At 63.4% G+C, this 57,671-nt stretch carries 41 protein-coding genes and 1 pseudogene (1 of these 42 running past the window's edge); 26 read left to right on the top strand and 16 right to left on the bottom strand.

What is annotated here, in order from left to right; all coding sequences use genetic code 11:
• The 4 genes from HY852_RS27005 to HY852_RS26990 all read right to left on the bottom strand — a co-directional run.
• A protein-coding gene (locus HY852_RS27005) for a DUF3297 family protein (RefSeq protein WP_291608116.1) crosses the window boundary here: on the bottom strand, positions 1 to 147 show its 5' portion. The gene continues 99 nt to the left of window position 1, outside the view; 147 of the gene's 246 nt are visible here — the first part of the coding sequence; its start codon is at positions 145 to 147; its stop codon lies off the left edge, out of view.
• A gap of 32 nt (positions 148 to 179) precedes the next feature.
• Positions 180 to 656: a glutathione peroxidase gene (locus tag HY852_RS27000; protein ID WP_291608013.1), complete on the bottom strand. Its 477-nt coding sequence runs from the start codon at positions 654 to 656 to the stop codon at positions 180 to 182.
• Positions 657 to 667: 11 nt separating this feature from the next.
• Positions 668 to 2,068, bottom strand: coding sequence for an amidase family protein (locus HY852_RS26995; protein ID WP_291608012.1), 1,401 nt, complete (start codon positions 2,066 to 2,068; stop codon positions 668 to 670).
• A gap of 108 nt (positions 2,069 to 2,176) precedes the next feature.
• Positions 2,177 to 2,434: a hypothetical protein gene (locus tag HY852_RS26990; RefSeq protein ID WP_291608011.1), complete on the bottom strand. Its 258-nt coding sequence runs from the start codon at positions 2,432 to 2,434 to the stop codon at positions 2,177 to 2,179.
• Between the two features lie 268 nt (positions 2,435 to 2,702).
• On the opposite strand from HY852_RS26990, the gene pqqA reads away from it, so the two are divergent.
• The 10 genes and pseudogenes from pqqA to HY852_RS26940 all read left to right on the top strand — a co-directional run bounded on the left by pqqA (position 2,703) and on the right by HY852_RS26940 (position 12,708).
• Entirely contained in the window at positions 2,703 to 2,783 is an 81-nt protein-coding gene (pqqA, locus tag HY852_RS26985) for a pyrroloquinoline quinone precursor peptide PqqA (protein ID WP_012029362.1), read from the top strand.
• A gap of 121 nt (positions 2,784 to 2,904) precedes the next feature.
• Positions 2,905 to 3,834, top strand: coding sequence for a pyrroloquinoline quinone biosynthesis protein PqqB (pqqB, locus tag HY852_RS26980; protein ID WP_291608010.1), 930 nt, complete (start codon positions 2,905 to 2,907; stop codon positions 3,832 to 3,834).
• Complete coding sequence (gene pqqC / locus HY852_RS26975) at positions 3,831 to 4,610, top strand: pyrroloquinoline-quinone synthase PqqC (RefSeq protein WP_291608009.1); 780 nt, start codon at positions 3,831 to 3,833, stop codon at positions 4,608 to 4,610. The genes pqqB and pqqC overlap by 4 nt, the downstream gene beginning before the upstream one ends.
• 22 nt (positions 4,611 to 4,632) lie before the next feature.
• Positions 4,633 to 4,944: a pyrroloquinoline quinone biosynthesis peptide chaperone PqqD gene (gene pqqD, locus HY852_RS26970; protein WP_291608008.1), complete on the top strand. Its 312-nt coding sequence runs from the start codon at positions 4,633 to 4,635 to the stop codon at positions 4,942 to 4,944.
• Positions 4,941 to 6,140, top strand: a complete 1,200-nt coding sequence (gene pqqE / locus HY852_RS26965) for a pyrroloquinoline quinone biosynthesis protein PqqE (RefSeq protein ID WP_291608007.1) — start codon at positions 4,941 to 4,943, stop codon at positions 6,138 to 6,140. Before pqqD ends, pqqE begins: the two co-directional genes overlap by 4 nt.
• Positions 6,130 to 7,116 carry a prolyl aminopeptidase gene (pip, locus tag HY852_RS26960; RefSeq protein WP_291608006.1) on the top strand — a complete coding sequence of 329 codons (987 nt, stop codon included), beginning with the start codon at positions 6,130 to 6,132 and terminating at the stop codon, positions 7,114 to 7,116. Before pqqE ends, pip begins: the two co-directional genes overlap by 11 nt.
• 12 nt (positions 7,117 to 7,128) lie before the next feature.
• Positions 7,129 to 7,802: pseudogene (locus HY852_RS26955) on the top strand (hypothetical protein).
• A gap of 237 nt (positions 7,803 to 8,039) precedes the next feature.
• The gene (locus HY852_RS26950; RefSeq protein WP_291608005.1) at positions 8,040 to 9,839 is read left to right on the top strand and encodes an FAD-dependent oxidoreductase; all 1,800 of its coding nucleotides are present in this window, start codon (positions 8,040 to 8,042) and stop codon (positions 9,837 to 9,839) included.
• On the top strand, positions 9,809 to 11,656 hold the full coding sequence (locus HY852_RS26945; protein ID WP_291608004.1) for a 2-oxoacid:acceptor oxidoreductase subunit alpha: 1,848 nt from the start codon (positions 9,809 to 9,811) through the stop codon (positions 11,654 to 11,656). The genes HY852_RS26950 and HY852_RS26945 overlap by 31 nt, the downstream gene beginning before the upstream one ends.
• Positions 11,653 to 12,708, top strand: coding sequence for a 2-oxoacid:ferredoxin oxidoreductase subunit beta (locus tag HY852_RS26940; protein ID WP_291608003.1), 1,056 nt, complete (start codon positions 11,653 to 11,655; stop codon positions 12,706 to 12,708). Before HY852_RS26945 ends, HY852_RS26940 begins: the two co-directional genes overlap by 4 nt.
• Positions 12,709 to 12,796: 88 nt before the next feature.
• Here the strand turns inward: HY852_RS26940 and HY852_RS26935 are convergent, their stop codons facing one another.
• From HY852_RS26935 to HY852_RS26925, 4 genes are all read right to left on the bottom strand, one after another.
• Entirely contained in the window at positions 12,797 to 15,469 is a 2,673-nt protein-coding gene (locus HY852_RS26935) for a TonB-dependent receptor (RefSeq protein WP_291608002.1), read from the bottom strand.
• 18 nt (positions 15,470 to 15,487) lie between these two features.
• A complete protein-coding gene (locus HY852_RS28015) occupies positions 15,488 to 15,988 on the bottom strand; it encodes a DUF2946 family protein (protein ID WP_367116428.1) in 501 nt (166 codons plus the stop codon).
• A gap of 248 nt (positions 15,989 to 16,236) precedes the next feature.
• Entirely contained in the window at positions 16,237 to 16,656 is a 420-nt protein-coding gene (locus HY852_RS26930; protein ID WP_291608001.1) for a DUF4399 domain-containing protein, read from the bottom strand.
• Between the two features lie 18 nt (positions 16,657 to 16,674).
• A complete protein-coding gene (locus HY852_RS26925; RefSeq protein ID WP_291607999.1) occupies positions 16,675 to 18,222 on the bottom strand; it encodes an SUMF1/EgtB/PvdO family nonheme iron enzyme in 1,548 nt (515 codons plus the stop codon).
• Positions 18,223 to 18,516: 294 nt separating this feature from the next.
• Here HY852_RS26925 and HY852_RS26920 point away from each other — a divergent pair, with 294 nt between their 5' ends.
• The 3 genes from HY852_RS26920 to HY852_RS26910 all read left to right on the top strand — a co-directional run bounded on the left by HY852_RS26920 (position 18,517) and on the right by HY852_RS26910 (position 20,314).
• Entirely contained in the window at positions 18,517 to 19,092 is a 576-nt protein-coding gene (locus HY852_RS26920) for a hypothetical protein (protein WP_291608113.1), read from the top strand.
• Positions 19,093 to 19,225: 133 nt separating this feature from the next.
• Positions 19,226 to 19,831: a hypothetical protein gene (locus HY852_RS26915; RefSeq protein WP_291607998.1), complete on the top strand. Its 606-nt coding sequence runs from the start codon at positions 19,226 to 19,228 to the stop codon at positions 19,829 to 19,831.
• A 33-nt stretch (positions 19,832 to 19,864) separates the two neighbouring features.
• A complete protein-coding gene (locus HY852_RS26910; RefSeq protein ID WP_291607997.1) occupies positions 19,865 to 20,314 on the top strand; it encodes a DsrE family protein in 450 nt (149 codons plus the stop codon).
• A 25-nt stretch (positions 20,315 to 20,339) separates the two neighbouring features.
• On the opposite strand, the gene HY852_RS26905 is transcribed toward HY852_RS26910, so the two are convergent.
• Genes HY852_RS26905 through HY852_RS26895 form a run of 3 tightly spaced genes read right to left on the bottom strand, consistent with a single transcriptional unit; the run spans position 20,340 to position 25,121 of the window.
• Complete coding sequence (locus HY852_RS26905) at positions 20,340 to 21,875, bottom strand: SpoVR family protein (protein WP_291608112.1); 1,536 nt, start codon at positions 21,873 to 21,875, stop codon at positions 20,340 to 20,342.
• A 5-nt stretch (positions 21,876 to 21,880) separates the two neighbouring features.
• A complete protein-coding gene (locus HY852_RS26900) occupies positions 21,881 to 23,158 on the bottom strand; it encodes a YeaH/YhbH family protein (RefSeq protein WP_291608111.1) in 1,278 nt (425 codons plus the stop codon).
• A 19-nt stretch (positions 23,159 to 23,177) separates the two neighbouring features.
• Complete coding sequence (locus HY852_RS26895) at positions 23,178 to 25,121, bottom strand: PrkA family serine protein kinase (RefSeq protein ID WP_291607996.1); 1,944 nt, start codon at positions 25,119 to 25,121, stop codon at positions 23,178 to 23,180.
• Positions 25,122 to 26,040: 919 nt separating this feature from the next.
• Here HY852_RS26895 and HY852_RS26890 point away from each other — a divergent pair.
• From HY852_RS26890 to HY852_RS26870, 5 genes are all read left to right on the top strand, one after another.
• Positions 26,041 to 28,890 carry a bifunctional transaldolase/phosoglucose isomerase gene (locus tag HY852_RS26890; RefSeq protein WP_291607995.1) on the top strand — a complete coding sequence of 950 codons (2,850 nt, stop codon included), beginning with the start codon at positions 26,041 to 26,043 and terminating at the stop codon, positions 28,888 to 28,890.
• Positions 28,891 to 28,900: 10 nt separating this feature from the next.
• Complete coding sequence (gene gnd, locus HY852_RS26885; RefSeq protein ID WP_291607994.1) at positions 28,901 to 29,935, top strand: phosphogluconate dehydrogenase (NAD(+)-dependent, decarboxylating); 1,035 nt, start codon at positions 28,901 to 28,903, stop codon at positions 29,933 to 29,935.
• Complete coding sequence (zwf, locus tag HY852_RS26880) at positions 29,932 to 31,446, top strand: glucose-6-phosphate dehydrogenase (RefSeq protein ID WP_291607992.1); 1,515 nt, start codon at positions 29,932 to 29,934, stop codon at positions 31,444 to 31,446. The genes gnd and zwf overlap by 4 nt, the downstream gene beginning before the upstream one ends.
• Positions 31,447 to 31,599: 153 nt before the next feature.
• Entirely contained in the window at positions 31,600 to 32,115 is a 516-nt protein-coding gene (locus HY852_RS26875; RefSeq protein WP_291608110.1) for a gluconokinase, read from the top strand.
• Positions 32,112 to 32,924 carry an HAD family hydrolase gene (locus tag HY852_RS26870; RefSeq protein WP_291607991.1) on the top strand — a complete coding sequence of 271 codons (813 nt, stop codon included), beginning with the start codon at positions 32,112 to 32,114 and terminating at the stop codon, positions 32,922 to 32,924. Before HY852_RS26875 ends, HY852_RS26870 begins: the two co-directional genes overlap by 4 nt.
• 14 nt (positions 32,925 to 32,938) lie before the next feature.
• Here the strand turns inward: HY852_RS26870 and HY852_RS26865 are convergent, their stop codons facing one another.
• Together HY852_RS26865 and malQ are read right to left on the bottom strand one after the other, a co-directional pair.
• A complete protein-coding gene (locus HY852_RS26865) occupies positions 32,939 to 34,744 on the bottom strand; it encodes a glycoside hydrolase family 15 protein (protein WP_291607989.1) in 1,806 nt (601 codons plus the stop codon).
• Positions 34,745 to 34,774: 30 nt separating this feature from the next.
• On the bottom strand, positions 34,775 to 36,727 hold the full coding sequence (malQ, locus tag HY852_RS26860) for a 4-alpha-glucanotransferase (protein WP_291607988.1): 1,953 nt from the start codon (positions 36,725 to 36,727) through the stop codon (positions 34,775 to 34,777).
• Between the two features lie 201 nt (positions 36,728 to 36,928).
• Between malQ and HY852_RS26855 the strand changes: the two genes are divergently transcribed.
• The 6 genes from HY852_RS26855 to treY are packed head-to-tail and all read left to right on the top strand — an operon-like array spanning position 36,929 to position 50,956.
• Positions 36,929 to 38,884, top strand: a complete 1,956-nt coding sequence (locus HY852_RS26855) for an alpha-1,4-glucan--maltose-1-phosphate maltosyltransferase (RefSeq protein WP_291608109.1) — start codon at positions 36,929 to 36,931, stop codon at positions 38,882 to 38,884.
• An 8-nt stretch (positions 38,885 to 38,892) separates the two neighbouring features.
• Positions 38,893 to 42,195: a maltose alpha-D-glucosyltransferase gene (gene treS, locus HY852_RS26850; protein ID WP_291607987.1), complete on the top strand. Its 3,303-nt coding sequence runs from the start codon at positions 38,893 to 38,895 to the stop codon at positions 42,193 to 42,195.
• Positions 42,188 to 44,335: a 1,4-alpha-glucan branching protein GlgB gene (glgB, locus tag HY852_RS26845; RefSeq protein ID WP_291607986.1), complete on the top strand. Its 2,148-nt coding sequence runs from the start codon at positions 42,188 to 42,190 to the stop codon at positions 44,333 to 44,335. Before treS ends, glgB begins: the two co-directional genes overlap by 8 nt.
• Positions 44,336 to 44,338: 3 nt before the next feature.
• A complete protein-coding gene (glgX, locus tag HY852_RS26840; RefSeq protein ID WP_291607985.1) occupies positions 44,339 to 46,414 on the top strand; it encodes a glycogen debranching protein GlgX in 2,076 nt (691 codons plus the stop codon).
• A complete protein-coding gene (gene treZ / locus HY852_RS26835) occupies positions 46,411 to 48,168 on the top strand; it encodes a malto-oligosyltrehalose trehalohydrolase (RefSeq protein WP_291608108.1) in 1,758 nt (585 codons plus the stop codon). The genes glgX and treZ overlap by 4 nt, the downstream gene beginning before the upstream one ends.
• Before the next feature lies 1 nt (position 48,169).
• Complete coding sequence (treY, locus tag HY852_RS26830; protein ID WP_291607984.1) at positions 48,170 to 50,956, top strand: malto-oligosyltrehalose synthase; 2,787 nt, start codon at positions 48,170 to 48,172, stop codon at positions 50,954 to 50,956.
• Positions 50,957 to 50,980: 24 nt separating this feature from the next.
• Here the strand turns inward: treY and HY852_RS26825 are convergent, their stop codons facing one another.
• On the bottom strand, positions 50,981 to 51,292 hold the full coding sequence (locus tag HY852_RS26825) for a polyhydroxyalkanoic acid system family protein (protein WP_291607983.1): 312 nt from the start codon (positions 51,290 to 51,292) through the stop codon (positions 50,981 to 50,983).
• A gap of 173 nt (positions 51,293 to 51,465) precedes the next feature.
• On the opposite strand from HY852_RS26825, the gene HY852_RS26820 reads away from it, so the two are divergent.
• Complete coding sequence (locus tag HY852_RS26820) at positions 51,466 to 51,630, top strand: DUF3309 family protein (protein ID WP_291607982.1); 165 nt, start codon at positions 51,466 to 51,468, stop codon at positions 51,628 to 51,630.
• 123 nt (positions 51,631 to 51,753) lie between these two features.
• On the opposite strand, the gene ligD is transcribed toward HY852_RS26820, so the two are convergent.
• Positions 51,754 to 54,435 carry a DNA ligase D gene (gene ligD, locus HY852_RS26815; protein ID WP_291607981.1) on the bottom strand — a complete coding sequence of 894 codons (2,682 nt, stop codon included), beginning with the start codon at positions 54,433 to 54,435 and terminating at the stop codon, positions 51,754 to 51,756.
• Positions 54,436 to 54,554: 119 nt separating this feature from the next.
• Here ligD and HY852_RS26810 point away from each other — a divergent pair, with 119 nt between their 5' ends.
• Positions 54,555 to 55,439, top strand: coding sequence for a Ku protein (locus tag HY852_RS26810; protein ID WP_291607980.1), 885 nt, complete (start codon positions 54,555 to 54,557; stop codon positions 55,437 to 55,439).
• Positions 55,440 to 55,487: 48 nt separating this feature from the next.
• Here HY852_RS26810 and HY852_RS26805 read toward each other — a convergent pair whose 3' ends face one another.
• A complete protein-coding gene (locus HY852_RS26805) occupies positions 55,488 to 56,759 on the bottom strand; it encodes a DUF892 family protein (protein ID WP_291607979.1) in 1,272 nt (423 codons plus the stop codon).
• Between the last annotated feature and the right edge of the window lie 912 nt (positions 56,760 to 57,671).

Genomic DNA, 57,671 nt, shown 5'->3' with positions numbered 1-57,671 from the left:
GACCCAGCCTTCGCTCACGCAATATTCTTCGACATTGGTCTTTTCCATGCCCTTGAAGCGAATGCCGATATCGCGTGCCAGGATTTCGGCATTGTAATAGGGGCTGTTGGGATCGACCGACAGGCGGTCAGGCAGTTCGTCGCTCATGGCGCCATTCTTCTCGTTCACTTCGTTCTCGTTCACAGGAGTGCCTCGATGTCTCGCCTCAGCGCTTCCGGCCTCGTGGTCGGCGCATAGCGGCCAACCACCTTGCCTGCACGATCGACCAGGAATTTGGTGAAATTCCATTTGATCGACGAGCCGAGCAGGCCCGCCTTCTCACGCTTCAGATAATCGTACAGAGGATGCGCGTTACGACCATTGACGTCGATCTTGCCAAATATGGGAAAGGTCACCTCGTATTGGCTGGTGCAGAATTCCTCGATCTGTTCGGCGTCTCCCGGTTCCTGACCGCCAAACTGGTTACAGGGAAAACCCAGCACCGAGAAGCCGCGCCCTGCGTATTCGCGATGCAAAGCCTCGAGGCCGCGGTATTGCGGCGTAAACCCGCATTTGCTCGCGGTGTTGGCGATGAGGAGCACCTTGCCCTCAAACCGCTTCAGCGCAATTTCCTCGCCGGCGAGCGATCTGGCCGTGAAATCGTGCACGCCCGCCATACGTTGCTTCGTCAGGTGATCGGATCGATGGGCGACGGCGGCACGCCGCCGGCTTCGATCGCTTCGCCCGCGAGCAGGCAGAGATCCTCGCGATAGCGGCTCGAGATGACCTGCACCCCGACGGGGCTGCGGCCGACCAGACCGGTCGAGACCGTCAGTCCCGGCAGCCCCATGAAGGGAATGGCGATCTGCGGCAATTGCGCGCGCCATACCCGCGCGAACGATGCATCGTCGCGCGTGTCGAGGCCATCCGGGAACGGGAGTTCGCCGGACACCGGCGTAATGAGCACGGCATATTTCTCGAGGAACTGCAGCCATTCGCGCGTCAGCGTCGCGCGTCGCGCCAGCGCCTTGGAGTAGGACGCCTGGTCGAACGGGAACACTTTTGCCCGGTTGCCACGCAGGCAGGCGAGCGCCCCGGGGTCGCCCTCGCGCTCGGCGGCCGCAAGCTGCGCCTCATAGCCGTCGCCGAGCCAGAGCTTGGTGAGCCAGTCGGCGGGTTCGCGCAAAGGCGGGGTATTCTCGATCATCTCGACAGTCCAACCGGCACGCTCGAGCCGCTTGCCGGCATCAACGACCGCCGCCTTCACCTCGGGCGCAGTCTCCAGCCCATCGGGGTTGAGGCTCAGCGCGGCCCGCTTTGCCACCGGCGGTCCCTCCAGAGGCGCCGGCACCCACCAGGGATCGCGCACATCCCGCGCCGACATCGCAGCCAGCGACAGCCTGAGATCGCCGATGGTGCGCGCGAGCGGCCCTGAGACCGCGCAGATCTGCGGCCCGATCGGACGTTCCGGCAATGCCGGATTGAAAGCCGGGATGCGTCCCAGGGTCGGTCGCAAACCGTGCACGCCGCACGCATAGGCGGGGTAGCGGATCGAGCCCGCGATATCGGTGCCATGGGCGATATGGCCGATGCCGGCGGCAACCGCGGAGCCGGCACCACCGGACGATCCTCCCGGCGTCAGGGAGGGATCGCGGGGATTCTTCGTATCGCCATGGATCAGGTTGGTGGTGAACCAGCGGTAGGAAACGGCCGGACAGTTGGTGCGGCCGAGCATGACGGCGCCCGCCTTGCGCAAATTCTCAACCACGGGGCTGTTGCTGCGCGCGATCACATCGCGCTGGAGCTTCAGGCCGTTGGTGGTGGCAAATCCTTCCTGGTCGACATTGACCTTGATCGTGACGGGCACGCCGGCGAGCGGACCGGGATCTTCGCCCCGGGCGATGGCCGCATCGATACCTGCGGCCTGTTCGAGCACCTCGTCCGGGCGATGGTCGACTACCGCGTTGATCCTGGGATTGACCGCATCAAGGCGCGAAAGCGCCGCAGTTGCGGCCTCCTTGGCGGAAACCTTCCTGGATTTGACGAGGGCGGCCAGGTCAGCGGCCGAAAGACGCCAGAGATCTTGCATGGCTTACTCCGTTTCACCGGTGTTTCTAGCGCCGGCGCGGTTCCAAGGCCATGCGAATTCCACATATTGGCCAAACCAAAACGAATGCCTCACCGACGCTCGGGGGCTTCAATGCTTGGTGGCCGACTTGTCCGGCATGTCCAGGAGCACCTCGGTGAACGGAAATTCCAGGACGATCTCGCCCTCGGCATCGGTGACCTCGATGACGGCATCGAGCAGCGCTCGCTGCGCGCCCTCCGACCTCAGCACTTCGATGATCATGGACCGCGCCACTTCCCACGCGCGATCGGGATTTCGCAGCTCTTCGCCGTCAGGATCTACGATCAATTCGTCGCCGATGCGGGTATTGAAGAAATAGCGTGGCATCCTCAATCCAATGGGGTCACAGGTCGCAAAAAGAAAGTCGCCTGACGCTCACAACTGCTTTATCGCGATCTGGGTCGGACCGCACCAAAACCCTCATCGCGGCAATGGTTCGGCACTATCCGGACCCTCCGGCCCTTTCGCGGCGCAATATGACCATCGGCCAGATTTGCGACGGCAAGATTGCCAAGATTTCACTGGCGAACTTTTGCACCTGCATTAACTTACCGGCTTGGGGGCGGAAACGCGTTATCCTTACAAAGGAGCCAAAATGGCCTGGAAAGCACCCAAGATCGTCGAAGTGCCGGTTGGCATGGAGATCAACATGTATGCGTGTGCCGCCCGCAAGTAAGCGGCCGGCGATTCGACGTTGAACCAGGTGGATCTCCGGTCACGCGACTCGTTCCAAGGCATCTCGGAACCCGTCACGGCCTGAGATCCGCCTAATCGTTTTTCCCTCCAGGAGACGAGTTATGCTTCGCGTCGTCGTCCTGGGCGCCGCGGCGGGCGGCGGCGTTCCGCAGTGGAATTGCGGGTGCGCGGTTTGCCGCGCGGCGAGGGCGAATCCGGGCGAGCTGCAGAAGACGCAGGCCTCGATCGCGGTCAGTGCCGACGGCGAGCACTGGTTCCTGATCAACGCCTCACCCGACCTTCGGCAACAACTCAATGCCACGCCCCAGCTTCACCCCAGGCACGGCGCGCTTCGCCATACGCCAATTGCAGGCGTGATCCTGACCAATGGCGAAGTCGATGCCTTGGCCGGGCTGCTGTCGATGCGGGAGAATTCGCCGTTCACGATCTATGCCCATGCCAAGGTGCTGGCCATCCTGAAGGCGAACAGCATCTTCGATGTGCTGAACGAGAGAACGGTCAACCGGCAGCCGATCGCGCTCAATGAGGCTTTCGAGCCTCCCCTGCCCGACGGCTCGCCATCCGGGCTGGAAGTCCTGCCCTTTGCGGTCCCGGGCAAATCGGCCTGGTATCTCGAAGGCAAGGTGCATCCCGGCGGGGATGACGCGGGCGGTGACACGCTGGGCCTTCGCATCCGCGACAAGGCGAGCGGCAAACGCTTCTATTTCCTTGCGGCCTGCGCCGAGATGACGGACGCGCTGAAGTCGGAGATCAAGGGCGCGCCTCTGGTCTTCTTCGACGGCACGGTGTGGCGCGACGATGAAATGATCGCCGCCGGGCTTGGCGCCAAGACCGGCCGGAGCATGGGACATATCGCCATGTCGGGAGAGGCCGGCGCGATTTCGGCGCTCGACGGCCTCGATATCGACAGGAAGATCTTTCTGCATATCAACAACTCGAACCCGGCGCTGCTGCCGGCCTCGCCCGAGCGCAAGCTGCTCGAGCGGGCGGGCTGGCAGATCCCGCCGGACGGAACGGAGATCGTGCTGTGAACGCCATGACGCTTCCGGGTATGACGGCCCTCTCGATCGGCAAGGGCGTGACGCTGAACAGCGCGGAGGAACTCGAGGCTGCGCTGCGCCACATCGGCGCGACGCGCTATCACAACCTGCATCCGTTCCATAGGCTGTTGCACGGCGGCAAGCTGAACAAGGGGCAGGTGCAGGCCTGGGCGCTCAACCGCTACTATTACCAGAGCACGATCCCGATCAAGGACGCGGTGGTGATCTCGCGCTTTCGCGACCGCGCCACCCGCCTTGAGTGGCGGCACCGCATCGAGGACCATGACGGCGACGTCGATCGCGAAGGAGGCATCGAGCGCTGGCTGAAGCTGACCGAGGGCCTGGGTCTCGACACGGCCTATGTGGAATCGACCGAAGGCATCCTTCCGGCAACGCGCTTTGCGGTCGAGGCCTACGTACATTTCTGCCGCGAAAGGAGCCCGCTGGAGGCGATCGCGTCCTCGCTGACCGAGTTGTTCGCGCCCTCCATCCACGAAGAACGCATCTCGGGAATGCTGCAGCACTACGACTTCGTCAATCCCGACATCATGAGCTATTTCAAGCGGCGCCTGACCCAGGCGCCGCGCGACGCGAACTTTGCGCTCGCCTATGTAAAGGAGCATGCGACGACACCGGAACAGCGCGCATTGGTGTGCAATGCGCTGATCTTCAAGACCAACGTGCTGTGGGTGCAGCTCGATGCGCTGCACCATGCCTATGTCGACGGCCACATTCCGCCGGGCGCATTCGTGCCCAAGTCGGCCTAGCAAGTCGGCTCGGGGTGGCATAATGGCCGGACCACGCCATATCAGTGTCAGCGAGGCAAGCCGGCCGGTGCTGCCGAGGCATGCCAGACTGAAGTTCGACGAGACGCGGCAGGTCTGGGTGATACTGGCGCCGGAACGGGTCCTGGCGCCGGACGAGATCGCGGTCGAAGTGCTGCAATTGTGCGACGGCCAGCGTAGCGTGGGCGAAGTGATCGATCAGCTCGCCGCGAAATATGCCGCCCCTCGCGAGGCGATCCTGACCGATGTGATCACCATGCTGCAGGATCTCGCCGACAAGGGCTTTCTCACCGAGGCACGGGAAAAGACGCCATGAGTGACGTGCTCGCCAATTCCAAAGCGGCCGATCCCGGCGACAGCCTGGCGGTGCTGGAGAAACAGCGCTCGCTTGCTGAGACCTTCGGCATTCCGCTCGCGGTGCTGGCCGAGCTCACGCACCGCTGCCCGCTGCAATGTCCCTATTGCTCCAACCCGGTCGAGCTCGACCGCGCCGGCAGCGAACTCTCGACCGAGGAATGGAAGAGGGTCCTGAGCGAGCTCGCCGAAATTGGCGTGCTGCAGATCCATTTCTCCGGCGGCGAGCCGACCGCGCGCAAGGACCTCGTGGAACTGGTACGCCACGCGAGCGGCGTCGGGCTCTACACCAATCTGATCACCTCGGCCGTGCTGCTCACGCGGGACAAGCTGAGTGCACTGGCCGATGCCGGGCTGTGCCATGTGCAGATCAGCTTCCAGGGCACCGAGACGGCGCCGGCCGACCGCGTTGCGGGCTACAAGGGCGCCCAGCACAGGAAGATCGAGGCCGCGAAATGGACCCGCGAGCTCGATCTCCCGCTTACCGTCAATGCCGTGATGCACCGGCAGAACCTGCACGAGCTTCCCGAGATCATCCAGATGGCGGTCGATCTCGATGCCGACCGGCTCGAGGTCGCCAACGTGCAGTATTACGGCTGGGCGCTGAAGAACCGCGCCGCGCTGATGCCCACCCTCGCGCAGCTCGAGGAGACCACACGGATCGTCGAGGAAGCACGGGAGCGCCTGAAAGGCAGCCTCGCGATCGACTACGTGGTGCCCGACTATTACGCATTGCGGCCGAAGAAATGCATGGGCGGCTGGGGCCGCCAGTTCTTCAACATCTCGCCGTCCGGCAAGGTGCTGCCCTGCCATGCCGCCGAGAGCATCACCGGCATGCAGTTCGAGTCGGTGCGATCCAATCATTCGATTACCTGGATCTGGCAGCACTCGGAAGCCTTCAACCGCTATCGCGGCACCGCGTGGATGCCCGAGCCGTGCAAGAGCTGCGAGTTCAGGGAAGTCGATTTCGGCGGCTGCCGCTGCCAGGCCTTCGCGCTGACGGGCGATGCCGGCAACACCGATCCCGCCTGCGCGCTATCGCCGATGCACGAGACGATCTTCAAGCAGGCCCAGCGCGAAGCCGAAGGCGAGACCAACCGCTTCATCTACCGCAATTTCGCCGGGGGCACTCCGGAGACCGGCGAGAATGGCGGCTGAGGCCGACGCAGCAGGGTCGACCAACCGTGCCGACCCGTACTCGCCGCTGACATCGGAATGGCTCAGCGTTGGCGACAGTCACGAAATCTATGTCGAGAGCGTCGGCCGGCGTGACGGCATTCCCGCCGTGTACCTGCATGGCGGCCCCGGCGGCGGCTGCCAGGTGGATCATCGCCGGCTGTTCGACCCCGAACGCTTTCACGCGGTCCTGTTCGACCAGCGCGGCGCCGGACGCAGCCGCCCCATGGGCGAGCGCAACCACAACACGCTGGCGCATCTGATTGCGGACATGGAGACGATCCGCGAGCATTTCGGCTTTGCGCGCTGGATGCTCGTCGGCGGTTCCTGGGGCGCGACGCTGGCGCTGGCCTATGCGGAGGCGCATCCGGATCGCGTTTCCGGCATCGTCCTGCGCGCGACCTTTCTCGGCACCAGGGCCGAAATCGAAACCGCCTTCACGCAAACACTGTCGCGGTTCTATCCGGGCCTTAACGAGGATTTTCTGTGCGTCTTACCTGATGAGGAGCGTGCGCGGCCGCTTGAGCCCTACTGGAGCCGCATCCTCGATCCGGATCCTGCCGTGCACGGACCGGCTGCGCGCGCCTGGCATGATACCGAGCGAATGCTTTCCGAGCACATGCCCGGCCGCACGCGCCTTGATCTCGCTTCACTGACCTCGTCGCGCCCCCTGCCCGCCACGCCTTTCATGGAAGCCCACTATTTCGCCCATGACTGCTTCATGAAGCCCAACCAGCTCCTGGACGAAGCAGGACGGCTTGCCGGCATTTCCGGCATCATCGTCCAGGGCCGCTACGACCTGCTGTGTCCGCCGGCAACGTCGCATGCGCTTGCACAGCGCTGGCGCGACGCCGAAATCCGCGTCGTTGAAGGCGCCGGCCACTCGCTCTACGACGGAGGTGTGAGAAACGCCCTAATGAGAGCCATCGCCGACCTGGCTTCCAGAACAGCGCGATAGGAGGATCGACCAATACCGATTGCCGGCAAAGGCATGTTGCTGACGTCGATGGACATCGACGCCGCCGACGAGGCGGACTTCAATCGCTGGTACGACCGCGAACATCTCATCGAGAGGGTTGCGATCGACGGTTTCCTGGAGGCGCGGCGCTATGTCGCGCATGCCGCCCGTCCCAAATATCTCTTCCTCTATTCGACTTCGAGCATTGAGGTCCTGGACAGCCCTGCCTACCGGCAACGCCTCGCCAATCCGACCGACTGGTCGCGTAAGACGATGGCGCGCTTCAAGAACATGATCCGCGTGGTGGCGCGCATCACGATCAGCCGCGGCACGGGTCGTGGCGCTGCGCTGGGACTTGTGCGCCTGCGACCACAGGCCGCTGACGCCACTCAGTTGCGTGATGCGTTGCGGCAAAAACTCGATCCGGGATCGCTTGACGGCATCATCTCCATGCACCTGATCGAGAGCGATGCAACTTTGTCCGGACCAACTGCGGAGATTCCTTCGGCAGGCGCCGGCGCGACTGACTGGTTCGTCCTGATCGAGGGACCCATGTAGGTGCTGTTTCCGAAGCCATGGCGGCACGCTTCACGAGCATCGCGGCCCTGCCATCTGCGGCACCCGTATCGGCTGGCACCTACACGCTGATGTGGGACCTCGCAAAGAGCGACCTTTCAAACGACTGAACTCGCCGGCCGCCTTCAGTTGCTGCACTGCCGAAAACATTAAGCCAATATGAACGCAAAAAACGCGCAGCACATATGAAAGCTGATGATCGTGCAAATTTGCCTTTGTGCATCATCTTGAATGGATCTAATAAGGTAAGTCTATGATCCAATTCGGAAACCTCATGAGCGCATGGTAGGCGCTCGTCAGCTCAAACAAGGCCGCCCGGGCCTTAGGCCTGTGCGGACAGGGTAGGAATGAAACCGACCGATATCTCGGCTCCCGACTACTTCCATAAGGTAGTCGATTGCCAGTGGGCCTGTCCCGCGCATACCCCCGTTCCCGAATATATCCGATTGATCGCACAGGGCCGCTACAGCGACGCCTACATGATCAATTGGAAGTCGAATGTGTTCCCCGGCATCCTCGGGCGCACCTGCGACCGTCCGTGCGAGCCAGCCTGCCGGCGCGGGCGAGTCGAGGAAACTCCGGTTGCGATCTGCCGCCTCAAGCGCGTTGCCGCCGATTTCAAGGATGACATCAAACAGCGCCTGCCGCACCCAGGCCCGAAGAATGGCAAGCGCATCGCGCTGGTCGGCGGCGGACCCGCCTCGTTGACGGTAGCGCGAGATCTCGCTCCGCTCGGATATCACTGCACCGTGTTCGATGCCGACCCGCAGGCCGGCGGCATGATGCGCACGCAGATCCCGAAATTCCGGCTGCCTGATTCGGTGATCGACGAGGAGACCGGCTACATCCTCTCGGTCGGCGTCGAGTTCAAGGGCGGCCACCGCATCGAGAGCCTGAAGAAGCTCATGGCCCAGAACTATGACGCCATCTTCGTCGGCTCCGGCGCGCCGCGCGGGCGCGAGCTCGACATTCCGGGCCGCAAGGAAGCGGCCAGCAACATCCATATCGGCATCGACTGGCTTTCCTCCGTCTCGTTCGGCCACATCGACAAGATCGGCAAGCGCGTGATCGTGCTCGGCGGCGGCAACACGGCGATGGACTGCTGCCGCACCGCGCGCCGCCTCGGCGGCCATGACGTCAAGGTGATCGTGCGTTCCGGCTTCGAGGAGATGAAGGCGTCGCCCTGGGAGAAGGAAGACGCCATCAGCGAGGACATTCCGATCCTCAATTACCTGGTGCCGGTCTCCTTCAATCACGACAAAGGCAAGCTCACCGGCGTCACCTTCCAGAAGGTTCGCGCCGAATACGACGCCAAGGGCCGCCGCAGCCTCGTCCCCTCCGGCGAGCCGGACCAGACCTTCGCATGCGACGACGTGCTGGTCGCGGTCGGCCAGGAGAACGCCTTTCCCTGGATCGAGCGTGATTGCGGCATCGAGTTCGACAAATGGGGCATGCCCAAGGTCGACCCCAAGACCATGGCCTCGACCAACCCGAAGGTGTTCTTCGGCGGCGACGCCGCGTTCGGGCCGAAGAACATCATCTGGGCGGTCGCCCACGGCCACGACGCCGCGCTGTCGATCCACAGGCTGCTGTCCGGCGAGGACATCAAGGAGCGGCCGCTGCCCGAAGTGCACGTCACCTCGCAGAAGATGGGCATTCACGAGTGGAGCTACGACAACGACGTCTCCACCGAGAAGCGCTTCAAGGTGCCGCATCGCGACAAGGTGGTGGCGCTGAAGGACATCCGCGCCGAGGTCGAGCTCGGCTACGACGTCAAGCTGGCGCTCGGCGAGGCGCATCGCTGCCTGAACTGCGACGTACAGACCGTGTTCAGCACCCCGCTCTGCATCGAGTGCGACGCCTGCGTCGACATCTGCCCGATGGACTGCATCACCTTCACGAAGAATGGCGAGGAAGCCGACCTGCGCCAGCGCCTGAAGGCCCCCGCGCTGCACCCGAGCCAGGACCTCTACGTCTCGCCCGATCTGAAAACGGGCCGCGTGATGGTGAAGGACGAGGACGTCTGCCTGCACTGCGGGCTGTGTGCCGAGCGCTGCCCCACCGGCGCGTGGGACATGCAGAAATACTATATCGAAATGACTCACGCAGGATCATCATGCCCGACCAAAAGCCGATCAGCAGCGTAAACGACTTCGTCGTCCGCTTTGCCAACGTCAACGGCTCGGGTTCGGCCAGCGCCAACGAGCTGTTCGCCCGTTCGATCCTGCGTCACGGCGTGCCGGTGTCGCCGCGCAACATCTTCCCGTCCAACATCCAGGGTCTGCCGACCTGGTACGAGGTGCGGGTGACCGAACAGGGCCATCTCGGCGCCCGCGGCGGCGTCGACATGATGGTGGCGATGAATCCTCAGACCTGGGACAAGGACGTCGCCTCGATCGAGCCCGGCGGCTACCTTTTCTATGATTCCACCAAGCCGATGCCGTCGACCAGGTTCCGCGACGACATCACGGTGGTCGGCGTGCCGCTGACCGCGATCACCAACTCCACCTATAGCGATCCGCGCCAACGCCAGCTGTTCAAGAACATCATCTACCTCGGCGCGCTCTGCGCTCTGTTCGACATGGATCCCAAGCTGATCGAGCAGCTGATCGGCGAGCAGTACAAGGGCAAGGAGAAGCTGCTCTCCTCCAACATCCACGCGCTGCATCTGGGCCGCGATTGGGCCCTGCAGAACCTGAAATGCCCGATCGGCCTGCGCGTGAGGAAAGCCGACAAGGTCGGCGACCGCATCTTCATCGAAGGCAACAACGCCGCCGCGCTCGGCGCGGTCTATGGCGGCGCCACGGTCTGCGCCTGGTACCCGATCACGCCGTCCTCGTCGGTGGCCGAGGCGTTTACGAACCACTGCAAGAAGTATCGCCACGATCCGGCGACCGGAAAGGCCAAGTACGCCATCGTCCAGGCCGAGGACGAACTGGCCTCGATCGGTGTGGTGATCGGCGCCTCCTGGAACGGCGCGCGCGCCTTTACCGCGACCTCGGGCCCCGGCATCTCGCTGATGACCGAGTTCATCGGCCTGTCCTATTTCGCCGAGATCCCCGCCGTCATCATGAACGTGCAGCGCGCCGGACCCTCGACCGGCATGCCGACGCGCACCCAGCAATGCGACATCCTCGCCTGCGCCTATGCCTCGCACGGCGACACCAAGCATGTTCTGCTGTTTCCTGAAGACCCGGCCGAAGCTTTCGAGTTCGCGGCCCAGGCCTTCGACCTTGCCGAACGCCTGCAGACCACGATCTTCCTGATGCTCGATCTCGACATCGGCATGAACCACCGGCTGTGCCGGCCGCTGAAGTGGGACGACGCGCGGCAATATGATCGCGGCAAGGTCATGACCGCGGAGATGCTGGAGGAAGGCCGCGACTTCGGCCGCTATCTCGACGTCGACGGCGACGGCATTCCCTACCGCACCTATCCCGGCGCCCACCCGACCAAGGGCTCCTATTTCACCCGCGGCACCTCGCGCGACCGGTACGCGCGCTATTCCGAGGAAGGCCCGGTCTACGCCGACAACATGCAGCGCCTGATGCGCAAGTTCGAGACGGCGCAGGACCTCGTGCCGCGGCCGCTGCAGGCCAATGCGCCCAAGTCGACCAAATATGGTGTGATCTATTTCGGCTCGACCTCGCCCGCCATGGACGAGGCCATCGAACTGCTCGAGAAGCGCGGGCACCTGCTCGACCGGATGCGCATCCGCGCCTTCCCGTTCCATTCCAGCGTCGCGAGCTTCATCGCCGAGCACGACTTCGTCTACGTGGTCGAGCAGAACCGCGACAGCCAGCTGCGCTCTCTGATCGTCAACGAGAACGGCATCGATCCCGTCCGCCTGGTGCCCATCGTGCACTACGACGGCTCGCCGATCACCGCGCGCTTCATCGCCAAATCCATCGGCGACCACCAGGATCATCTGAAGGTGACTCCGCTCCGCAAGGCCGTGTCATGACCTACATCGCCAAACCGAAATTCCATCATCCCGGCCTGCCGAAGAACGACCTCGGCTACACACGGCGCGACTACGAGGGCAAGATCTCGACGCTGTGCGCCGGCTGCGGCCACGACTCGATCACCGCCGCGATCATCGAGGCCTGCTACGAGCTCTCGATCGAGCCGCACCGTGTCGCCAAGATCTCCGGCATCGGCTGCTCCTCCAAGACGCCGGACTACTTCCTCGGCAATTCGCACGGCTTCAACTCGGTGCACGGCCGCATGCCCTCGGTGCTCACCGGCGCCAATCTCGCCAACCGCGACCTGATCTATCTCGGCGTCTCCGGCGACGGCGACTCCGCCTCCATCGGGTTCGGACAGTTCGCGCATTCGATCCGGCGCGGCGTCAACATGACCTACATCGTCGAAAACAACGGCGTCTACGGCCTGACCAAGGGGCAGTTCTCCGCGACCGCCGACCGCGGCTCGAAGTCCAAGAAGGGCATCACCAACACCGACAATGCGATCGACCTGGTGGCGATCGCGCTGCAGCTGGGAGCGACGTTCGTGGCGCGCAGCTTCTCCGGCGACAAGAGCCAGCTCGTGCCGCTCATCGCAGCCGCCATCCGCCACAAGGGCGCGTCCTTCATCGACGTCATCAGCCCCTGCGTCACCTTCAACAATCACGCCGGATCGACCAAGAGTTTCGACTATGTCCGCGAGCACAATGACGCGGTGAACCGTCTCGACGTGCTGATCGGCCGCGAGCCGATCACCGTCGATTACGCCCCGGGTACGGTCCAGGTGGTGGAGCAGCACGACGGCAGCAGGATCGCGCTGCGCAAGATCGACGCCGACTACGAGCCGCACGACCGGGTGGGTGCGATGACCTTCCTGCAGAAGCACGCCGCCAAAGGCCAGATCGTCACCGGGCTGCTCTACGTCGACCCGGACGCGGAAGACCTTCACGAGCATCTCAACACCGTGGAGAAGCCGCTGAACCGGCTGGAGGCTGACGATCTCTGCCCGGGCTCGGCCGTGCTGGACAAGTTCAACGCTGGCCTGCGGTGACGGGCTGCAGGCGCAACCCTCACCGCGTTATGCGCGATCTCCTATCAAGCCCTCCGCACTCCGGCGGGATGGTCGGCCGGCGTATCGCTCAGAACTCCATATTAGCACCCAGGTAGAACGAGCGTCCGGGACCGGGAACACCCGTCCCCCACATCGTCGTGGTACCCGATGTCCCGCTACCTACCGGCGCAACATTCCCGGCTTCCTTGTTGAACGACATTGTTGCGCCTTCTCCGACATAGGCGCCGCCAAGCGGCAGGTAATAGAGCCTGTTGAACAGGTTCTCCACGCCGAAGCTGATGCGCAGCTTTTGCCACGTATAGTTTCCGCGCAGGTTGACCAGGCTGTAGCCCGGTATCCTGAGTTCGTTGCGTGCAGCGGAAACGTCAGACTTGTCCTTCACCATCACGAGCTCGATGCCATTGTCCCAGCCGTCCAGCTTATGAGTCAGCGTCAGCTTGGCGTTGAGCGGCATGATGTTGTAAAGGCCGTCGCCGGTGTCGAGGTTCCTGCCGTTGGTGTAGCTGAGCACACCCTTCAATCCAAAGGCACCAATGCTGGTTTGGGCGAGCGGCACCTTTCCTGACAGGTCGAAGCCGAAGAGACGCGCCTCCTGGTTCATGTATTTCATGATCACGAACTGGTTGAGGGCAGCAGGAACAGCGGCTGTGTTAGTGGTGCGGTTCCACTGCACGGCATCGATGTAGTCATGTACGTGAGTGTAGTAGGGCGTAAACCTGATTTCAGTGTCGCGGTTGGCGCTGTGCCACGCACTGGTGAAGCTCACGGTATGAGCCGTCTCGGGTTTCAGATAGGGATTTCCGAGATATCCGTTGCCGTCTCCGACGAAGTTGTTCATTTCGAGAGCCATCACATTGCGTGACCATGAGTAGCGCTCATAGAGGTTCGGCGAACGCATCTTCTGTACCAAGCCGAGTTCGAAGGCGAGGTTGGAGTTTGGGGTGTGTCGGAGAAGGGCCGTCAAGTCGACATTGTTGTCGCTGCGAGCACGATCCATGGCATTGAAATCGGCGCGGGTGCCGACAGAACTCGTCTCGTACATGTTTTTCATAAATCCGAACGTCAGCGGAGTGGTGCTTGTGTTGTAGCCGACCACCGGGCCGGTATCCGTGTCCACTCGTTCGAACCGGACACCCAGCAGTGAGAGCCAGCTTTCATTCCACTTTGTCTCCCACTCGGTGAAAACCCCGGCCCGATCCCGCTTGCCGTTGTTGATGTTCCAGAAAGTCAGCGGCGCCATGCCGCCGATGCAGTTACCGACGCCGCAGTCCGGTGCCGGCGGCCACCAGTCGTCGAGACGGTAGGTTTGCAGGTCGAAGCCGACGCGGAGCACGTCGCGGGAGGTCAGCCTGATATCCGCCTTGGAAGACGCGCCGGTCGTCTTGCTGGCGGTGTACATCGGCATCCCGAGGACCGGATAGGATCCGCCCGACGTGTTCGGCGGGTTCAATGTGCCGTACGAAAACAGCTTGTCCTTGCCGAAATCCATGTAGTGATCGACGGTCTGGTGATAGGCGCGAGCCTCCAGATCACCCCAGGCAAAGTTGCCAAGATACCGCAGATTGAAGCTGTATGCGGTGTTGCCGAGCATATCCATGCGCTGGTTCGGATACAGCTGGTAGGGCACCTCCTGCACGCCAACCTTGAACTCCACAAGGTGGTTCTCTTTTTTCCATGCAAGGCCCAACAAGTGGTTCCGCGTTTCGTAGGCTGACGAGCCGACCTCATTTGATGGAAGCACGGGCGTAATGGAGCTGCTCAAGGGAAACTTCTTGAAGTTCCCGCCGGCCGTGTAGTTGTCGGACCTGGCGATGGCGCCGCTATAGGACACGCTGTAGTTTTCCGTCGCCATGGTCGCCGAAAGATTGGCGCCGCGAACATTACCGTTGCTGCGGTAGAACGAGCCTATACTCCCTTTTGTCAGCAGGCTCTGGCCCGGCGCTGCAAACAGCGGGTCCGGTGACGTAACAACGATCGTGCCGCCGAGCGAATCCCCGCCAACGCTCACGGGTGTAATTCCTGCCCAGACCTTGGCCGTAGCGACCTGGCTTGGATCAATGTAGGACAGCGCCGGGTTCATGTGGTTGGGGCACGAGGCAATAGTATCCATGCCATCGACCTTGATCCGCAGACGGTCATCGGCAAGGCCATGGATCGCCGGCAGGCTCGAGGCGCCACCGGCAGTGTAGAGGCTGACGCCCGGCACATCCGAAAACAAGGCTGCCGTATCGCTCGTCGCTGCACGCCTGGAGGCGATTTCTCCGGCCGGAACCGAGGTGCTGCTGAGCGGGGTGGAGAGGCCGTCGGGCGGCACCGGTGTGAACGGCGCGGGGTTGCCTCGAACTGCGGCTGTCCGGGGCGCGACCGTGCGCCGCGCCGCCGCGCGAGGCTTGGGCTTTTGTTGCGGCGCGAACACCGTCACCGGTGGCACGGTGATGGCGGATTGCGACTGCGCTTGCGCCGTTTGAGGTGTGAGCATCACTGACGACATGGCGAGAGCCATCAGGGCCGGCGACGTCAGGACGGTGCTAGAGACAAGGGACCGGCGATGGCCGGACAAGATTAGGGAGAGCATGACTGTTCCTCGAAGCCTGGGTACGGAAACCCGCGTGAGGGCAAGCGCCGTTGCGGCGCGTACCGAAAACGTCGTCGACAGAATGGCCTGGAAGAACTTGCTTCGTAGGCGCGACAACAGCGAACGCCTGAGCGTGGACGCACGGCTTGACAGCAGCGCGTTCAACTGTCCGGCGTGAAGAGTCTAGGCTGTCGTCGGCGGCCCGCGCGCAACGGGCTGATCATGCCCATGAAGATGCGGGGAGAAGAAATCGATCCGCTCGATCGCAATGGTCACGGCAGTCGGCAGCGGCAAAGCCGTGACCGGCGCTTGTGGCATGGTCACGCCACGCCCGAAAACGCACAGGGGGCATTTCGAGCACTGCTTCGATATTGGATCGACGGTATTCGACGAATCGAGGGTATTCGACGAATCGTCGCTTGATGTATGGCAAATGACGGCGGGAGAAGTCGCGTCCAGCACGCCTGCCGCAGCGCTCGCAGAACAAAGCGCCAGCGAAGTCTGGACGATCAGCGCCCACGCGGCGAACCAAACAAGGGCTGCCCCAAACCTCGACAGGAAGCGACGGGAAAGCGATGAAGCAACAAATGTTGGGCGTGGCCGTAAGGGGCTTCGCTTGGTCCCGCGCCTTGCAACAAGGGCACGAGCCGCGCTCTGTCCTCCTCGATGCCCCCAACCCTTCATAAACTTACGCCCCCATACTTTGGACACCCTAAACATTTGAAAGACGACTTGGCAATGGACCACTTCGGGCGTTCGCGCACATCCTGCCTTGCCTGGTGCCTGCCTGACGGAGCGCATCCAAGAAATTGACAATCAAGTGCAAATGACTCGCCTGATCGAGCGACGATCGCGCGACAGTCAGCGGCAACCTTGTTGGCGCGCAGCTTCTCCGGCGGCAAGAGCGAAGGCCCTCGCGTCCGAGCCAGGCTCTACCTGATCTGGATGGTGATCTTCCTGGAGACGACCGGCGGATCGAACGGATAGTGCTTCGCGTCACCCAGCACCAGCTGCAAGGTGTGCGTGCCGCGAGGAAGCTCGAGATAGGTCTCGGTCTGACCGGCCCCGAAATGCAGGTGTGACTTGTCCTGCGGGATCGGCTCCTTGGGATCGAGCGGCTCTTTCACGTTGATCAGCAAATGATGATGGCCGCTGTTCTGGTAATCGTCCCCGGCGTGCGTCACGCCCATGTTGCGCAAGCCGAAGCGGCACCAGAACCCGCCCCTGATCTTCTGGCCGTCGTAAGGTGTAATGAAATACAGCCTGGCATCCTTCGGCGCGGGCCTTCCCTGCGGATAGGCCGCGCCGGAGAACAGCGCGAGCGCCACTGACAGCACGACGCAGCGGATCATCATCTTTCTCCCCGCCTCTCAGGGACTGAGCGCGACGCGGAATCCATGTGTCGGGTAACGAACATTGGTATCGTAACTGTTGCGATTGGCCGGCCGCACATACAGCGCATCGTTCTTCCAGGAACCCGACCGCAGAACATGCGACGCGCAAATCCCTTCCCCCCACGCCGAGCCGTCGGTCGGAGCGCCCTGATAGTTTTTGTGCCAGCAGTCCTCGACCCACTGCTCTACGCCGCCGCCCATATCGTGAAGCCCGAATGGGTTTGGCTTGAAGCTGCCGACCCTGGCTGGTTGCTCGGCGCCGATGTCGCCGCAGTCCTTGCACGCGGCCATGCCGGGCATCAGCCTGTCGCCCCACCAATACTTCGTCTGCGTTCCGCCGCGCGCCGCGTACTCCCATTCGGCCTCGCTCGGAAGGCGATACGGCTTGCCTGTGACCCGGGCCAGCCAGGCGGCGTATTGCTGCGCATCCGTCCAACTGACGTTGGTCACCGGCGCGTCATCCTTGCCGGTTGCTTGAAATGCGCATGCCCTTGCCGCCGCGCATTCATTCCATTCCTTGACGGTGACCGGGTATTTGCCGATCGCGAAAGCCTTGATCGTGACCTGATGAACAGGTCTCTCGCTGGGATCGTCATTGCTGCCCATCGCGAAGCTGCCGCTCCGAATGGCAACCATCTCAGGCTGGCGGACCGGCGCAGCCGCCTGCGTCGGCGCGGCAGCGGGTGACGGAACCGCCGCCGGCGACGGAGCCGCCGAGGGCAAAGGCTGTGGCGGCGACGCCGTCTGGTTCGCCGCCTCGGACGGCGCAGGCGACGGCTTGGGCGATGCTGCCGGAGATACAGCCGGGGCTGCGGCCTGTTCGCTCCCGCCGCTGCGCGGTTGCGCGAGCAGATACCAGAGAACGCCGCTGGCGATCACCAGCAGTGTAAGACCCAACAGAAAGATCAGGATGTTCTCGCGTCGCCTTCGCGTCCTGCCAACGGCGTCGGCATCCGGCAACACGCGATAGACGCTAACCGGATCGGTGATGTTCTTCACCTTGCGCTCGCCCAGCGCCTCGTAGCCGCAAACCACCTTGTGCTTGATCTGTTCGTAGATGGCGCCGGAAATATAGACTTGCCCGGGAACGGCAATGCCCTCGATCCGACTCGCAATATTGACCCCGTCGCCGTAAACGTCGTCCGCCTCGACAATGACGTCGCCGAGATTGACGCCGATCCGATACTCGATCCGGGAATGCTTCGGAAGCAGCGCATTGCGACCAAGCAGGTTTTGCTGGATCACGATGCTGCAGCGGACGGCTTCTACCGGGCTGTCGAAGATCGCGATGAATCCATCGCCGGTCGTCTTGACCAGCTTTCCGTGATGCTCCGCGATGCTGGGCGCGATCAGATCGCGCTCGATCCGCTTGACGCGGTTATGCGTTCCCTCTTCGTCGAGTTGCATCAAGCGACTGTAAGACGCAATGTCGCCGACAATGATCGCAGCGAGCCTGCGCGGCATCCCGCTGCTCGACGATGGCTCCCCCTGGCTCCCCGATCTGAAGCTGCGAACTTCACCCATTGCAGGGTCTCCACAAACTTGCAAACGGCGACGTGAGCTGTCAGCCTCCAACTAACCCTTTTGTTGTCAGCAGGCTACCACAATACCGATTGGCACAAGCCGGCACAACAAAGACGTGCGTCGTCACTTGCGTCTGAGCTTGAAGTTCCACCAGCACAGTCGATCTTCCCCGTGAACTTTTCCACGCCCCCGACGACTAAAGCCCGGATGCAGACCCGGGCCCGGCAACTATCACTTGAGAGCGATTTCTCGACTATGAAGCGCTTCACTTTTCTTGCTCTTCTTACGATTGCCATGCTCGCCTCCCGTGTCTGCGCCGGCTACGCCCAGGAAGTCGACAAGGCCAAGGCGAACGCCTTCACCACCCGGATGTTTGCCGGCGATCCGGGCAAGAAAGCCTATGCCTGCTTTATCCGGCACTACGATGCAGACCACCTCGCGCGCCATCCAGAGCAGAAGGTCGCCGCGATGAAGCTCCTGGCCTTGGCCGAGTACGAGCAGGAAGACAGGAAGCTGCACTATTCCTTCCGGCTCGGGGTCAAGTACCGTCATCGACGCGGTGATTTCGACTCCAGCGGTTCGTGCCGCCATGTTCTCGCTCAAGATAACAGCGATGAAGTCCGCTTCGGGTGCGGCGTGGATTGCGACGGCGGCGGCATCGAGATTGCGCTGTCCAAGGAGGATAAGTCCGCGATCGCTCGCCTCGAGAGCATCCGGATCTGGCAGAACAACAAACCGGATGATGAAGCCGAACACGCCCTCGTTGCCGGCGCCGACGACAAGATCTTCCGCCTCGATCGCACCGACACGCGCGACTGCGCCTCGCTGGTGACCGACCGCAAGGAACTCGCGGCGATCAGGCGCAAGTGATTGGGGGCGTCCGGGACGCCTTCGAGAGCACCATGCGCCTGTGCAGGGACCAACGCGCTTCCATTGAACCTTCTCCACCCTGCCCACGACCAAAGGCGCGGATGGAACCGGTCAGCAAGCTTTCCTGGACCTCATGAAGCGCCTCACCTTGTCTGCTTTTCTCACGATGGCGGCGGTTGCGCTTCAGGGCGGCACCTGCCTTGCCCGGGAGATCGAGAACGCCGAGGCAGACGCCTTCACAGCACGAATGTTTGCCGGCGCTCCTGGCAAGAACGCCTCTGCTTGCTTCGTCCGCCACTACGATGCAGACCGTCTCGCAGATCGTCCCCATGTCGCCGCGATCAAGCTGCTAATCAAGGCTGAGCACGAGGCGAAAGACAATACGCCGTACCACTCCTTCCGACTCGGTGTCGAATACCGACATCGGTCAGGCGAATTCGGCTCCAGGGGCGATTGTGGCCATACGCTTGCTGCCGACAAGAGCGATGAGGTGCGCTTCGTCTGCAATCTTGGCGGTTGCGAAGGCGACGGCCTCGAGATTGCACTGTCCAAGGACGGCAAATCCGTGACCGTTCGCGTCGAGGGTATTTCCATTTGGCACATGTCGCATGAGGAAGCCCAACTCGCCCTCGGTGCCGGCCCCACCGGCAGCACGTTCCGCCTCAATCGCACCGACGCGCGCCGTTGCGCCTCTCTCGCAGCCAACCGCAAGGAGCGCGCGACGACCAGGCGCAACTGATTGATACTGGCTTTGACACCGGGAGAGCACACCATGAACCGACGCAACGCGCTGCGGAGCGCGATATCCGCGCTAGGCGCGACATTCGCGTTTTCCCGCGCCGAGGCTGCGGCCGAGACGCCCTCGGCGGCCAAGCTCAAGGTGGTCTACCACCTGAACGACCTCGACAAGGTCAGCTTCGTGCTCAGCAACATCCAGAACCATATCAACGGCGTGGGCGGGCCCGAGCACGTGACCATCGCACTCGTCATCCATGGCCACGCGCTGCGCGCGTTTCATTCCGCGCGGGCCGCCCCCGACGTCGGCAAGCGTGTCGATCAGTTCGCGAAAGACGGCGTCGAGCTTGCCGCCTGCGGCAACACCATGAAGGGGCAGAACGTCACGTTGAACGACCTGCTGCCCGGCTTCGTCAGCGCGGAAAAAGGCGGTGTCGTGCGCATCGCCGAACTGCAGTCGCAGGGGTATCTCTACCTGCGCCCTTAGCCGGGGACCACGCTTTCAGCCGGCGTTACGCGGCCGCAGGCGCCTGCCGCGGGCTCACCACGTATTCCTTCATCACCTTGTCGGACTGGTCGATCTCGAGCAGCGAGACGTCATAGCTCCAGAGATCGGCAAGGTGCTGGAGCACGCGCCTGGCGTCCGTTTCGTTGAGCTGGGCGCCCTTCACGACGTGGTGGTGCAGCAACAGGCGCCGATCGCCGGCCAGATCGACATCGACGACCTCGATATTGGCATCGATGAAGCCGACGTCGTGCTGCCGGGCCAGTTCGCGCCGCATCCGGCGGAAGCCGCGTTCATCGTGAATGGCGTCCACCCTGATGCCGGCACGCTCTTCCGGATCGTCATGCAGGTGGAACATGCGGAAATGCCGCATCAGGCGCGGGCTCAGGAACTGGCCGATGAAGCTTTCGTCGCGGTAGTTGGCCCAGACGTCCCGCAGCACGCCCATCACGTCGCCCTGGCCGGCGATTTCGGGAAACCACTCGCGATCCTCCTGTTCCGGATTTGTCACGATACGCGCGATATCCTGCATCATGGCGAAGCCGAGCGCATAAGGGTTGAAGCCGGAGAAGCGCGGATCGTCGAATTCCGGCTGGAACACCACGCTGGTGTGCGACTGCAGGAATTCGAGGAAATTGCCGTCGGAAATGCGGCCCTGCTCGTGCAGCCGGCTCATGATCCGGTAGTGCACATAGGTCGCCGTCCCTTCGTTCATGACCTTGGTCTGGCTCTGCGGATAGAAGTACTGCGCGATGTGGCGGACGATCCTGAGCAGTTCGCGCTGCCAGGGCTGCAGGCGCGGCGCGCTCTTCTCCAGGAAGTAGAGCAGGTTCTCCTGCGGCAGTCCGAGCAGCTTGCGTCGGCGTTCGACGTTCAGGGTGGCCGCGCTCTTCGCGGGACCCGAGGGAACGGTCCGCCACAGATCGTTGAACACTTCCTCCTCGTGGCGCCGGCGCTGCCCCGCCCGCTTCTCTTCCGCGCGCAGGTCGAGCTTCTTCTTGCCGGGATAGCGGTCGATGCCGTGGGACATCAGGGCATGCGCGGCGTCGAGCGTCCGCTCGACGGCCCGGCGGCCATGGCGCTCCTCGCAGTGCGCCACGTAGTTCTTGGCGAAGTCGAGATAATCGAGAATGCCGTCCGCGTCGGTCCACTGCTTGAACAGATAATTGTTCTTGAAGAAATGGTTGTGCCCGAACGCCGCGTGCGCGATCACCAATGCCTGCATGGTCGCCGTGTTTTCCTCCATCAGATAGGAAATGCAGGGCGAGGAATTGATCACGATCTCATAGGCCAGGCCCATGAGCCCCTTGCGGTAGGAAGCCTCGTGGAAGGCGAAGTGCTTGCCGAACGACCAATGCTTGTAGAACAGCGGCATGCCGACGGAGGAATAGGCGTCGAGCATCTGCTCGGCGGTGATGACCTCGATCTGGTTCGGGTACACGTCGAGTCCGAGTTCGGACCGCGCGACCCCCTCGCAAGCATCGTGGATGCGCTGAACGGTTGGAAAATCCCAATCCGCCCCCTCGAACAACAGCCCCGTCATTCCCGTCATGGCGCGACTTTCTCCTGCTGTCCGCGACGCTGGAACAGGTCATGGAACACCGGAAAGATCTCGCTGCGCTCGCTCACCTTGCGCATCGAGAGCGGCGCTCCGCCGCTGCGCAAGCGATCATAGAGCGACCACAGCGCCGAGTCGGACAGATCAAAGGCGCTGCCGCCGGATTCACCGACCTCCAGGTAGGCAAAGAACTGGCATACGGGGAGAATCTTTTCGGTCAGAAGCAGGCCTGCCAGTTCGCCGTCCGAATAGGAATTGTCGCCGTCGGAAGCCTGCGCCGCGTAGATGTTCCAGTCCGACGGGCTGAAGCGCTCCCTGACAATGTCGTGCATGGCCTGGAGTGCGCTCGACACCAGGGTGCCGCCCGATGCCGGCCCGTAGAAGAAGGTGTGTTCGTCGACCTCCTCGGCGCGGTCGGTGTGGCGGATGAACACGATTTCGACATGGCGATAGCGCCGCTTCAGGAACACGTAGAGCAGCATATAGAAGCGCTTGGCGAGATCCTTCATGTGCTCGGACATCGAGCCAGAGACATCCATCAGGCAGAACATCACTGCCTGGGCCACGGGTTTCGGCACGGTCTCAAAGCGCCGGTACCGGATATCGATCGGATCGATGAACGGGATCCGCTTCGCCTTGGCCTTGAGTTGATCGAGCGTGACCATCAGTTCGGCCCGCCGCTTCTCATCCTCGCATTCGGAGAGTTCGGCCTCGAGCTGCTCGATCTCCTGCTTGCGCGGCCGGCGCAAGGCGACGCGACGCAACAAGGCAAGCCGTACCGTCCGGCTGATCGAGATGTTGGCGGGGGAGCCTGACGTCGTGTAGCCGGCGCGCTGGCTGCCTTCGCTCTCGGTCTCGGCGATCTTGCGCTTGGCAAGGTCCGGCAGTTCGAGGTCATCCAGGAACAGGTCGACGAATTCGTCGCGACTCAGGACGAAACGGAAAGCATCCTCGCTGTCGCCCTCGCCGGGACCGGAGTCCCTTGCTCCGCCGCCTTCGCCCGAGCGCGGAAGATAGTCGCCCTCGATGAACTTCTTGTTCCCCGGCAGGACCATGTCGCGAATGCCGCCTTGGCGGCGGAAACGCGGCTCGTGCATGCCGTCGAGCGGGATGGACACTTCACCGCCCTCCAGGACATCCTTGATGTCGCGCTCCTGCGACGTCTTCTTGACGGCGCCCTGCACCAGGGACTTGGCGCGCCGCAAGAACCGCTGACGATTCTCGAGACTCTTGCCGCCTGGATTCAGGCGCCGATCAATGATGTGAATGGCCACGTCCGCATCCGCCTCAACCGGCTTGTTTCACCCGCATGTACCACTCGACGAGCCGACGGACCTGTCGTTCGGTGTAACCGCGCTCGACCATCCGCGCGACAAACTCGCCGTGCTTCTTCTCGGTCTCGCCGTCCTTCTTGGAGCCGAACGAGATCACCGGAAGCAGATCCTCGACCTGCGAGAATATCCGTTTCTCGATCACGTCGCGAATCTTCTCGTAGCTCGTCCAGCTCGGATTCTTGCCTCCATTCTGGGCTCGGGCTCTCAACGAGAACTTGACGACTTCGTTGCGGAAGTCCTTCGGGTTCGCAATCCCCGCCGGCTTTTCGATCTTGGTCAGTTCCTGGTTCAAGAGCTCGCGGTCGAGCAGTTGTCCGGTGTCGGGATCCTTGAAATCCTGATCCTCGATCCAGGCATCGGCGTAGTCGACGTAGCGATCGAACAGGTTCTGGCCGTAATCCGAATAGGATTCGAGATAAGCCTTCTGGATCTCGTGGCCAATGAACTCGGCGTAGCGCGGCGCAAGTTCCGCCTTGATGAACTCGAGATATCGCTTCTCGACCTCTTCGGGCAGCTGTTCGCGCCGGATCGCCTGCTCGAGCGCATACATCAGGTGCACGGCGTCGGCAGCAACCTCCTGCGGATCGTGGTTGAACGTCGCGGCCATGATCTTGAAAGCAAAGCGGGTGGAAACGCCGTCCATGCCCTCGTCGACACCGGCGGCGTCCCTGTATTCCTGAACGCTGCGCGCCTTGGGGTCGGATTCTTTCAGGCTTTCGCCGTCATAGACCCGCATCTTGGCAACCAACGTGGAATTTTCGTGCTTGCGCAGCCGCGACATCACCGAGAAACGAGCCAGCGTCTCCAGGGTCGCCGGCGCGCACGGCGCGGCGGCGAGTTCGGAACCCTGGATCAGCTTCTCGTAGATCTTCTGCTCTTCGGTAACGCGCAGGCAGTACGGCACCTTGATGACGCAGATGCGGTCGATGAAGGCCTCGTTGTTCTTGTTGGCCTTGAAGCTCTGCCATTCGGCCTCGTTCGAGTGCGCGAGGATGATGCCGCTGAAGGGAATGGCGCCGATGTTCTCGGTGCCGATGTAGTTGCCCTCCTGCGTTGCCGTCAGCAGCGGGTGCAGCATCTTGATCGGCGCCTTGAACATCTCGACGAATTCGAGAATGCCCTGGTTGGAGCGATTGAGACCGCCGGAATAGCTGTAGGCATCCGGATCGTTCTGCGCATAGGTCTCCAGCTTGCGGATATCGACCTTGCCGACCAGGGAGGAGATGTCCTGGTTGTTCTCGTCGCCCGGCTCGGTCTTGGCGATCGCAATCTGCCGCAGCCGCGACGGCTGGATCTTGGCAACGCGAAATTGCGAGATGTCGCCGCCGAACGATTCGAGCCGCTTGTAGCACCACGGGCTCATCAGACCCGTGAGACGGCGGCGCGGAATGCCGTACTTCTCCTCGAGCATCGGCCCGAGCTGATCCGGATCGAACAGGCTGAGCGGGCTCTCGAACACCGGGCTGAGCTCGTCGCCGGCCTTCAGCACGTAGATCGGATGGATTTCCATCAGCGACTTGAGCCGCTCGGCAAGCGAGGACTTTCCGCCGCCGACAGGGCCGAGCAGATAGAGGATCTGCTTGCGCTCCTCCAGCCCCTGGGCCGCGTGCCGGAAGAAGCCGACGATCCGCTCGATCGTTTCCTCCATGCCGTAGAAGCCCGCAAACGCAGGATAGGTGCGGATCGTGCGGTTCAAAAAGATACGGCCAAGGCGTGGGTCCTTGGCCGTGTCGATCATCTGCGGTTCACCAATCGCAGCTAGTAGTCGTTCGGCCGCGTTCGCGTATAGCATCGGATCGCTTCGACACGATTCCAGATATTCCGCCATCGACATGTCGCTCTGGCTTCGGGCCTCGAATGACCGAACGAAAGCGTTGAATAGAGAATCGTTGTACATGATCCCTCTCCACGTAGGTTCCGCTTGTGAAACGAACCGAGCTACCGGACTGTTCCTTGTGTCCGTCGCGAATCACCGTGAGCGAATGCAACTCATTGGACACCCGGGGCACATCGCCACGCAATCCACTACGCAGGCACCGCGTGAGTTACAAACAAGCACTTGCCCGCTTTTTGAGCGAAAGCATCTCGGAAGACGCTAAATTCCCGCAAATGTCGCCGCCTCGCAACATCCGGGTTTTTCCGGGCCCCGTTCCATTCACGAAGCTAGCGCCGGCCGCACGGCGAACTTATGACGGTAGGGAACTTTGCGGCGCATCACCGCGCCGAGGCGGCGTTCGTTCTGCTGCATTGCGGCGGAACGCACAATGCGCCTGACAGGTCCACCGCATCAAATTGCTCCGCGAGCCCGGTCGGATCGATAATGATGCTGTCGCCGAGCAGCGCCCTGCCGTCAGGGAATTTGTTTTGCAGCGCCGGAATGACCTTTAGCGCAACGACACGGTGCCCGCAGCCGGAAACCTCGGTAACAGAATCCCAAAGAATGAATTGAATTGCGATGCGCAGGTCGCGAAGCGAATCCCGTGGGTGTAACGAAAACGACCGCGCGTTTCCTGACCAGCATCCAGACCAGTTTGCCGGTCACAAGTGCGAACAGAACGGTGCCGGCGAAACCTGCGGGCACCGCGTAGCTGCCGACATCGTGGCCAGCCAGCGACATGGCGCACAACAACTGGCGCGCTGGCGCCGATGCTTGCCTTCACAATCAGACGATAGCCGGATGATGTGAATGGCGTTTCGCCGAGATTATGACGCATATTCCCCGAATTGGTTCCCGCCTGTCGTCGTGTTAACAGGGACATCGGCCGAAACGGCACGGAAATCGCCCGCCGGAGAACGGCTTGGAGAGAACAGGCACTATGAATCCCGTCAAAGCACTGGAAACGCGCGGACAGGCCGTCTGGCTGGATTTCCTCGCCCGTGGCTTCATCGCCAATGGTGATCTGCAGAAGTTGATTGAAAGCGACGGCGTCAAGGGCGTCACCTCGAATCCGTCGATTTTCGAGAAGGCGATCGGCAGCTCGGACGAATATGACGGCCCGATCGGCAGGGCCCTCAAGGACGGGGACCGCGGCGCGGCGGGCTTGTTCGAGCACCTGGCCGTCGAGGACATCCAGAACGCGGCCGACGTGCTGCGTCCGGTCTACGACCGCCTGCGCGGCGAAGACGGCTTTGTCAGCCTCGAAGTCTCGCCTTATCTGGCCACCGACTCCAAGGGTACGATCGCCGAGGCCAGACGCCTCTGGAAGGACGTCGGCCGCAAGAACCTGATGATCAAGGTTCCGGCAACGCCGGAGGGCCTGCCCGCGATCGAGGAACTGATCGGCGAAGGCCTTTCCATCAACATCACGCTGCTGTTCTCCAGAGACGTCTACCTGCAGGTCGCCGAGGCCTACCTGTCGGGACTCGAAAAATACGTCGCCAGCGGCGGCGATCCGTCGCATGTCGCCAGCGTGGCGAGCTTCTTTGTCAGCCGGATCGATACCATGGCGGACAAGCAGTTGGATGAGAAGATTGCGCGCGCCAACGATCCGGCCGAAAGGGAACGCCTGGCCGCGCTGAAGGGCAAGGTCGCGATCGCCAACGCCAAGCTCGCTTACCAGGAATACAAGGGCCTGTTCGCCGGGCCGCGCTGGGAGAAGCTCGCCGCGAAGGGCGCGAGGCCGCAGCGGCTGTTGTGGGCATCGACCGGCACCAAGAACAAGGACTATAGCGATGTCCTCTACGTTGAGGAGCTGATCGGATCGCACACCATCAACACGCTTCCGCCGGCGACGCTGGATGCGTTCCGAGATCACGGCAAGGTGCGCGACAGCCTCGAAGAGAACATCGAGGAGGCGCGGCAGGTTCTGGCCGAGCTGGAACAATCCGGCATCTCGCTGGAGGCGATCACGGCCGAGCTCGTCACGGACGGCGTCAGGCAATTCGCCGACGCGGCCGACAAGCTGTACGGCGCCGTCGCGCACAAGCGCGCGACCGTGCTGGGCGCAGCCATCGACCGCCAGCAGTTGGCGCTGGGAGACGGCCTCGGCAAGGCCGTCGCCAGGAGTGCCGAGGAATGGCGGGCAGCGGCGAAGGTCCGCAGGCTATGGCAGCGCGACAATTCGGTCTGGACGGGCGCTGACGAGGACAAATGGCTCGGATGGCTCGATTGCGCCGCCAAGGCCGACATCGCCGACTACGAGGACTACTCGCGGCGCGTGAAGGGACAGAAGTTCACCGACGCCGTCGTGCTGGGCATGGGCGGATCGAGCCTCGGTCCCGAAGTGCTCGCAGAGACCTTCCCGAAGAAGACGGGCTTTCCCAGGCTGCACGTTCTGGATTCCACCGACCCCGCGGAGGTGCGGGCCATGGAAAACAGGATCGACCTTGCGCGCACCCTGTTCATCGTTTCCAGCAAGTCCGGCGGCACCACCGAGCCGAACGCGATGAAGGATTATTTCTACGACCGCGTTGCAAACGCGGCCGGCCCGGGCGTCAAGACCGGCCATCGCTTCATCGCGGTCACCGATCCCGGCTCGTCGCTGGAGAAGGCGGCCAAGAAGCTTGGTTATGCCCGCATCTTCCATGGCGAGCCGTCGATCGGCGGGCGCTATTCGGTCCTGTCGCCGTTCGGCCTTGTGCCTGCCGCAACCGCCGGCGTCGACGTCAAGGCCTTCATCAGACACGCGCTGGGCATGGTTCGCTCCTGCGGGCCGGACGTGCCTCCGCATGAAAATCCCGGCGTGCAGCTCGGACTTGCGATGGGACTTGCCGGCCTCGAGGGCCGCGACAAAGTGACCATCCTGTCGTCGAAGAAGGTCAAGGATTTCGGCGCCTGGGCCGAACAGCTCATTGCCGAATCCACCGGCAAGGAAGGCAAGGGCCTCATTCCGATCGACGGCGAGCCGCTGGCCGATCCATCCCTCTACGGCAGCGACCGTTTCTTCATCGATATCCGCACGGAGAGCGAAAACGATCCCGCCCATGACGAAAGGCTCGCGGCACTGGAACAGGCCGGCCATCCGGTCGTTCGCATTGCGATGAAGTCGATCGACCATATCGGCCAGGAGTTTTTCCGTTTCGAAATGGCAACCGCGGTTGCCGGCGCGGTTCTCGGGATCAACCCGTTCGACCAGCCGGACGTCGAGTCCGCCAAGATCAAGACGCGCGAATTGACCGCCGCCTTCGAAAAGACGGGCGCGCTGCCGGCCGAGCAGCCGGTCGCAAGCACGGCTGAGGCCGACCTCTACACCGACGAGGCCAACGCCGCGGCGCTGCGCTCGGCGGGCGCGGACGGCGATCTCGCTTCGTGGCTCAAGGCTCATTTCGCCCGCACCGGTAGCGGCGATTACGTCGCGCTGCTCGCTTATATCGAGCGCAACAAGGCCCATATCGATGCCCTGCAGGAGATGCGGCTTGTGGTGCGGGAAAAGTGCCATGCCACCACCTGCACGGAGTTCGGGCCGCGCTTTCTGCATTCGACCGGACAGGCCTACAAGGGCGGACCCGACTCGGGCGTGTTCCTGCAGATCACGGCCGACGACGACAAAGACCTGCCGGTGCCCGGCCAGAAGGCGAGCTTCGGCGTCATCAAGGCGGCGCAGGCGCGCGGCGATTTCGACGTGCTCACCGAACGCGGACGCCGGGCGTTGCGCGTTCATCTGAAAGGCCGCCTCAAGCCGGGGCTGGCCGCTCTCGGGAAGGCAATCTCAGAGGCACTCAGCTGAAGGAGACCAGATGCAGCTTGGCATGATCGGCCTTGGTCGGATGGGCGGCAACATTGTCCGCCGGCTGATGAGACGGGGGCATTCGGCCGTCGTTTACGACAAGGACGAAAGGGCCGTCGCCGAGCTTGCCGCCGAGGGCGCGGTCGGCGCCAGCGGCCTGGAGGACTTCGTCGAAAGATTGGAGAGGCCGCGTACCGCCTGGGTCATGCTGCCGGCGGGCCCGATTACCGAAGCAACCATCGACGCACTCGCCCGGCTCATGCAGCCGGGCGATGTCATTATCGACGGCGGCAACACGTTGTGGCAGGACGACGTTCGCCGTGGCAAGGCGCTGAAGGAGCGCGGCATCCATTATGTCGATGTCGGCACCTCGGGCGGCATCTGGGGACTCGAGCGCGGCTACTGCATGATGATCGGCGGCGACAAGGCCGTGGTCGACCGGCTCGATCCGATCTTCGCCGCGCTTTCGCCGGGGATCGGCGACATCCCGCGCACGCCCGGGCGCGAGGGACGCGATCCTCGCGTCGAGCTGGGCTACATCCACGCCGGTCCCGTCGGCGCCGGGCACTTCGTGAAGATGATCCACAACGGCATCGAATACGGCCTGATGCAGGCCTATGCCGAAGGTTTCGATATCCTGAAGAACGCCAACGCCGGGACGCTGCCGCCCGACCATCGTTTCGATTTCGAGATTGCCGATATCGCGGAAGTCTGGCGCAGGGGCAGCGTCATTCCGTCCTGGCTTCTCGACCTCACCGCCTCCGCGCTCGCCGACAATCCGACGCTGTCGGAATATTCGGGCTTCGTCGAAGATTCCGGCGAAGGCCGCTGGACCGTCAACGCGGCGATCGACGAGGCGGTGCCGGCGGAAGTGCTGACCGCGGCGCTGTTTGCCCGCTTCCGTTCGCGCAGGGAACATACCTTCGCCGAGAAGATTCTCTCCGCAATGCGTGCCGGGTTCGGCGGCCACAAGGAGCCCCACCAGCACGCTGATCCGGCGCAGCAGAATGCGCCTGATGTCGTCAAGCCAACGGGGCGGTCGTGACACATACCAGCCCGCGCCAGCGCGTTCCGGATTCCTGCGCCTTCGTCATCTTCGGCGTAACCGGCGACCTGACGCACCGGCTGGTCATTCCCTCGCTCTACAATCTCGCGGCCACCGACCTGTTGCCGGAACAATTCTGCGTCGTCGGCATCGCGCGCAAGGGCACGTCGAGCGACGCCTTGCGCGACAGCCTGATGAAGGGGCTGCGCCGGTTTGCCACCCGTCCAGTGGATGAAGCGGTCGCCAGGCGCCTGCTCGAATGCGTCACGGCCGTCGAGGCTGACGCGAAGGACGCGCCCTCCTTCGACTTCCTGCGCAAGCGGCTCGACGAACTCGAAGCGGCGCGCGGCACCTCCGGCAACCGGCTCTTCTACCTGGCGACGCCGCCGATCGCCTTTGCCCCAATCGCGCGCCAACTCGGGCGCACCGGGCTCTTGAAGGAGGAGAACGGCGCCTGGCGCCGGCTCGTGGTCGAAAAGCCTTTCGGAACCGACCTTGCCTCGGCAAGGGCGCTGAACAGCGAACTGCTGAAGATCGCTGGCGAGCATCAGATCTACCGGATCGATCATTACCTCGGCAAGGAAACGGTCCAGAACATCCTGGTGCTGCGCTTTGCCAACGGCATGTTCGAGCCGATCTGGAACCGCAATCATATCGATCACGTCCAGATCACGGTGGCCGAGAAGCTCGACGTCGAACATCGCGGCAGCTTCTACGATTCGACCGGCGCGTTGCGCGACATGGTGCCGAACCATCTGTTTCAGTTGCTCTCGCTGGTCGCGATGGAGCCGCCGGCGCGCTTCGATGCGCATGCCGTGCGCACGGAAAAGGCCGAAGCGCTGGCGGCAATCCAGCCGCAGAGCGTGGCTGACGCGCTGAACAATTCCGTCCGCGCGCAATATCTGGCCGGGCAGATCGGCGACAAGGCGATTCCGGACTATCGCCGGACCAAGGATGTCGCGCCCGAAAGCACCACCGAAACCTACGTCGCGCTCAAGCTTGCGATCGACAATTGGCGCTGGGCCGGCGTGCCCTTCTACCTGCGCACCGGCAAGGCGCTGGCGGCCAAGCGAAGCGAGGTGGCGATCAAGTTCAAGCAGGCGCCGCTGGCGATGTTCAGCTGCACGCCGGTTGACCGCCTGTCGCAGAACTATCTGGTCATCGGCATCGAGCCGACGGAAGGGATCGAACTGCAGTTCAACGCCAAGGTCCCGGGGCCGACGATCTCGATCGACGGCGTCGAGATGACGTTCCATTATCGCGACTACTTCAAGGCCGAGCCGAGCACGGGCTACGAGACGCTGATCTACGACTGCATGATCGGCGACAACATCCTGTTCCAGCGTGCCGACGGCGTCGAGGCCGGCTGGCAGGCGGTGGAGCCCTTCCTTGACGCCTGGAAGCAGGCGGGAGCGCAAGGCCTTAAGACCTACAGGGCCGGCAGCGAAGGTCCTGCCGATGCGAACGAACTCTTGAAACGCGACCGGCGAAGCTGGCGGAAAATCTGCTGACCATGGCGCTCCTGGATCACCGCCGCCTCATGGTCGCCGCTGTGCCGCGGGTCACGCTGGCGCTGCCTGCGCAGTGCTCCTGCCGTGAATGCCTGCTCCCGGAGGGCTTTCGTGGCAAGTAGCGCTGCCGGTCTCCCCTGTGCCCTTGTCGTCATGGGCGTATCGGGCTCGGGCAAGAGCACCATCGCCGAAGCGCTGGCAAAGTGCCTTTCCTGGCGGTTCGAGGATGGCGATGCGTTTCATCCCGCGGCCAATGTCGCCAAGATGAGCGCAGGCCATCCCCTCACTGATGAGGATCGCTGGCCCTGGCTGAACGCCATCGCCGACGAAATCGGGCGCGTGTACGGTGCCGGCGGGCACATGATCGTGGCGTGCTCGGCGCTCAAGCGCGCCTATCGCGACGTGCTCCGCCGCGGACGGAGCGACGTCCGGTTCGTGTTTCTGAACGGCACGCCGGAATTGATCGCGACCCGGCTTGCGCGACGAAAATGTCATTTCATGCCGCCCGAACTGCTCGCGAGCCAGTTCAAGACACTGGAGCCGCCCGGCACCGACGAACATGCCATCGCCGTCCCGATCGATGCGCCGGTCGAGGCGATCGTGGCCGCCATCGTGCGAGAGTTGAATGTGAGCGCCGCCGATGGCGGCAGACCGAAAGCGTCCTCATGAAGCGCATTTCGCTGGTGGTGTCCGACGTCGACGGCACGCTGCTGACCCAGGGCAAGACGCTGACCGAACGCACAAGAGCTGCCGTGCAGCGGCTGCACGAAGCCGGCATCGCCTTCACCATCACGTCCAGCCGCCCAACGGTGGGCATGCGCTTCCTGATCGAGCCGCTCAACATCTCGCTGCCGGTCGGCTCCTTCAACGGCAGTTCGATCGTCGATCCGCACATGAAGCCGATCGAGCAACACCTGATCCCGCCGATTGCAGCCGGCCGAGCCATTCGGGTCTTGCGTGATTTCGGCGTCGATATTTGGATCTTCACCCACGATCAATGGCTGACGCAGGACGGCAGTGGTGAATATGTTGCGCTGGAAAGGCGGGCGATCCGCGCCGAGCCGAACGTGGTTGCGGACTTCTCGCCGTACCTTTCGAGCGCCTGCAAGATCGTCGGAGCGAGCTCCGATGCGCCGCTGCTGGAACGCTGCGAAGATGTGATGCGCGAGGCGCTCGGCTCACAGGCGCTCGCCATACGTTCGCAAACCTACTATCTCGACGTTACCCCGCCCGGCTGTGACAAGGGCACGTTCGTCCGGGCCATGGCCCGGCAACTGGCGATCTCGCCCGACGCGGTCGCCACCATCGGCGACATGCACAACGATGTCGCGATGTTCAGGACCAGCGGACTGTCGATTGCCATGGGCAATGCGAGCGAGGACGTGAGGCAGCACGCAACCTATGTGACGACCTCCAATGAGGAGGAAGGTTTTGCCGGCGCGGTGGAGATGATTTTCCGGGAGAACGGCACAGCGTAATCAGCTGTCGTCCCCTACTGCGACCGTTGCACCGCCGGCTTCTCCTTGGCCGTCATGGCCGCGCAGAGATTATCCGCCGTGTTGATCAGCGCGATGTGGGTCAGCGCCTGCGGAAAGTTCCCGGTCTGGCGCCGGAGTCCCTGATCATATTCTTCAGCCAACAATCCAAGATCGTTGGCCACGCCGATCACCCGCTCGAACAGCGCCTGCGCCTTTTCGACCTCGCCCGACAAGACGTACGCATCCGCGAGCCAGAGCGTGCAGGCAAGAAACGCGCCCTCGATGGGCTGCTCTTGACCCGAGGCCTCACGCGGATCGTGACGAAGGACGAAGCCGTCGCGCATCAGCCATTTTTCCGATGCCGCAATCGTGCCGCGGACGCGTGGATCGTGCGCCGGCAGGAATCCGACACTCGGCATCAGCAGCACGGCAGCATCCAGCATTTCGGAACCATAGGATTCGACGAAGGTATTTTGCGCGGTGTTGAACCCCTTTTCGCACACCTCGCGGCAAATGGTATCGCGCAGGCTGCGCCAGCGGTCGAGCGGCGCCGTGAAGCCGAACGTCTCCGCGCTCTTGATCCCGCGGTCGAACGCGACCCAGGTCATCACCTTCGAGAAGACGTAGTGCCGGCCGGGGCCGCGCCGCTCCCAGATGCCATGATCAGGCTGGTCCCAGACCTCGGCCAGATGCTCGAGCACGGCGCACTCGAGCGCCCAGCTCTGGTCATCGAGCTTGAGCTGCGCCGTCCGCGACTGGTGAAACACGTCCAACAGTTCGCCGTAAACGTCGAGCTGCAACTGGGCATGCGCGGCGTTGCCGATGCGCACCGGCAGGGAGCCCTCATAGCCGCGCAGCCAGCCTGCTTCCCATTCCAAGAGACGCCGGTGCCCCATGATGCCGTACATGATCTGCATGTTGGCCGGCGCTCCCGCGGCCGCGCGCAGCAGCCAATTGTGCCAGGCGAGTGCCTCCTCGGTGTAGCCCGAGTTCATCAGCGCGAGCAGCGTGAAGGTCGCGTCGCGCAGCCAGCAATAGCGGTAGTCCCAGTTGCGCCCGCCGCCGAGTTTTTCCGGCAGCGACGCGGTCGGCGCCGCCACGATGCCGCCGGTCGGAGCGAACGTCAGCGCCTTCAGCGTGATCAGCGAGCGCACCACCAGGTCGCGATGCTCGCCCTGGTAGGTGCAGTGACCGCACCAGTCGGTCCAGAACTTTTCGGTGTCCTGGAGCGCGTGGTCAGGATCGATCGGCGGGGGCACTGGCAGGTGCGAGGGACCGTAGGTCAGCACAAACGGCACGGTCTGTCCCGCCGCCACCTCGAATTCGGCCACCGTGGTCAGGTTCTCCCCGCGTGTCTCGACCGGCGTGCGCAACACCGTCATGTCCGGCCCGCAGATGGCGAGTAGCGCCGAACGATCCTCCGTCCGCCTGACCCACGGGATTGCGATGCCGAAGCCGAAACGGATCACCAGCTCCATCCGCAGCTTCACGCTTCCCTTGATGCCGCGCACCAGCCTCACGATGTCCGAAGCGTTGCCGCGCGGCGGCATGAAGTCGATCAGCGCGACGGTGCCGTTCGTCGTTTCAAAGCGCGTCTCGAGGATCAGGGTATTGCCCAGGTAGCGGCGCGAAGTGGAGGTGATCTCCTCGCTTGGTGCAATCAGCCAGCGGCCGTTCTTGTTGGTGCCGAGGATCGCGGCAAAGCAGGCATCGGAATCGAAGGCCGGCCAGCACAGCCAGTCGATCGAGCCGCTGCGGCCGACCAGGGCCGCCGTCTCGCAGTCGCCGATTAGCCCGTAGTCCTCGATCCTCTCCGACAATTTCGCCTCATCCGTGAAATTGCCTCGTTCTCAGCAGGTACCGGACCGCTCCCGTGTCGCAGCCTTGAGGGCATCCACGTCGATGGCGGCCGCGATGCGGTCGAGCGCGACGGGCAGCCGCTGACGCCAGTTCGGATGTTCGTTGACAGTGCCGGGAATGTTGGGTTGATCGACGACGCCGAGCAGGTCCTCGAGCGAGATCGCCAGGAGCCGGGAGCGGGTCCGCGCGAGGAAACCCAGCACCGACCAGAAATCGTGCCCTTGGATGCCGTGACGGCGCAGCGCCTCGTCCAGCATGCCCAGCGCACGCCAGCGCGCCTCGTCGCTCTCGCCGGGATCCATGCCCAGGGAGCGCTTCAGCATCAGATCGTGGAAACCCCGCCAGCCGGCGTAGGTCGCAAGATCATGCGTGTTGAACGTGACGAGCGCATTCTCGGCGAAATGGTCGATGCCGCGGAATCTGCCGTCGTCGCGTTCAAACATCATCACGAGATAGGACCAGAGGCCCCAGTCGCGCATCTGCTCGCGGAAGCCCTCCGGCACCGTGCCGAGGTCTTCGCCGATCACGATGCAGCGGTTGGCACAGCTCTCCAGCGCGACCGCGGCCAGCAGGGCCTCGAACGGCATCTGCACATAGGCGCCGTTGTCGGGCTTGAAGCCGCTCGGCACGAGGTAGAGTCGCTTCAGCCCCAGGACGTGGTCGAGCCGGATCGCACCGGCATGGCGCATCGAGGCCCGCAGCATCTCGGCGAAAGGCTCGAACGATTGCAGCTCGAGGCCGCCGGCGTTGAAGCCCGCCAGCCCCCAGTCCTGGCCGGCCGTGTTCAACGCATCCGGCGGCGCGCCGACGGCGAGCTGGCGGGAAATCGCAGCCTGCTCGTTCCAGGCATCGAAGCCGTCAGCTTGCACTCCGACCGCGACGTCGAGGTAGAGACCGACTTTCATGCCGAACCGGCCGGCGATCTCCTTGCACGCATGCAACTGCCGGTCCGCAGTCCACTGCACGAACTCGATGAACTCGACCTCTCGTCCGTCGGGGCCGTGACGCAGCTCGGCACACTTCTTGTCGTCGGGCGCGCGCCACTCTTCGGGCCATTCCCACCACGGCTTGCCATAGCGATGGCGCAGAACTTCGAAGCAGGCAAAGCGCGACAGCAGCGGCGCGCGCTCGGCGCGATACTGCTCAAACTCCTGCCGCCGCGGGGAAAGGGCATCGCTGGCGAATTTGTCGAACGTATCCCGCAAGGCGCGCCGTTTCAGTTCGGCGACCCCGACATAATGGACGATGTCGCTTTCCCGCAAACGCCTCGCCGCGGCGTATGCATCCGGAAACTCTTGTGGCGAAAACTCCGGGATCTGCTCGAGATCGATATAGAGCGGGTTGAGGAACAACCGGCTGTTCGGCGAGTACGGGCTGCAATCGGACGGCCGATCGTCGAACAGCGCGTGGAGCGGATTGAGCCCGACGCCGGCGGCACCGAGCCCATGCGCCAGCGCAACCAGGGTTTGAAGATCGGTGAAATCACCGATCCCCCAATTGCGTCCGGAACGGATGCTGTAGAGCTGCACGGCGAGGAGCCAGCAGCGGTCGAAATCGCCGGCATAGGCCCGCTCCGGTGTAACGATCAGAGGAGCCTGTTCTTCCGATCCCTCGACATCGACGAGATGCAGGCGGTAGTAGCCCGTCTTCAGGTCGGACGGCCACGTGATACGGCGCTCGCTGGTCTCGCCCTGGGCCACGATCGTTGCGCGGTCAAGGATTTTCCAGCGCAGCGGAAGTGAGGCGCCCTCGCCGATTTCGGTCGGGGAAGGCCGGCCGATGCGGACGACAACGGGTCCGCTGACGAACCGGTGCGGGCTTTGCTGCGGCAGGGCGTCGAGGATCGCCCCCAACGCGGCGGCCTCGGTCACCCGATGGCGGCCCTGACCGTCATAATACTCGGCCTGAACTCCCCGGATTTTGGCTTGAGTGAAAAGATCCATTAGGCACGCAGTTTGCAGATAAGATCCGGAGGCGTCACAGCTTTATTGCTCAAGGAAGGACCGATAACCGCCTCTAACTCTCTGGCCACCGCCGCAGTTCCGCAGGGAACCAAAGGCAGGCGAGCGGCTTTGTATATGGATACCAAGCGTCTCGTTTCCAAATTGGAAACGGGAGCGGGCATCCATGTCAATGGCATCACCGTGAACAAGACAACTCAAACTGTCGAGAGCGCCGCGGTGGGCGGTGCCTTTCACATCGAAGATGTCTATCCGCTGATCGACGGCGGCCGTTTTCTGGTGAAGCGCATCGCGGGGGAGCGATTCGAGGTCTGGGCGGATATCTATCGCGATGGGCACGACACCCTCGGCGCCGCCCTCCTCTGGCGAGCCGAGCGCGAACGGGAGTGGCATCGCAAGCCGATGACCCACCACAGCAATGACCGCTGGAGCGCCTCGTTCGTGCCCCCCGAGCCCGGGCGTTACGTCTATGCCATTGAAGCGTGGACCGACGAGTTCGCGACCTGGCGGCGCAGCCTTCAGCTCAAGCACATGGCCGGCGCCGACGTCACGCTCGACGCGATCGAAGGGGCGTCCATGTTGACCAAGGCTTACGGCGCGCGACAAGAAGCCGCGGCGATCATCCTCAGACAATGCGAAGACTACCTGCAGACCGGCGAGGTCGCGCCGCTGCTCGCGCCCGAACTGAACGAGGCGATGGCCGAGAGCCAGTCGCACCCGGACCTGACCCGCTCGCCGCTGTTCCCGCTGGTGGCCGATCGGGCGAAGGCACGCTACAGCACCTGGTATGAAATGATCCCGCGCAGCCAGGGCACCATTCCCGGCCAGCACGGTACGTTCAAGGATTGCATCGCGCGCCTGCCCGACGTCGCCGCCATGGGTTTTGACGTGCTCTATTTCACGCCGATCCATCCGATCGGCCGGACCAACCGCAAGGGCCGCAACAACGCGGTCACTGCGGCCGAAGGCGATCCCGGCAGTCCCTATGCGATCGGCGCCGCCGAGGGCGGCCATGATGCTGTCCATCCGGAATTGGGGACGCTGGAGGATTTTCGCGAGCTCGTGGCCGCCTGCAACGAGCACGGGCTGGAGGTGGCGCTCGACTTCGCCGTCCAGTGCTCGCCCGATCACCCCTGGTTGAAGGAACATCCGCAATGGTTCAAGCGGCGGCCGGACGGCTCGATCCGCTATGCCGAAAATCCGCCCAAGAAATACGAAGACATCGTCAATCCCGACTTCGCCTGCGAGGACGCGGGAGCGCTGTGGAAGGCGTTGCGCGACGTCGTGCTGTTCTGGATCGCTCAGGGAGTGAAGATCTTCCGCGTCGACAATCCGCACACCAAGCCCCTGCGGTTCTGGGAGTGGCTGATCCGCGAGATCCAGCTCCGTCATCCCGAAGTCATCTTCCTGTCGGAGGCCTTTACCCGGCCGAAATTGATGAAGGGGCTGGCAAAGCTCGGCTTCACCCAGTCCTACACCTACTTCACCTGGCGGACGCAGAAATGGGAGCTCGAGCAGTACCTGTCCGAGCTCACGCGCTATCCCGAGCGCGATTTCTATCGCCCCAACTTCTTCGTCAACACGCCCGACATCCTGCCCTTTCACCTGCAAGGCGGCGAACGGTGGATGTTCAAGTCGCGTGTCGCGCTGGCGTCGACGCTGTCGAGCAGCTATGGCATCTACAACGGCTTCGAGCTCCTGGAGCACGAGCCGATTCCCGGCCGCGAGGAATACCTCGATTCCGAAAAATACGAGATCAAGGTGCGCGACTGGGACAAGCCCGGCAACATCAAGGCTTACATCCGTGAACTCAACCGTGCCCGCCGCGAGAACACGGCGTTGCAGCAGACCGAGAGGCTGCGTTTCCTCGGCATTGAGGATGGCAATGTCATCGGTTTCGTGAAAGAATCGGCCGACCGGACAAATACGGTCGCAGTGGCGATCGCCCTGTCGCGTGACGTCCACGAATTCTGGTTTCATCTCGGCGACGTGCAGATCCTGGTGGACGGCCAGCGCCGGCACGCCGCCGCCCTCGAAAACATCATGACCGGCGAGCGGTCGCCGATCGAATGGGGTGGCATCCGCCTGCGCATCGATCCGTCGCGCGATCCTGCGCTGCTGTTCCGCTGCCTGGCGTGAGACGCGTCATGAACGTGCTGTCCTCGATAGAGACCAGGGAAGTGCGGACGACTGAGGTCGTCGACGAGCTTTGGTACAAGGATGCCATCGTCTACCAGCTTCACGTCAAGGCCTTCGCCGACAGCAACAATGACGGCGTCGGCGACTTCGCCGGGCTTACGGAGAAGCTCGGCTATTTGCAGGATCTCGGCGTCACCGCGCTGTGGCTGCTGCCGTTCTATCCCTCACCCGGCCGCGACGACGGTTACGACATCGCCGACTATGGCTCGATCAATCCCGTCTTCGGGACGATGAAGGACTTCAAGCGCTTCATCCAGGAGGCTCAGCGGAGGGGCTTGCGGGTGATCACCGAGCTCGTCGTCAACCACACCTCCGACCAGCACGATTGGTTCAAGCGGGCCCGGCGCAGTCCGCCGCATTCGAGCGCGCGCAACTGGTATGTCTGGAGCGATATCGACCAGAAATACGCCGGCACGCGCATCATCTTCACCGACACGGAGAAGTCGAACTGGACGTGGGATCCGGAAGCCGGCGCATTCTACTGGCACCGCTTCTTCTCGCACCAGCCGGATCTCAACTTTGACAATCCTCGCGTGGTCAGCGCCATCCTCCAGGTCATGAAGCGCTGGCTCGACGCCGGCGTCGACGGCTTCCGGCTCGACGCCATTCCCTATTTGTGCGAGCGCGAGGGCACCAGCAACGAAAACCTGCCCGAGACTCATGCCATCATCAAGAAGCTGCGACAGGAGCTCGATGCCTATGCCAAGGGCAAGCTGCTGCTCGCGGAAGCCAATCAATGGCCGGAGGACGTGCAGGAATATTTCGGCCGTGGCGATGAATGCCACATGGCCTATCACTTCCCGCTGATGCCGCGCATCTACATGGCCATCGCGCAGGAGGACCGCTTCCCGATCACCGACATCCTGCGCCAGACGCCGGAGATACCGTCGAATTGCCAATGGGCGCTGTTCCTGCGCAACCACGACGAACTGACGCTGGAAATGGTGACCGACGTCGAGCGCGATTATCTGTGGTCGACCTATGCGACCGACCCCCGCGCCCGCATCAATCTCGGCATTCGCCGGCGCCTTGCGCCGCTGATGGACAACGATCGGCGCAAGATCGAGCTGATGAACTCGCTGCTGCTGTCGTTCCCCGGCACGCCGATCATCTATTACGGCGACGAGATCGGCATGGGCGACAACATCTACCTCGGCGACCGCAACGGCGTGCGCACGCCGATGCAATGGAGCCCGGACCGCAACGGCGGCTTCTCGCGCTGCGATCCGGCGCGGCTTTACGCGCCGCTGATCATGGACCCGGTCTACGGCTACGAGGCGGTCAACGTCGAGGCGCAGTCGCGCAGCCTGTCCTCGCTGCTCAGCGCCACCAAACGGCTGATCTCGGTACGGAAATCAACCCTCGCCTTCGGGCGCGGCAGCATGACCTTCATCCGCCCGGCCAACCGCGCGGTCATCGCCTATGTCCGGCAATTTGGCGACGAGGTCATTCTGTGCGTCGCGAACCTGTCCCGCGCTGCACAGGCGACCGAGCTCGATCTTGCGCCCTGGAAGGAGCGCATCCCCCTGGAGATGCTCGGCCGCACGCGCTTTCCCGCGATCGGCGAACTGCCCTACATGATCACGCTCGCCCCTTATGGCTTCTACTGGTTCCAGCTCCAGGAGCGCGATAAGTCGGAGCCGGTGATCCCGCGCGCGGTGCAGGAGTTCGAGACCCTCGTCGTGCCGGTAAACTCCACCTGGGTTTCGCTCGCCCACACCCGAAGTGTGTTCGAACGAGACGTCCTGCCGGGCTTTCTGGCGCGGACACGCTGGTATCCCGAGCGTAACCCGAAGGAAATTCATCCGAGAGTCACCTCGGCCGTGCCGTTCTGCGACATCGGCGACAACCGGCCGTGGCTTGCCTTCTTCGAGACCACGCAGCACGGCGTCCGCTCGCGCTATGTGCTGCCGATGCAGATCGACTGGGTTCGGTTCGATCGCGAGCGCTACAATCCGAGGGCCTTTGCTGCCGTGCGCCAGGGCGCACGGGAAGGAACGCTGCTGGACGTCGGGTCCGAGCAAATCTTCATAGCGCTTCTGCTTCGCAACCTCAGCCAGTCGCTGGTTATCGAGGAAAACGGACTCAGGCTCGAGTTCAGGCCGACCAGCAAGTTTGCCGAGTGGGACGCCACGCAGCCGGAGCGGGTGCGCGCCGTCGAGACGGAGCAGTCCAACAGCACCGCGCTGGTCGACAACCGATACGTGGTCAAGATCTATCGCAAGCTCGAGAGCGGCATCAATCCCGAGATCGAGATGGGGCATTATCTCACCGAGGTTGCCGGCTTCGCCAACACGCCGGCGCTGCTCGGCAGCGTCGAACTGGTCGATGGCGAAGAGCGCAGCGCCATAGGCGTCGTCCATGCCTTCGTTGCAAACCAGGGCGACGGCTGGACCGTGACATCGGCCTATCTCGATCGCCATGTCGACGAGCAACGCCTGCTGACCGGCGCGGAGGCCCCGGGAGACAGCGAGGAGCTGGCGCCCTACTCCCGCCTCATCTCTCATACCGGCCGGCGTCTTGCCGAATTGCACATGGCGCTAGCCGCCGACACTGAAATGGCGGACTTTGCGCCCGAGCCGATCCGCCCCGAAGACGTGCAGCGCTGGATTGACGACATTCTGGCCCGCGCCGAGCGCGTCTGTGCTGCTTTGAGCCGGCGGCGGGAGATGATCAAGGAGGTCGACCGGCCCCTGCTCGATCAATTCCTGGCCCGCACGGCGTCGTTGCCCGGCCGGCTGCACCTGTTGTTGCCCGCCGACGTCGACGGGCTGACTATCCGTCATCATGGTGACTTCCACCTCGGGCAGATCTTGATTGTGAAGGACGACATCTTCATCATCGACTTCGAGGGCGAGCCGCGCCGGTCGTTGGCCGAGCGGCGGCGCAAGGCGCCAGCCGCGCGCGACGTCGCCGGGCTGATTCGCTCGATCGACTATTCCGTCACGGCGGCACTCGACAGGGCGATCAAGGTCGCCCCCGACGAGCACGGCCGGCTTGCGACCGCGCTCGCCGAGTGGCGCGAGCGCTCGACGGCCGCTTTCCTCAATAGCTACCGCGAGACCATGACCAACAAGCGCCTGTGGCCGGTGGATGCGCATTCGGCCAATGGTTTGCTTGATTTCTTCCTGCTGGAAAAAGCATTGTACGAGGTCGAATATGAGTTGGCCCACCGGCCCGACTGGCTGCGCGTGCCATTGACCGGGGTGCTTCGAACACTCTACGAGCCCGCGAGCGAAGGTGATGAATAACCTGCCTACCGAGGCCTATGCGATCATCGAAGGTCGCCACTCCGATCCTTTTCACTACCTTGGGCGTCACCCCGAGGGCGATAAGGCCGTGATCCGCGCCTTCCTGCCCGAGGCCGTCGACGTCGAGGCGGTCGGCGAGCATGGCGAGGTCGCAAAGCTCGAGCGCATCCATGAGGCCGGGCTGTTTGCCGGGACGTTTCCGAACGGCTCGAAGCGCTACCAGTTGCGCGCCCGGTTCGGCGACAATGTCGTCGAATTCGACGACCCTTACCGCTTCCCGCCGATCCTGGGCGAATTCGACCTTTACCTGCTCGGCGAGGGCACCCACCAGCGCCTCTACGAAATGCTCGGCGCACATCCGATGACGCTCGAGGGCGTCGACGGCGTCGCCTTCGTGGTGCTGGCGCCGAACGCCCGGCGCGTCAGCGTGGTCGGAGATTTCAATTGCTGGGACGCCCGGCGACATCCGATGCGCGTGCGCGGTGTCGGCTATTGGGAGTTGTTCGTCCCGCATGCCAAGCCGGGCGACCGCTACAAGTTCGACATCATCGGTCCTCACGGTGGCAATTTACCACTAAAATCCGATCCCCTGGCCTTTGCCAGCGAATTGCGGCCGAACACCGCGTCCATCGTTTTTGACGAGGCAAGGCTGCCCCGGCCGCGCCCGGCTCCCGAGCGAATCAACGCGCTCGCCTCGGCGATCTCGATCTACGAGGTCCATCTCGGCTCGTGGCGGCGCAATGGCCAGAATGAGTGGCTGTCCTATCGCGATCTCGCCGAACAGCTTACGGCCTACGCGCGCGACATGGGCTTCACTCACCTCGAATTCCTGCCTGTGAGCGAGCACCCGTTCGACGGCTCCTGGGGCTATCAGCCGACCGGGCTATACGCGCCGACCAGCCGTTTCGGCGCACCTGAGGATTTTGCCGCGCTCGTCGATGCCTGCCACCGCGAGGGTCTTGGCGTCCTGCTCGACTGGGTGCCCGCACATTTCCCCGATGACCCGCACGGGCTCGCCCATTTCGACGGCACCGCGCTCTACGAGCACGCCAATCCGCTGCAGGGCCGCCATCAGGACTGGGGCACCCTGATCTACAATTACGGCCGCACCGAAGTGGTCAATTTCCTGGTCTCTAACGCGCTGTTCTGGCTCGATCGCTATGGCGTCGACGGCCTGCGCGTCGATGCCGTCGCCTCGATGCTCTATCTCGACTACAGCCGGCCGTACGGCAGCTGGATTCCCAACCGGGAGGGCGGACGGGAAAACCTGGAAGCCATCTCCTTCCTGCGCCGCTTCAACACCGAAGTGTTCGGCCGCTTCCCGCAGGCGACCACCGCCGCGGAAGAGTCGACCGCCTGGCCGCAGGTGTCGCGACCGGTCGAACATGGCGGGCTCGGCTTCGGCTACAAGTGGAACATGGGCTGGATGCACGATACGCTCAACTACATCAGCAAGGATCCGATCCATCGCAGGTACCACCACGGCGACATGCTGTTCGGGCTGCACTACGCCTTTTCCGAGAACTTCATCCTGCCGCTGTCGCATGATGAAGTGGTGCACGGCAAGCGCTCCGTCCTGGGGCGCATGCCGGGCGACGCTTGGCAGCGCTTTGCGAACCTGCGCGCCTATTACGGCTTCATGTTCGGCCATCCCGGCAAGAAGCTGCTGTTCATGGGCAACGAGTTCGCCCAGGAGCGTGAATGGAATCACGACAGCTCGCTGGACTGGCATCTGCTCGAGCAGGAACGCCATGCCGGCATAAAGGCGCTGGTCCGCGACCTCAATCGGCTCTATCGCGCCCTGCCGGCGCTGCATGAGCTGGATTGCGATTCGGCCGGCTTCGAATGGATCATCAGCGACGATGCCGACCGCAACGTGTTCGCCTGGATGCGCAAGGGCAACGAGGCCCGCTCACGCTGCCTCGTGGTCGTAAATTTCTCGCCCAACGTATATCATGACTACCGGGTCCGCGTGCCATTCCCGGGCAAGTGGCACGAGGTGCTCAATTCGGATTCCGCGCACTATGGCGGCAGCAATGTCGGAAACGTCGGTGAAGTCACTACGCAGGGCAGGCTCGTACCCGAGCTCAGCCTCACCATCCCGCCCCTGGCCGCGATCTTCCTCGTTCCGGAAAGCTGACGCATGAGACTGACCGCCGGAACATCCACGCGTCTTGGCGCAAGCTGGGACGGCCGGGGGACCAACTTCGCGCTGTTCTCCGCCAATGCGCGCAAGGTCGAGCTCTGCCTGTTCGACAGCCAGGGCCGGCGTGAACTCGAAAGGATCGAGCTGCCGGAACGCACCGAAGACGTCTGGCACGGCTATCTCAACGACGTCTCGCCAGGCCAGCTTTACGGCTATCGGGTCTACGGCCCCTACGAGCCGGAGCACGGCCACCGCTTCAATCCAAACAAGCTGCTGATCGACCCCTATGCCAAGCGCGTCGCGGGACGGCTGGTGTGGAGCGACGCCCATTTCGGCTACCGCACCGGCAGTCCGCGCGAAGACATGTCGTTCGACCGACGCGACAACGCGCGCGGCATGCCCAAGGCCGTGGTCGTCGACGAGACCTTCAACTGGGGACGGCGCGAGATCAGTCCCGGCATCCGCTGGGAAGACACCATCATCTATGAGGCGCACGTCAAGGGCCTGACCAACAAGCGCGAGGACGTGCCGCCGAACCTGCGTGGCACCTTTGGCGGCCTCTCCTCGCCCGCCATGATCGAGCACCTGAAGCGGCTCGGCATCACCGCGATCGAGCTGCTGCCGATCCATGGCTTTGTCGACGACCGCGTGCTGGTGGAAAAGAAGCTCGTCAACTACTGGGGCTACAACACGCTGTCCTTCTTCGCGCCGGAACCTCGCTACGCCCAGGACAACCCGCTCGATTCGTTCCGCACCACCGTGGCGCGGCTGCACGATGCCGGTATCGAGGTGATGCTCGACGTCGTCTACAACCACACCGCCGAGGGCAACCATATGGGCCCGACGCTGTGCTTTCGCGGCATCGACAACGCCTCCTACTACTGGCTGAGCCGCGAAAACCGACGCTACTACGATGATTTCACCGGCTGCGGCAACTCGGTCAACCTCACCCATCCGCGCGTGCTGCAGCTGGTCATGGACTCGCTGCGCTACTGGGTCGAGGTCTGCCACGTCGACGGCTTCCGTTTCGATCTCGCCACCACGCTGGCGCGCGGCCCGAACGGATTTGATCGCGGCGGCGCCTTCCTCGCGGCGGTACGTCAGGATCCGGTGCTTGCGACCGTCAAGCTCGTCGCCGAGCCGTGGGATCTCGGGCTTGGCGGCTATCAGGTCGGCGCCTATCCGTCGCAATGGTCGGAATGGAACGACCGATATCGGAGCGCAATGCGCCGCTACTGGAGCGGCGAAGGCAGCCTGATCGGCGATGTGTCAAGGCGGATGACCGCCTCCTCCGACCTCTTCAACCACGATCACCGCAAGACGCGCGCGAGCATCAATCACATCACCGTGCATGACGGTTTCACCCTGGCGGACCTGTTCAGCTACAACCAGAAGCACAACGAAGCCAATGGCGAGGGCAATCGCGACGGCTCCAACGACAACCACAGCAATAACTGCGGGGTGGAGGGCGCTACCGACGATCCGACGATCATCGAGCTGCGGCGGCAATTGCGGCGGAACCAGCTCGCCTGCCTCTTTCTCGCCCAGGGCACGCCGTTGATCCTTGCCGGCGACGAGGTCGGCAACGCGCAGCACGGCAACAACAACGTCTATTGCCAGGACAACGAGACCGGCTGGGTGGGCTGGGACAACCTCGGCCTGGAAGGCGAGGACATGACCGACTTCATCGGTCAAATGACCGAAATTCGCCGGCGATTTCCCCAGCTGCGCAGCCAACGGTGGCTCGATGGACGGCGGAAGGACGGCTCCTACGGGGTGCTGTGGCTGACGCCCGCCGCGGAAGAAATGAAAGAGTCCGACTGGAATTTTCCCGAGGGACGATTTCTCGCGTATGTGCTCGGGCCGTTGGAACCAGGCGGCGCTGCGATCTTTATTGTCTTGAACGCCGCCCCCGAAGAGATCGCATTCAAATTACCCAAAATAACCGAATACAAGAGCTGGCAGCAGATCCTGAACACGACGGAGGCAAGGCTCAACACCGTCGAGTTCCTGCCCGGCGCCGACAGCAAGGCTCCGCCCCGCTCGGTGCTGGCCTTTACAGGCACGGCATAAACGAGCGCCGCTTCGGCGCGACTTTGACGAGGGATGGCGTCTCTTTCCGGATCTGGGCCCCGGCCGCAAGGCGCGTCGACGTGGTGCTGGACAGGCCCGTTGAAATGCAGCGCGACGAACGCGGATGGTTTTCCGCCACGGTCGCTGGATTGAAAGCCGGCACGACCTACAAATTCCGGATCGACGACGAGCTCGACGTGCCGGATCCCGCGTCCGACTTTCAGCCGCACGATGTCGCGGGCCCGAGCGAAGTCATCGATCACGACAGCTTCGTATGGCGCGCGACGGGTTGGCGCGGCCGGCCATGGCACGAAACCGTGCTGCTGGAGGCGCATGTCGGCACGTTCACCCCGGAAGGCACGTTTGCCGCGACGATCGACAAGCTCGACCACCTGCTCGAGACCGGAATAACCGCGCTCGAACTGATGCCGCTGGCCGATTTCGCGGGCAATCGCAACTGGGGCTATGACGGCGTCCTGTGGTACGCGCCCGACAGCGCCTATGGCCGCCCCGAAGACCTCAAGCGCCTGATCGACGCGGCGCACCTGCGCGGGCTGATGGTCTTTCTCGATGTGGTCTACAACCACTTCGGACCCGAGGGAAATTATCTCGGCCGCTATGCGCCCCAGTTCTTCACCGAGGCCCAGACGCCCTGGGGCAGCGCCATCGACTATCGCATCGAGGAGGTGCGCGCGTTTGCGATCGGGAACGCCCTCCACTGGCTGCGTGATTACCGATTCGACGGATTGCGGCTGGATGCCGTGCATGCCGTCGCCGAGCACGGCGAACCTTCCGTCCTGCACGAGCTCAGCCTTGCGGTCGGCAATCTCGTCAAAGAGACCGGCCGCCATATTCATCTCGTTCTGGAGAACGACGACAACGCATCGGACCTGCTCGATTCCCGCGCCAACCCGCCACGAGGGAAATATCGCGCGCAGTGGAACGATGACTACCACCACGCCTGGCACGTGTTCCTGACCGGCGAAAGCCGGGGCTATTACGGCGACTATCAACGCTCGCCGCGTGGCGACATCGCCCGCGCGCTCGGATCCGGCTTCGTCTACCAGGGCGAAGTCTCCGAACATCGCGGCGGAAGGAAGCGCGGATTGCCGAGCGGCGATCTTGCGCCGACCGCCTTCGTCGACTTCCTGCAGAACCACGACCAGATCGGGAACCGGCCGCTCGGCGACCGGATCGAGACCATCGCCGACCGGAAAGCGATCGAAGCGGCGCTCGCAATCACGCTGCTCGCCCCATCGATACCCATGCTGTTCATGGGCGAGGAATGGGGCGCGAAGACTCCTTTCCCGTTCTTCTGCGGCTTCGAAGGCGAGCTTGCCAGGGCCGTGCGCGAGGGCCGCCGCCGGGAATTCGACTGGGCCTACGCCAGATATGGCGAGGAGATTCCCGATCCGCTCGATCCGGCCACGTTCGCGGCCGCAAAGCTCGACTGGGATGATAGAGCCGGCCCGGGCAAGGATCGTCTCACGCTGGCGCGCAAGCTGATTCTCGTGCGACGGCAGGAGATCACGCCGCGCCTTGCCGGCGCCAGCTTCGGCAAGGCGAACGCGACTGAAGTCGGCCTCCTGACCGCACATTGGCGGATGGGTGACGGCAAAACGCTGCACCTGAGCGCCAATCTCTCGGGCAGCGAAATCACCGGTCCGAACGAGACCGTCGGCACGCCGATCTGGGGCGGCGAAGCCGGCGCAAGCCTTCCGCCCTGGTCGGTGTTCTGGCGCCTCGGAGGATGACATGCCTCCGGTCATTCCGATCGCGACCTATCGCCTGCAGCTGACCGCGGATTTCAATTTCGAACGCGCGGCAGAAGTCGTCCCCTATCTGAAGGCGCTCGGCATCACGCATCTCTATGCGTCGCCCTTCATGAAGGCGCGCAAGGGTTCAACCCACGGCTACGACATCGTCGACCACACCAAGCTCAACCCGGAGCTCGGCGGCGAAGCGGGCTTTGCCCGCCTGAGCGAGTCCTTGAAGCAGCACGATCTCGGCCTGATACTCGATTTCGTCCCCAACCATGTCGGCGTGCATTTCGCCGACAATCCCTGGTGGCTGGACGTGCTGGAATGGGGGCCGGGCTCGCCGCACGCACCTTCCTTCGACATCGACTGGGAGCAATTGCCCTACCGCGCGCGTGGCGGCGTGCTGCTGCCGATCCTCGGCTCATCCTATGGCGAAGCACTGGAAGGCGGCGAGATCGAGCTGCGGTTTGACGCAAGCGAGGGCAGCTTTGCCGCCTGGTATTTCGAGCACTGCCTGCCGATCGCGCCCGAGCGTTATGACGAAATGTTGCGGGTGATCGTCAAGGAGGCCGGCGCGGAAGACAGCGAGGCGGGACGTAACGTCCTCGCGCTCGCCTCGCACTATCGTGGCCTGCGCCGTCCCAATCGTAGCGAGGCCCCGATCTTCAAGGCCGAACTGAAGAATATCCCCGGGGCCGCCGAGATCATCGAGCGCGGCCTTTTCGCCTATCGCGCCGCAAGGGACCGGCCGGCGCGAACGCTCGCCCTGCACCATCTGCTCGAGCGCCAGCACTACAAGCTCGGACATTGGCGATTGGCCTCGAGCGACATCAACTACCGGCGCTTCTTCGACATCAATACGCTGGCTGGACTGCGGGTCGAGGATGCCGGCACCTTCCAGGCCATCCATCGCACGGTGAAGCGGCTGATCGCGGACGGCAGGCTGCATGGCCTGCGGCTCGACCACATCGACGGCCTGCGCGATCCCGGACAATATTGCCAGCGCCTGCGCAAGCTGGTCCGCGACGCGCAAGGCGGCGCCCCCAGGCCCTTCTACACGGTGATCGAGAAGATTCTCGGCGAAGGCGAGAAGCTGCCAAAGTTCGCCGACCTTTCCGGCACTACCGGCTACGAATGGCTGAACCTCCTCACCCGTGTGCTGATCGACCAGAAGGGATCGGACGCGCTCGACGAGATCTGGCGACAGATCAGCAACCGTCCGCCCCGGCTCGAGCCTTACCTGAAGGAAGCAAAGCGCCGGGTGCTGGAGACGCTGCTCACCAGCGAATTCACCGTGCTGAGCCGCCTGCTCGCGCGCATCGCCAACGGCCATTATTCGACGCGCGACTATTCCGCCGACAGCCTGCGCCAGGCGCTCGAACTGTACGTGCTGCACTTCCCGGTCTATCGGACCTACCTCACGGCGGCCGGGCCAACCGCGCATGACCGCGCGCTGATCTCGGAGACCATCGAACGCGCCCGCACGGAATGGTTTGCCGCCGACGAAGGCATCTTCGACTTCCTGCGCGAGGCACTGACCATGGACCTGATCAAGCCCGGCCGGCCCCCGCACAGCGCGCCACGCGTGCGCCGCTTCGCGTTCAAGGTTCAGCAGTTCACCGGGCCGATGATGGCAAAGTCGCTGGAGGACACCACCTTCTATCGCTATCACCGGCTGCTCGCGCTCAACGAGGTCGGCGGCAATCCGGCGGCCGACGGCGTCCCGAGCACGGCCTTTCACCAGACGATGAAGGAGCGCGCGAAAGACTGGCCGCATGGCATGACCGCGACTGCAACCCACGACACCAAGCGCGGCGAGGACGCGCGCATGCGCCTGGCCGCGCTTTCCGAAATCGCCGGCGAATGGACCGGCACGGTGGCGCGATGGAAGGTGCTCAATGCACCCCATATCGTTCTGAAGGGCAACATGCGCGCGCCCTCGACCACCTTCGAATACTTGCTCTACCAGACGCTGCTCGGGGCCTGGCCGCCCGGCGGGCTCGATGAAGTGCTTGTCGAGCGCATCCAGGGCTATGCGCTCAAGGCCGCCCGCGAGGGCAAGGAGGAAACGAGCTGGCTCAATCCCAACGACAGCTATGAAGCGGGCGTGCGGACATTCATCGAAAGGATTCTCGACCGCTCGCGCTCGGCCGAGTTTCTCGCCTCGCTCGAAGAGCTAGGCAAGCGCGTCGCGCTCTTGGGCACGCTCAATTCGCTCAGTCAGCTCACGCTGAAAGCGACCCTTCCGGGCGTACCGGATTTCTATCAGGGAACGGAATTCTGGGACCTGTCGCTGGTCGACCCCGACAACCGGCGCCCGGTCGATTTCGGCGACCGCGCATCCATGCTCGCCGGCCTGGAGAAGCCGGACTGGCCTGCGCTCATCCGCGCCTGGCCCAACGGCCACGTCAAGCTCGCCTGGACCCGCCGGCTTCTCAAGCTGCGGAATGAACGGGCCGAGACGTTCACCCATGGCGACTACGAGCCGCTCCCGGTAAGCGGGGCGCACGCCGATCATGTCCTTGCCTTTGCGCGCCGGCACGGCCGCGATGCCGCGATCACCGTGGTCGGAAGGTGTTTTGCGCCATTCACCGATGCCGGCCGGCGCTGGCCCGCGGCCGACGCCTGGGATGCCGCGGTCGATCTGCGAGGCTACGACGTAGCGGGGCTCGATGCAGGCGAGCTGCCGCTTTCGCAAGCCTTCGATCGGCTTCCCGCCGCGGTGCTGCAAGCGCAGATCAAGCTTGCGTCCAAGCTGCCACGAAAACGCGTGCGCGCCTGAATACGTGGACCTGATCGGCCGCGCTCACTTGTCCTTGGTGAGCAGCAATTGCCCGCGGCTGCGAATGGCGGTTTGGGCGACTTCGGCAAAGCGCTGCAGCAGCCACGGCAATACGACTTCGAGGCGAACGTGATCGTCGGCGACGTCGATCTGGCCGGAGGCGACCTGCCCGAGCGCGCGGACGCGGAAGTTCATGCGATCGCCCTGCCAGCGCTCCTCGTCCACGCTCAGCACGGGGACGCTCGCGGCGGCGCGCGCAAGGCCACCTTTCAGGCGGCGCGTCGCCTCCTCGCGGCCAAGGCGATGCGGAATCGAAACGACCAGCGGTGCGGACATCGCAAGACTCTCTGCAAATCTCCTCTCATGTAGTTCGGCGCGCGTCGAAATGAAGGGGCAGCGCCGCACCCGGCCACGAGAGCAGGAACCTTTGTACGTTGAACCCGTTTGTACGGCGAAAGCAGACCAGCCGATTGAACGGCCCTCACGGCGAGGGCCGAGGAGTGATTCGCATGTCCATTGGAACCATCATTTTGATTATCCTGATCATCGCCCTGCTCGGCGGTTTCAGCGGCATCGGCGGCGGCCCGTTCTACGGCACCGGCTATTATGGCGGCGGCGGGCTTGGGCTCGTGATCATTATTCTGCTGATCCTCGTGCTGATGGGAAGGATCTGAACAGCACCACTTCTTCGAACACCGTCGTTCCGGGGCACGTCCGCGCGAACCCGGAATGTCGCGCCGCAACTTGGGGGATTCCGGGTCTGCGCCGTGCGCAGCCCGGAATGACGTGCGCGACGGCTATGCCTTCTCGGCCAGCTTCCCGGCCGCCGCCTTGATCGACGATGCCGCATCGTCATAGCCGTGCCACGCCTTGCTGCGCGCCAGCAGCTTCGGCACGGTGCGCAGCGTGTAGCGCTTGGGATCGAGGTCGCTTTTCACCTGGGTCCAGGTGAGCGGCATCGAGACGGTGGCGCCTTGGCGGGCGCGCGGCGACAGCGGCGCCACGGCGGTCGACATGCGGTCGTTGCGCAAGTAGTCGAGGAATATCTTTCCCTTGCGCAGGCGCTTGGACATGTTGAGCAGGAAGCGATCGGGCTCGTCGTCCGCCATCCATCGGCAAACGCCCTGTGCGAACGCTTTGGCCTGCTTCCAGCTGACCTTGTCCCTGGCGCCGTAGAGCAGCGGCACCACGACGTGCAGTCCCTTGCCGCCGGTGGTCTTGCAGAAGCTTTCCATGCCGAGGTCGGCAAGGCGCTGCCGCATGTCCCTGGCCGCGTCAATCACGTCGGTGAAATCGACGTCCGGCGCGGGATCGAGATCGAACACCAGCCGTCCCGGCGTATCATAGGCGTATGGCGCGCAATTCCAGGGGTGCAACTCGACGGCGGCGATCTGCGCCACCGCGGCTAGCCCCTCGATCCGGTCGATCTGCACGTAAGGCTTGCGGTCGCCCGACACCCTCGCGAGCTCGACCAGGTTCGACGTGCCGCGCATGGCGTGGCGCTGGAAGAAGCATTCGCCGGTGATGCCGTCGGGCGCCCGGATCAGCGAGCACGGGCGGCCTTTCAGATGGACGATCATCCATTCGCCGACGGCCTCGAGATAACGCGCGAGTTCGAGCTTGGTCACCGGCTCGCCGTCGCCGCCGTCCGGCCACAACTCCTTTTCCGGCTTGGAAATGACCACGCCCATCACCTCCGCGTTCTTGCCTTCGGACGCCACCCGGCGAGGCTTGGCCGCCTTCCTGGGCGCAGGTTCGACAAGCTCGGCCTTGGCAGGCGCTTCTGCCTCTACCTCGGCCGCCGGTTTGTCCTGCCGCAGCCCCTTGAAGGAAGCCTGGCGGATATTGCCGTCGGCGGTGAAGCCCGCGAACTCGATCTCGGCGACCAGTTCGGGCTTGAGCCAGTGGACGTCGCGGGTCTTGCGCGGCGCATTCTTGCCGCCGAACGGGCTGGTATCGGACGCCGCCTTCTTCAACGCTGGCATGATGCGCTTCACCGTGTCGGCGCCGAAGCCGGTGCCCACCATCCCGACATAGGCGAGATGATCGCCGCGATAGACGCCCGCCATCAGCGAGCGGAACTTGCCGCTGGTGGTCTTCCAGCCGCCGATCACCACTTCATGGCCGGCGCGGCACTTGGCCTTGGTCCAGCTCTCGGTGCGCCCGGAGCGGTAGGGCGCGTCCAGCTTCTTCGACACCACGCCTTCGAGCTCGAGCTTGCAGGCCGACTGCAGGACGGCATCGCCGCTACTTTCGAAATGCTCGACATAGCGAATCCGGCGCTCCTTGCCCTTGCCGCGCGCTTCGAGCAGCTTCTTCAGCCGCGCCTTGCGCAACGAGAGCGGCAATCGTCGAAGGTCCATGCCATCGGCGAACAGCAGGTCGAAGGCAAAGAATAGGAGATTTTCGGTCTTGCCGTCGGACAGCGCGGCCTGCAGGGTGGAAAAGTCCGGCGCGCCGTTATGGTCGAGCGCGACGATCTCGCCGTCGATCATGACATCAGGCAGATCGCGACCCTGCTTGGCGATCGCGCCGAACTTGCCGGTCCAGTCGAGGCCCTTGCGGGTCTTGAGCGTGGCCTCGCCGCCCTCGACCCTGAGCTGGACGCGATAGCCGTCGAACTTGATCTCGTGGCACCAACCCTCGCCGCCGGGCGGTCGATCCACCGGCGTGCAGAGCTGCGGCGGCACGAAATCCGGCATGGCAGAGACGGGCTTGCCTTCCAGCTCCTTGCCGGCCACCGGCCTGCCCCTGGCAACTTCCGCCGTCCTCGCCTTGAGAGCCATGCGCGGTGCCGGCTTGATCGTGCGCGTCTCCGCCTTGTCAGGGCGATCGGACTGCCACACCGCATCGGCCCTGGCCCGCGTGCCCTTCGCGAGCATGAAGGGTTTAGGCGCGCGTCCCTTGCGTTCCGCAATCTGTTCCATCGAGCGGCTGGAGGCGACGGAGTGGTCCTCCTCGAGAATGTTGTTGTCGCTGCCCTCGCGCGCATATTCGTCGCGATGCTTGATCAACAGCCAGTTGGTGCGCTTGCCGCCGGCGCGGTCGTTGCGCATGCGCACCAGGACCCAGCTGCCATGCAGCTTGTCGCCATGAAGGGTGAACTTCAGGTCGCCCTTCTTGAAGCCGGCTTCCGGGTCCTCCGCCTCCCAATAGCCCCGGTCCCACAACATGACGGTCCCCCCGCCATATTGTCCTTCCGGAATGGTGCCTTCGAAATCGCCGTAGTCGAGCGGATGGTCTTCGACCTCGACGGCAAGGCGCTTGTCGTGAGGATCGAGCGAAGGCCCCTTTGTCACTGCCCACGACTTGAAGACGCCGTCGAACTCGAGCCGGAGATCGTAATGCAGCCGCGTCGCGTCGTGCTTCTGGATGACGAAGCGCCGACGTTTGGACGGCGCCACGGCGACTTCGCCGGACGGCTCCGGCGTCCTGTCGAAATCGCGCTTCTTTCGATAGGTGGAGAGGTTTCTCAGCACAACCGGTCCCGCACTTCCTGAAAGCGTTAGAGCCTACGACGCCCGAAGGCCCACCCGGAACCAAAACCCCGAACATCCGTTGGGGTTCCGAGAACGCCTTGAAAACGCTGGAGATAGCAATGGCTCCCCGCGCCTATTGGAAAGGGACTCTGAAGCTGTCCCTCGTCACCTGCCCGGTGGTGCTCTATCCAGCGGCGACCGCGGCCGAGAAGACCCGCTTTCACCTGATCAACAAGGACACCGGCAACCGCCTCAAGCAGCAGATGATCGACTCCGAGAGCGGCGAGGCGATCGAAAGCGACCAGAAGGCGCGCGGCTACGAGCTGCGCAAGGGCGAATATGTCGAGATCGACAAGAAGGAATTGGAAGCGGTCCAGATCGAAAGCAACCACACCATCGAGATCGACAGCTTCGTGCCGAAGGCCGAGATCGACCAGCGCTTTCTGAACAACCCCTACTACATCGCTCCGGGCGGCAAGGTCGCGGCCGACGCCTTCGCCGTGATCCGCGACGCCATGAGGGACAAGGACCGCGTCGCGCTGGCGCGGATCGTCCTCACCAACCGCGAGCACGTCATGGCGATCGAGCCGCTGGGCAAGGGCCTGCTCGGCACCACGCTGCGTTATCCTTACGAACTGCGCGATGAGCACCAGTTCTTCGAAGACATCAGGAGCCCGAAGATCACCAAAGACATGGTCGAGCTCGCCGGACACATCCTCGACACCAAGGCCGCGCATTTCAATCCGTCGAAATTCAAGGACGAGTACGAGGACGCGCTGAAAGCGCTGGTCAAGCGCAAGGCTGCCGGCAAGCCGATCGAACTTCCCGTGCGCGAGGAGCGGCCCGACAACGTCATCAGCCTGATGGACGCGCTGAAGCAGAGCCTGAAGGGCGGACGCGGGAGCAAGGGCGCGTCACGATCGCATTCGCGCCGCACCACAAGCCGCCATCGCCCTACCCGGAAGGCCCATCGCTCCGCCGCCCGGCACCGCAAGGCGGGCTAGGGTCCGTCGCCAGGTGCGCGTGGAGAGCACCGGAGCGCAACGTACTTGTCATTCCGCCTGTTCGAGAGCAGCCGGCATCTTGGCCACGGACATCAGCGAGCGCGACACCTGATTGAGAAGCACGTCGGCATTCTCTTCCTCCGCGAGGGATTTGCACAGCAACCCCACGATCGCGCTGTGCCGGAGCTGCTGGGCCAGATTGCGCGCAGTAGTATAGCCGGACATTTCGTAGTGTTCGATTCGCTGGGCGGCGGCGATCAGGCCGAGATCGGAGGCCGCATCTTCCTTTCCCTCGCCTTTCTTCATCACTTCCGTGCCTTCCTCTATCAGGCCCATCATGCCCTTGCATGGTTTAGCGCGGGGACTCTCGCCCAGCAGCTCGAAACATTCATTGATGCGCTCGATCTGATTTTCGGTTTCGGCCAGATGCTGTTCGAACAGCTCTCGCAACTGGACGAACCGTGCAGCTTGCGCCATTTTGGGCAGCGCCTTGGTCAATTGCTTTTCGGCGTGCAGGATGTCGCGAAGCTCTTCGAGCAGGAGGTCCCCGAGCCCTGCCTCGTCCACCGGGGGCGAGCTCTCGGTCACGATCGGCGTGGCTCCGCCAGGCTCGGAGGCTTGCAGGGCTGGTGACTCCGTGAAGACCCAGTCGCCGCCTTCGTTCCATGGCCCGGAGGTGTCGATCTCGCCATGGTCGCCCGTGCCGGTGGAATCGTTGAAGAACTGGTTCACGAGGCCTGGGGTGGGCGCGATCCGGCCGATGCTGAAGGCCGGTTTGGACAGGCTTTCGAGTGCCAGCGAAAACGCCTTCATATGCGTGATCTCGCGCGTCATCAGGAACTGCAGGGCGTCCTTGGACCCGGCGTCGTCGCAGAAATTGATCAGCCGCTCGTAGACGATCTTCGCGCGCGCTTCGGCGGCGATGTTGCTGCGCAGGTCGACATCGAGTTCGCCGGTGATCTTGAGATAGTCGGCCGTCCACGGATTGCCTTGCGAGTTGAACAGGTTGATGCCACCGCCTCCGGCAATCGCGATCAACGGATCCGCTTCAGCAGCCTGGCGGTCGAATTTCGACGGTGCGAGATGCATCCGCGCGAGGCAGCCCACGACCTCGAGATGGCTGAGCTCTTCCGTCCCGATATCCATCAAGAGATCCTTGCGGTCGGGATCTTCGCAGTTCAGTCCCTGGATCGAGTATTGCATTGCGGCCGCAAGTTCGCCGTTAGCGCCGCCGAACTGCTCAAGAAGCATATTGCCGAATCGAGGATCGGGTTCGTCGACGCGCACGGTGAACATCAGCTTCTTGACATGGTGGTACATGAGGGGACCCCGGAGTGGAGGAAAGATAGCCGACAACGAGGCCTCGAAATGATCGTTCCCATTGCGCCTCAAAGATTTGACCTGCGGATGCTGCGCGGCGCCGACGACCCGGACAGCGTCCCTGCCGTCTCCCGGCCATGGACCCGCTCCACCATCCGCTGCCGTGCAAAACTTCGGCTGAGCACAAGGCGGGAATGGCCGAGCCAAATCCTTTGCGCACCTCGCATTCGCTTTCGGCGATCGGCCGAAGGATGGTAGGCACACGAACCACCCAACCTACCCGACAGACAAGTTTCTCGACTTTTTCAAACAAAGGAACATGGTCGTGCCGGCGCGATTCGCCACATTCGGCATTCGACGCGGACTCGTCACCCGGCGTGACGGGGCCCGGAAAACGCCGAATGCTGCCCGGCGGGCAAATCGTCTCAAATCCTGTCAACCCTCCGGATCAAAAATATTTCTCTTTTACCGAATTCGGAATTGGCGTATATGCGACCTGTCTCACCCGATACGAGGGGCGGTCGTACGTCGTCACGAAACGCGGGCTTGGGATGCGGTGGACGCGACTGCGTCGGGCGCGAAGAGCGTTGCAGGGCGGACCTCAAGTCCGTGAGCAAGGTTTTCGCGTGGACGAACGGCGCTGAAAGCCTCTTCGCTCAAGGCTTCGAGGGTGAGCACACGCCAGCCGTCGAACGCCGGGCGAGATGTGCGCGGACGGTCAAATCGTGTGGTCCTGGCGCCCGAAGCTGCCGCAACCCCGTGGGAGGCGTCTTGCTCCAACCGGATGCGAGACGCCAAAGAATCCGCGCGGCGACGGTGGCAATAGAGCTCGTCTCACCGGGGAGATCACGACATAAGCCGTTAAAACCATTCGCGCAGGGAAGGCCGGGTTGCTTCCGGCTGCCCTGTGGT

It is taken from the genome of Bradyrhizobium sp. (assembly GCF_016213215.1).
Classification (GTDB): Bacteria; Pseudomonadota; Alphaproteobacteria; order Rhizobiales; family Xanthobacteraceae; genus Bradyrhizobium.
The sequence above is the reverse complement of the archived record's forward strand: the minus strand, read 5'-3'. Positions and strand labels throughout refer to the sequence as shown.

Bases quoted from the DNA above. Each gene is read 5' to 3' on its own strand.
- glgB (WP_291607986.1), top strand. From the start codon at position 42,188: ATGAATAACCTGCCTACCGAGGCCTATGCGATCATCGAAGGTCGCCAC.
- pqqB (WP_291608010.1), top strand. From the start codon at position 2,905: ATGCTTCGCGTCGTCGTCCTGGGCGCCGCGGCGGGCGGCGGCGTTCCG.
- pip (WP_291608006.1), top strand. From the start codon at position 6,130: ATGGCGGCTGAGGCCGACGCAGCAGGGTCGACCAACCGTGCCGACCCG.
- gnd (WP_291607994.1), top strand. From the start codon at position 28,901: ATGCAGCTTGGCATGATCGGCCTTGGTCGGATGGGCGGCAACATTGTC.
- HY852_RS26895 (WP_291607996.1), bottom strand. From the start codon at position 25,121: ATGTACAACGATTCTCTATTCAACGCTTTCGTTCGGTCATTCGAGGCC.
- HY852_RS26940 (WP_291608003.1), top strand. From the start codon at position 11,653: ATGACCTACATCGCCAAACCGAAATTCCATCATCCCGGCCTGCCGAAG.
- HY852_RS26825 (WP_291607983.1), bottom strand. From the start codon at position 51,292: ATGTCCGCACCGCTGGTCGTTTCGATTCCGCATCGCCTTGGCCGCGAG.
- HY852_RS26875 (WP_291608110.1), top strand. From the start codon at position 31,600: ATGGGCGTATCGGGCTCGGGCAAGAGCACCATCGCCGAAGCGCTGGCA.
- HY852_RS26905 (WP_291608112.1), bottom strand. From the start codon at position 21,875: ATGACGGGGCTGTTGTTCGAGGGGGCGGATTGGGATTTTCCAACCGTT.
- pqqA (WP_012029362.1), top strand. From the start codon at position 2,703: ATGGCCTGGAAAGCACCCAAGATCGTCGAAGTGCCGGTTGGCATGGAG.
- HY852_RS26990 (WP_291608011.1), bottom strand. From the start codon at position 2,434: ATGCCACGCTATTTCTTCAATACCCGCATCGGCGACGAATTGATCGTA.
- HY852_RS26995 (WP_291608012.1), bottom strand. From the start codon at position 2,068: ATGCAAGATCTCTGGCGTCTTTCGGCCGCTGACCTGGCCGCCCTCGTC.
- malQ (WP_291607988.1), bottom strand. From the start codon at position 36,727: ATGGATCTTTTCACTCAAGCCAAAATCCGGGGAGTTCAGGCCGAGTAT.
- HY852_RS26925 (WP_291607999.1), bottom strand. From the start codon at position 18,222: ATGGGTGAAGTTCGCAGCTTCAGATCGGGGAGCCAGGGGGAGCCATCG.
- HY852_RS26820 (WP_291607982.1), top strand. From the start codon at position 51,466: ATGTCCATTGGAACCATCATTTTGATTATCCTGATCATCGCCCTGCTC.
- pqqE (WP_291608007.1), top strand. From the start codon at position 4,941: ATGAGTGACGTGCTCGCCAATTCCAAAGCGGCCGATCCCGGCGACAGC.
- HY852_RS26805 (WP_291607979.1), bottom strand. From the start codon at position 56,759: ATGTACCACCATGTCAAGAAGCTGATGTTCACCGTGCGCGTCGACGAA.
- HY852_RS26810 (WP_291607980.1), top strand. From the start codon at position 54,555: ATGGCTCCCCGCGCCTATTGGAAAGGGACTCTGAAGCTGTCCCTCGTC.
- HY852_RS26950 (WP_291608005.1), top strand. From the start codon at position 8,040: ATGAAACCGACCGATATCTCGGCTCCCGACTACTTCCATAAGGTAGTC.
- HY852_RS27000 (WP_291608013.1), bottom strand. From the start codon at position 656: ATGGCGGGCGTGCACGATTTCACGGCCAGATCGCTCGCCGGCGAGGAA.
- glgX (WP_291607985.1), top strand. From the start codon at position 44,339: ATGAGACTGACCGCCGGAACATCCACGCGTCTTGGCGCAAGCTGGGAC.
- HY852_RS26920 (WP_291608113.1), top strand. From the start codon at position 18,517: ATGCTCGCCTCCCGTGTCTGCGCCGGCTACGCCCAGGAAGTCGACAAG.
- treS (WP_291607987.1), top strand. From the start codon at position 38,893: ATGAACGTGCTGTCCTCGATAGAGACCAGGGAAGTGCGGACGACTGAG.
- HY852_RS26945 (WP_291608004.1), top strand. From the start codon at position 9,809: ATGCCCGACCAAAAGCCGATCAGCAGCGTAAACGACTTCGTCGTCCGC.
- HY852_RS26910 (WP_291607997.1), top strand. From the start codon at position 19,865: ATGAACCGACGCAACGCGCTGCGGAGCGCGATATCCGCGCTAGGCGCG.
- pqqD (WP_291608008.1), top strand. From the start codon at position 4,633: ATGGCCGGACCACGCCATATCAGTGTCAGCGAGGCAAGCCGGCCGGTG.
- HY852_RS26930 (WP_291608001.1), bottom strand. From the start codon at position 16,656: ATGATCCGCTGCGTCGTGCTGTCAGTGGCGCTCGCGCTGTTCTCCGGC.
- treY (WP_291607984.1), top strand. From the start codon at position 48,170: ATGCCTCCGGTCATTCCGATCGCGACCTATCGCCTGCAGCTGACCGCG.
- HY852_RS26890 (WP_291607995.1), top strand. From the start codon at position 26,041: ATGAATCCCGTCAAAGCACTGGAAACGCGCGGACAGGCCGTCTGGCTG.
- HY852_RS28015 (WP_367116428.1), bottom strand. From the start codon at position 15,988: ATGAAGGGTTGGGGGCATCGAGGAGGACAGAGCGCGGCTCGTGCCCTT.
- HY852_RS26915 (WP_291607998.1), top strand. From the start codon at position 19,226: ATGAAGCGCCTCACCTTGTCTGCTTTTCTCACGATGGCGGCGGTTGCG.
- HY852_RS26870 (WP_291607991.1), top strand. From the start codon at position 32,112: ATGAAGCGCATTTCGCTGGTGGTGTCCGACGTCGACGGCACGCTGCTG.